A 56919-nucleotide genomic window follows, 5' to 3' on the forward strand; every position below is an offset into this window, starting at 1 on the left:
ACCTGTACCCATGCCGAACACAGCAGTTAAGCACTCCAGCGGCGACAATAACCGGGCCTGCCCCGTGTGAAGATAGCTCATTGCCAGGTGATCGACTCTCTTCTCTTTGTTGAGAGTCTTTTTTTATCATATTTGAAGGACTTGACAGCCTTGATACAATCAAAGTATCTGGTATGATTCCATGTACTCTTTTTTGCTAATACGAAATCTGGTATGGTGAAATCAAATGGATGAATGCGATCGGGAAAGGAGGCATATGATCATGGATATATGGATGGATGCTTTTGGTGATTCCATGAAGCTGTTACCTTTTTTATTGATTACTTATGTATTCATTGAATGGTATGAGCATGTCAGCAATCCGAATCTTTATACCCGTCTCATTTCTTTGCGCCGCTTCGGCCCGCTGTTTGGGGCGCTGATCGGCTGTATACCCCAATGTGGGTTCTCGGTCATGGCTGCTTCACTGTTTGGAGAACGGGTTATCAGTGCCGGAACCCTAGTTGCGGTCTTTATCTCTACCAGTGATGAAGCACTGCCAATTCTGATCGGTCATCCTGAAGCATTGGATACGCTGGGCTACATCCTTTTACTGAAGGTGGGAATTGCGATTTTAGCGGGCTATTTGATTGATCGTTTCTGGGAAACTTCATTAGCATCAAAACAAATCACCGCGATGGGCTGTCAATGCTCAGAAGCACACGAATCCATCTGGTTGGCGGCAATCAAGCATACAGCGACGATCTTCCTCTTCCTATTTGTGATCAACTTAGGATTATCCTTTGTGATTGATATGATCGGAACCAATGCGCTTTCATCACTTTTATTATCAGGTTCGCTTTTACAGCCGATTATGGCAGCCGTGATTGGTTTCTTGCCTAACTGTGCGGCCAGTGTACTGCTTACACAGCTCTATTTGATCGATTCCATATCCTTTGGTTCGCTTTTAGCCGGTTTGATCAGCAGTGCCGGTATCGGTATTTTGATGTTATTTAAAGGCAATCCGCGTTTTCAAGAAAATATGCGGATTCTATTGCTGGTCTTTCTGATTGCCAGTGTTTCCGGAGTCTTTTTCCAGCTGATGGGATGATCGTAAATTTAGCGGTTATCCCATCCTTTTTTCATGTATAATGAATACATAGTATCAAAGGAGCAAATGGCATGGACTATCGAAAAGAATTTGACCGGCTGGTGAATGAACAACAGCTGACACAAGCGCTAGATTTTTTGGAACAAAATAAAATCGCAGTTCATGACGATGCTTTTTATTATGCGAATATGGGATGGGTATTGAACCAGCTGGAACGTTACGATGAAGCTTATGTCTATTTATCACAGGGACACGCCCGCTTCCCTGATGATGCGTGGCTCTGTGCGCAGCTTGGCTTTACCAGCAACCGTATTGAACGCCTGGAGGAAGGACGCGATCTGTTGCTTGAGGCATTGTCCATGGGACAGGATGAACCTTGGGTCCATGGTGAGTTGGGATGGACCTATCATGAGCTTCATGAGAATGAAATGGCAATCCGCTATTATGAAAATGCTTTGATGGAGGAACCGGATAATACCTGGTTTTTAAAACAGGCAGCGTATAGCTATCGGGAGCTTGGAAATGATGAAGATGCTCTGTATGATTTAAAAAAGGCTCATGTGATTGATCCGGACGATTTGGAAATTACCATGGAGCTGATTGAATGCCTGGATACTGCTTGTGAGTATGAAACCCAGTTACAGCTATTGGATCATATTCGAGATAAGGGAGATGCCGGCTGGTGGTATTTTGAAAAGGGTGTTGCCTGTCTGCGGCTGAAACGTTATGAGGAAGCATGTGAGCTGTTGAGCCTGGCTTTTGAACAAGGCCGTGATGACACCGGCATTCATCAGGCGATCGGAGATGCCTATATGGCCTTGACGGATAAAGCTAAGGCATATGAGCATTATCAAAAGGCAATTTCCTATTATGGTAAGGCACTGGAACGCGGTGATTACGAACCATGCGGACTTTTATGGGAAATTGTGCTGATCTGCCGCAAAATGCAGGATTCTGCGCAGGAGCTTTCCTATTTGAAACAGATCGAGGCACTTGATCCTGAATACTATGGCATGCTTGACGGTATGGCGCAGTATTACAGCGATCATAATGACCATGAACAGGCAGTCAAATATATAAAACGGATGCTGGAAATCCATGATGAAGGTGATAACTGGGCATTGCTGGCATGGAATCTGGGAAGGCTTTCCAAACATGATGAAGCATTGATCTATCTACAAAAATGTGAGGAAGCCGGACGTGATGACAGCTGGCTGAATTTGGAACTGGCATGGAACCACTCGCGTCTTGAACATTATGAGATTTCCTTAAAATACTATCGCCGGGCGCTGCGTCAGGATCCGGGAAATTGGTGGATTCAATCACAGGTCGCATGGAATTTAGGCGTTTTGTATCGGCATGAAGAAGCATTAAAGCTGTTTCTTGAGTGTCTTGAGAAAGGTGAGGAGCCGAAAGCATGGCTGTATTCCAACATTGGCTGGAATTATCGCAGTCTGAAACAATATGAACAAGCGATCTTCTATTATAAATTGGCGAAAGCTGCTGGACGTGATGACGCATGGCTTACCGAACAAATTACGGAAGTCGAAACACTCCTATGTGAAAAAGCCTGACTTCATGTTACAATATTGGTTACAAAGGAGGAATCCGATGAAGAAGATTTTTCAATGCTTATTAGCCGGCCTGCTGGTATTAATGCTTAGCGGCTGCGGCGGTGACGGGCTGGAACTCACGCAGGAGGAAATGCTTGAGGATTATGATTCCATGTGGATTTCCATTGAGGAAAACTATCCGCACATGGCTGTTGCACAGCGGATCACCGGTAAAGATTTCAATCAGATAAAAGCAACCTATCGTAAGAAGATTACGAAAGATATTTCACAGGAACAGTTTAAAGCGATCATAACGCTCTGCCTCGATGAATTTGACGGAGTCGGTCAGATGCATCTTTTGGATGATGATGAATATACATATTATTACCGCTATTACAAAAAGAATGCCACATCAGCCGAACATCTCAGCTATTTGTTTGATATTCTGAATTATTCTCAATCCAAGAGCTTTTATGATTATCCAAGTGATGGTGGTTTGCCGAAGGAAAAGACCTTTAGTAAGAATGTAGAAACGGCTATCCTGGAAGAAGGGCAGATCGCCTATATTCAGATTCATTCCATGGATGTCAGCAAAATGGAAAAAGACGGTGCTAAGATCCGTAAGTTTCTGGAAAAGGTAAAGGATTATAAGGCCGTGATTCTTGATATTCAGGGAGTGACCAGCGGTTCTGAGCTGTATTGGCGAAAATATATCGTGCCGATGAATATTGAAAGGGAAACATCCTTTTCAATCTATGGATTGGTAAAAGGCGGATTATCCAAGGAGTATCTGCATACGGAGCAGTCGCTTCAGCCGGTCAGCAGCTTGAAATCTATGGATAAACTGCTGGCAGATGATATCAGTGGTATTACGGATTATGTAAAGAGCGACTTTGTTGTTCCAAGTGAAACAGGTAAGAAGCTGTTCAACGGGGCATTTTATCTGTTGGTCGATGAAAATGTCAGCGGTCCGGCAGAGACGTTTGCGATGTTTGCGAAAGAAAAGAAATTTGCTACACTGGTGGGAGAAAATACCGCCGGTGATACGCGGCGTTTAGAACCGATCATGGTGAGACTGCCAAATTCAGGACTGATTATGCGATTTGAGGCTTCCCATGAACTGAATGCGGACGGTTCCAGTAATATTGAATTCGGTACCGCACCGGATATTTATAAGCAGGCGGGAAACGATGCATTGAAGCAGGCGGTAGAGTCGATTCATAAACGTTTTTCATTACCTGACAGTGAACCCGCGAATGAATAATTCGGGGTTCTTTTCGTAAGGAGGAATTTATGCAGGAGCGCTTATTTCGCATTGTGCAGATGCTGATGAAACACCGACACATGACGGCAAGGCAGCTTGCCGATGAACTGGAGGTGTCGACCCGTACCATTTACCGGGATTTGGATGCGCTGACAATGGGCGGAGTGCCGGTATATACCCAAAAAGGAGAGAACGGCGGCATTTATCTGGATGAGCATTATGTGTTATCATCAACTTTGATTAACGCGCAGGAACAGGAAGCAATTTTGCAGGGCTTGAATCTGCTTCAAACGACGCAAGCCCGTGATACCAAGCGCAGCAGTGAAAAGCTGGAGGCGCTGTTTCAGCGCAGCTATCCGCAGATCATCAACATCGATTTTCATGGGTGGGGCCGGGATGACCGTCAGGAATACCTATTTGATACCCTGTATCAGGCCATTCATATGCGGCGGCTCGTCTCTTTTGTATACTATAATTCGATGAAAGAAAAGGGTTTTCGCACCGTGGAACCGTATCAGCTGCTGTTTAAGGAACAGGCGTGGTATTTGTCAGCATATTGCCTGAAACGTCAGGATTTTCGTATTTTTAAGTTTAATCGGATTACCGGTTTGAAAATCACTGACGAAACCTATGCACCGCGTCCCCTTCCGAAAGAACCCGCACCGAAATTAGAATATGATCACCCTCATCCGATCGTGCTGCATTTTGACAAATCAATCTGGTTCCAGTTGGCTGACTGTTTTGCGGTGGAAATGATCAAGGAGCTGCCGGACTGCTATGAAGTGGTCATCGAATGCTCCCAAGAGGACTGGCTGGTATCCTGGCTGCTTACCTTTGAGGATCAGTTGGAAGTAATTTCTCCCTCGTCAATGCGTGAACGGATGTATAAGAAGCTGGTAAAAATGAAAAAAATATATGAATAAGACATCCCTTGTCATATACCTTATGGTATCATAGGAAAAAAGCGAGGTGCGTATCCATGGCTGAACAGGAAATCAAAGCGAAGCATATCGTTTATCGGTCTAAAAGCCCGCTCTGGTTTGCGGCGGATTTTAATATGAATATCTACCGTGGCTGCTGCCATGGATGTATTTACTGCGATTCGCGCAGTGACTGTTATCACAATGATCATTTTGATGTGGTAAAGCCCAAAGCGGATGCCCTGCGGCTCATGGAAAATGATCTGAAGCATTTTCAGACCAAAGGTGTCATCAGTATGGGGGCAATGACCGATCCTTACAATCCGCTGGAAAGAAATTTGGAATTGACCAGAGGCGCATTGAAGCTCATCAAACAGTATGGCTTTGGGGTCATTCTGGCTACCAAATCCGATCTGGTGCTGCGCGATGCCGATATCCTTTCGGATATTGCCAAACAGGCTCCGGTATTGGTGAAGATTACCATTACAACGATGAATGAAACGGATGCGAGTATCATTGAACCGTACTGTGCAAGCAGTGAAGCCCGCTTTGCCGCATTACAGAAACTACGGGAGGCAGATATTCCTGCTGGTATACTTTTGATGCCGATCCTGCCGTTTATCAATGATACCAATGAAAATGTTTCAGCGCTGATACAGCGTGCAAAAGCGTGCGATGTGAATTTCATTTATCCATATTTCGGGGTTACCCTGCGTGATGGTCAGCGGGAGTATTTTTTTGAAAAGCTAAGGGAGCATTATCCGGCTGCGCTATTGAAGTATGAAAAATATTTTGCCCGCAAATACAATGCGGACAGTTATCGGTCGAAAGCGCTCTATGGGTTATTAGCCCGAGAATGTGCGCAAAGCGGTATTTATTTCCGCATGAATGATATCATTCGTTTTTATAAAAAATCACATTTGGAGCAGCTTGCGTTTTTTTTATGAGCGGCGTGCTATACTAAAAGCAGGTGATATCAATGTGCGGACGATACTTTTTAAAATTGAATGATACATACGAGGCTTTTATTCGACTGAAAAATCGCTGTCAGCAGCTTGAAATAACAGGCTTTAGTGAAGGCGAAATTTATCCCTCGCAGCCGGTGCTGGCGCTGTTTCCCGATGGTGAAGATCACTATCGTCCGAATGTGGTGAAATGGGGAATGGATATTGGAAAGCCGCGTTTGATCATCAATGCCCGTCATGAAACAATGAATCAGCGATCCGCTTTTAGACCGTATGTGTCAAACCGCTGTGTCATTCCAGCAGATGGTTTTTATGAATGGAAGAAAATAAACGGGCGCAAGCATAAAATATTTATTGAGCGCTCAAATGGCCCGATGTTCATGGCTGGCCTTTGTAATCATAAGCGCGAAATGGTGATTATTACCGGGGCATCGCAGGATGAAATGGCAGATGTTCATGATCGTTCACCATTTCTGATGAATGAACAGGAAATGCTGAGCTATCTGTATTTTCACCGGGGCTTGATCATGAACGATCAATACTTAAAGTTTACTGATCTCGATCGGCCTCAATCGGTGCAAATACCGCTTTTTTAGTAAATTCATCAGCAGTTGCGATCATCGATGATGAAGGCCCTGGCTGTATGCTCTTTATCATATGAGGTAAGGGTAGCCTTGCCTTTTTTCAGGTTTTGGGTTCGGACGATGCAGGACTTGAAGCTCAAAAACTTGACATTTCTTTTGCCTGCATATTATAGTAAGACTCAGAAAGCAGGTGGATCATGAAGGAACAGATTTGGGAAATCGTACGTCAGGCAACCGGAAAGCTGGACGATAAAGCGGCAAATGCAGTAGCGATCAGTCAGCGTATGAATGCGAGCAGAAATGTTGTCTCACAATATCTGAATGAGTATTACAGTGATGGATTGCTGGTGAAAATCAATACTCGTCCGGTGGTTTTCTTTGATCGGCAGGTTCTGGAGGAGCACTTTGCGGTGAATTTGGAACAATCAGAATATACTTCGCTGCATGATCTGCATGAGGATATTGAAAATAGCAGGAATCATGATTTTGAGAATCTGATCGGCTATGATGAATCACTCAGTACCGTTGTGAATCAATGCCGGGCCACGATATCATATCCTCCGGATGGCCTTCCGCTTTTGTTATATGGTCCCACCGGCACCGGCAAGAGCTTGATTGCGCAGACAATGTATGAATATTGTGTTCATCAGGGGCTGGTTGCGGAAGACAAGCAGTTTTTGATTCTGAACTGCAGTGAATATGCCAACAATCCAGAGCTGCTGGCGGCCAATCTGTTCGGTTATAAAAAGGGTGCCTTTACTGGTGCGGATAAAGATCACCCGGGTCTTTTAAAGCTGGCGGAGGGCGGCGTACTGTTTCTGGATGAAGTGCATGCCCTAAAAGCAGATTGTCAGGAAAAGCTGTTTTTATATATGGATAAAGGTATTTACCACATGGTAGGGGATAATGAAAGATGGCATCATTCGCATGTGCGCCTGCTGTTTGCGACAACCGAGGATCCGCAGAAGGTGCTGTTGAAAACCCTGCTGAGACGCATACCGATGATCGTGACGCTTCCTTCGCTTCAGGAGCGCGGCGTGCATGAACGAATCCAGCTGATTTATCATTTATTTAAAAAGGAACAGAAACGGCTGGGAAAACGAATTGAATTCAGCAATATTGTCTATAATGCATTGGTATCCACTATTTTTCCGGGAAACATCGGAGATTTGAAAAACTGTGTGCAGGCCAGCTGTATCAATGCCTATTACAACAGTGATCCTCAAGGAAGTATCCTGCAAATCCACGCTTACCATCTGCCGGGCAATTTGATCGATATGGAAGAATTGCAGAAACAGAAGGGATTGGATAACCAAGCAGCGATGATTCCGCTGGAGGATCTGCGTAAATATATCAATCATGATCGGGGTCAGGTTCATTTAAATAATACAGTATTGGATGCCCATGACCGATTTCATAAAACTGAAATCAGCTTTGCGGATTTTCTGGATCAAAGTTTTCAGGCACTTACTTCTTATAATGATAATATCATTTATCAAAAGCATGTGAAGCAAAGCTCAGGGTTTACTTATATCCAGTCAATGCTTCAGCATATCTTTACGATCGTATCCGACCGATATGGCTTTAAGATCAGCAATAATGATCTGTTGACCTTTGCGACCTATATTCACGATTATACACGGTACAATTATGAGCTTCGTAACTATTATGAAAGTCGCCGTGAAGCGATAGAACAGCTGCGTGATGATCTCAATGAACATCTGCACCGAGAATATCTGATCGCAACTGAGCTGGCAGAAAATATCCGCGCCAACGCTGATGTTGATCTGGATGAAATGGCGACGGATGTACTGACGTTATATCTGAAAAAATTCAATCGCGTTACCGATATGAACAAGCGAATCGGTATTATTGTCGCTCATGGCTACTCGACTGCAAGCAGTATCGCCGATGCGGCCAACCGTTTGCTTGATCAATATCTTTTTGATGCGCTGGATATGCCCTTGCAGGCAAGTACGCAGGAAATCGTCGCTCAGCTGAATGAGCATCTGCATAAGATCGGCAACTATGAGGAAATTGTATTACTAGTCGATATGGGATCGCTTGAGGAAATACATAAACAAATTACCTCACAGGCATATGCTAATATCGGCATTATCAATAACGTTACGATCAAAATGGCTCTGGAAGTAGGAAATGGCATCCGGCTCGGTGAATCATTGGAAGCGATCTTTACCAAAGTGGAACAGGCAGCTTTGCCGACCCATCACATTATTCATTATCACCATAAAGATCCGGTCATTTTATGTTCCTGTGCCAGCGGCTTGGGTACTGCAGAACGGCTGAAGAGCATTCTGGAAGAAAGCATTCCAAAATCCCTGACCGTGAAAATTTTGACTTATGATTATAATGAATTGATTGAAAAACAGCTGAATGCTTCATTCTTTGACCAATACGAAGTGATCTGTATCGTCGGTACACTCAATCCGAATTTAAACGATGTACCGTTTCTACCAATCGAGGATTTGATTATCAATGTATCGCTGGATAAGCTGCATCACTATTTCAAGGATTATTTAAGCATTGACGAAATGAAGACCTTTAAGACGAATATCTTAAAGAATTTCTCGTTGACCAATATCATGAATTCCTTAACGATCTTGAATCCTACTAAGCTTTTGGAACAGGTTGCCACAGCGATTGATGAGCTTCAGCAAATGCTGGATACCTCCTTTTCCAACAATACCTGTGTCGGTATGTATGTGCATGTCTGCTGTCTGATTGAACGCTTGGTTATGCATCAGGAAATCGACACCTATCCGCATCAGGAAACCTTTATAGTGAAGCATCAGGATTTTATTCATTGTGTGAAACAGACATTCCATGCGATCGAAGCCTACTATCGTATCGATATTACCCCTTCGGAAATCGGTTTCCTTTATGACTATGTTGAAAATGATCATCCCGGAGTTATTACAGAGTCGGAAGAGAATACACTCTAGCGTCGAAAAAATAATCATTAGCGTCGATAAATTTTATAAATATAAAGAAAAGGCCTTATTTTATCGGCCTTTTTTATATTGGCACGCTTTTTGCTCATAAAATAAGCGAAGGGAGTGAAGACAATGGCAAAACTGGTTCTGGCAAGTCATGGAGCGTTGGCTCAGGGCATGGCGGACAGTCTGAAGATGATCGTTGGAGAAGGCGCATCAAGGCTGGAAGTCTACTGTCTGCATCCGGGAGAAAATCCCGATGATTATGCCAAAGCAAAAAAACAGGAAATTGAAGCGAGTAAAGAGACGCATATCTTTGTCGCAGATATACAAGGGGGAAGCGTTCATACCGCACTGATGCAGCTGACATCGATCAAAAATGTTTTTGTGATTTCCGGCATGAATATGCCGTTGGTCATGGAATTGATGTTTGCCATACAGGATGATATTCAGGAAACGGACATTATGACAATCGTCGAAGGTGCCAGAGCAGGCATTGATTGTAAAAGACTGCAGTGCGTCTGCAGCGATGAGGACTTTTAGGAAGGAGAATATATGAAAAAGCCATTCTTATCAATATTCAAACATGAAAAACCGATCTTTGCGATGATTCATTTAAAAGGAGATACCAAGGAAGATATCTTTGAACGGGCGAAGAAAGAAATTGATCTATATGAACAAGGCGGCGTTGATGCAGTCATCGTTGAAAACTACTTCGGTACATATGATGATATGAAAACCGTTCTTGCTTATCTGAAAGACAATAAGCCGAATCTGATCTATGGCGTCAACTGTCTGAATGTCGATCCGATGGGATTTTATTTGGCTAAGACCTATCATGCCAGTTTTGTGCAGCTTGACTCGGTTGCCGGCCATCTAAAACAGCGTGACGAATCAGCATTTAAGGCATTTATGGATATCAGCCGTGCCGATTATGACGGATATGTCATGGGCGGGGTTCGCTTCAAGTATCAGCCGTATCTGTCTGAGCGTCCATTGGCGGAGGATCTGAAGATCGGCATGTCAAATTGTGATGCCATTGTGGTTACGCAGGATGCGACCGGACAGGAAACATCGATGGATAAAATTAACGAATTCCGTTCCCTGATCGGGGATTTCCCATTGGTGATCGGTGCCGGTATGACGCCGGAAAACTGTGAAAAACAGTTTGCGGTAGCAGACGCGGCAATCGTTGGCAGTTATTTTAAAGATACGTATAAGGATACCGGGGATGTCGATCCAAAACATATTAAAGCAATGATCGACGCAGTATCAAACATACGCGGGAAAGGAGGAAAGCTATGATTAAACTGGTTCGAGTAGATCATCGTCTGGTCCACGGACAGGTTGCCTTCTCATGGACGAAGAATTTAGAAGCAGACTGTATTTTGATTGCCAGTGATGCGCTGATGAAGGATGAATTGAAAATGGCCGCGATGCGTATGGCGAAGCCAACCGGCATCAAACTGGTCATGAAAAGCCTGGATGATTCGATCACTGCCTTAAACAGCGGGGTAACAGATAAATATAAATTATTTATCTTATGTGAAAGTATCGCGGATGTCCATTATCTGGCGACCCATGTTGACCGTATTCAAAGCATCAATCTGGGCGGCATGAAAGCGGCTGAGGATCGCCGTCAGATTTCCAAAGCGGTATTTGTCAGCGATCGGGATGTAGAAATGCTGAAAGAGCTGAATGCCAAAGGAATCGAGCTTGAAGTCCGCTTGGTTCCCAACGATCACAAACAGAATGCAATGGATTTAATTTAGAGGAAAGAAAGAGAGGGAAAAGTTCATGACTGACAATTTATTATTGCAGGCAATTCTCGTCGCACTTGTGGCCTTCTTCGGCTACATGCACAGTTACATGGGTTCTACGATGTGGAACCGTCCCATCATTGTTTCAGCGCTGACGGGTCTTGTATTAGGAGATTTAAAAACAGGTATTATGGTAGGCGCTACTTTGGAACTGGTCTTCTTAGGAGCCGTTCCGATTGGTGCATCCAATCCCCCGGATATGACTTCCGGTTCCATTATCGGAACAGCGTTTGTCGTATTGGCGCATGAGCCGGTTGCGGCATCGGTTGCCCTTGCGGTTCCGGTAGCAACGCTGGTATTGTTGTTTGACAATTTACAGATGACCTTCGTATTGACATGGGCTGCACATATTGCGGATAAATATGCAGCACAGGGTGATTATAAAAAAGTGGAATGGGTTGCCCGCATTGCCGGTATCGGCAATAAAGTGGTGCTGGCGGTTATCGTCGGTGTATCCTTCTATCTGGGTATTCCGGTTATCAAAGATGTATTAGCAGTCATTCCGGATTGGATCATTACCGGTATGGACGTAGCTGCAGGTATTATCCCGGCGATTGGATTTGCGATGCTGGCACGGATGATCGTTACCAAAGAAATGTCCGCATTCCTGCTGGCCGGCTTCTTGGCGGCCGCATATTTGAATATTTCAGTATTAGGCGTTGCCCTGTTTGGTGTGGTAATCGCCCTGGTCGTATATTACGGTTCAAAGAACAAACAAGCAAATGAAGCGGAGGTGACTGTCGATGACAACGAATTCTAAAAACACGATATCTCCAGAAAGCAAGATAACAAAGCGCGATTTCTGGAAAGTATTTACAAGATCATGCACCCTGGATTCCGCATGGAACTATGAGCGTCAGCAGCATCTCATGTATTGTTACATGATGATTCCGGTACTCAAACGCGTATATGGTGACGATAAAGAAAAGATGGCGGCTGCCCTGCAGCGCCACATGGAATTTATGGCATGTACACCGCATATCGTAACGCTGCTATGTGGTATTACCGGAGCGATGGAAGAAGAAAACGCGAAGAATCCGAATTTCGATGCAACCTCAATCAGTGCTGTAAGAACATCGCTGATGGGGCCGATGGCCGGGGTTGGAGATTCCTTCTTCTGGGGTACCCTGCTTACCATTGCCGTAGGTATCGGTGTTTCCTTTGCTAAGGAAGGCAGCATTTTAGGACCGATTCTGTTCCTTGCAATTATTAATGTTCCAGGCTTTGCGGCTCGTTTCTACTGCTTGAAAGCCGGCTTTGGCTATGGCGTTCGCTTCTTTAGTGATATGTCCGCTACCGGTGTGATTGAAAAAATTACCAAAGCTGTTTCAATCGTTGGCTTGATGGCGATCGGAGCGATGGTTGCCACCCAGGTAAGCTTCAGTATCACCTATAAGATCGGTGTTGTGAGCGGAGCTGGCGAACCGATTCAGAACTATATCGATCAGATCATGCCGGCATTTATGCCATTGGTACTTTTCGGTGTCATGTATTGGCTGTTAGGTAAAAATATCAAAACAACTTGGATTTTAGTTGCGGTCATCATAATCAGCTGTCTGGGCGTATTCTTAGGCATTTTAGGATAAACAAGTAAACATATCAGTATTTTTAAGGCGATATAGGATGAGCTATATCGTCTTTTCCTTTTCTTGGAATTGACTTTCGGCTGCCTTTTCCACTAAACTAAATAATAAAGAGGGCGTACACATGAAAGAAAAAATTTATGAATATATTTTAGAAGCCAGTAAATCGTTAGATGGTGATGCTGCCAGCGCCGGGGTGATCGCTAAAAAACTGTCACTGAGCCGCAGCGTTGTTTCACAATATCTGAATCAAGGGGCAGCAGGGGGTATGCTGATTAAAGTGAATAGCCGGCCGGTGCTCTTTTTTGATGTGCACACTTTGGAAACCGTGTATGAAACAACGCTGTCGAAGCGGGAGTATGCTTCTTTTAATGAGCTGACGCAGGAATTGAAGCATACCGAGCTTCAGGATTTTGATAAGCTGATCGGGCACGATGGATCGCTGCGTGATGTGGTCAAGCAATGTAAGGCAACGATCTCTTATCCGCCCAAGGGACTGCCGGTATTACTCCATGGCCCGACGGGCTCAGGCAAGAGCCTAATTGCGAAAATGATGTATGAATATGCAGTAAATCATGAATGGATCGATTCAAACTGTAAGTTTGTGACTGTCAACTGCTCTGAATATGCAAATAATCCGGAGCTTTTATCGGCGAATTTGTTCGGCAGTGTCAAGGGGGCCTATACCGGAGCGGATAAGGATACTCCGGGATTGCTTCAAGCAGCGGAGGGCGGTGTGCTGTTTTTGGATGAGGTACATTGTCTGAAAGCCGAGTGTCAGGAAAAACTCTTTCTGTTTATGGATCAGGGAATCTATCATATGATGGGCGATAATGAAACTTGGCATCATGGTTCAGTGCGGCTGCTGTTTGCGACGACTGAGGATCCGGAAAAAGTGCTTCTGAAAACATTGCGGCGAAGAATCGTTATGGTGATCGAACTGCCGTCGCTGGCGGAGCGGGGCATCCATGAGCGGCTGGAGCTGATACATAAAATGTTCTGCCGGGAAGAAGCAAGAATCAACCGTTCCATTACAATCAGCAATCTAGCCTATAATATTCTGCTTACCGCTGACTTCAGCGGAAATATCGGAGAATTGGAAGCATGTATCCAGGCCAGCTGTGTCCAAGCGCTGTTTGAAGCAGCGGATGATCAGTTGGAGATCCATGCTCGCCACCTTCCCCCGGCACTGTTGAAAGAACGTCGCGGGAAAGCAGGGAAATCATCAAAAAATAAGCTTCATGCAATGATTAAAATTGATTCACTGCAGCAAATGGCGGCTTCCAAGCGGCCGCTGATCAAGTTGCTGGAGCATATTCAGGAGGGCTATGAAACAGCAAAGCGAAATGATCCGTCAGAGTGTTTAAAAGCCATTGAACTGATGATGGAGGATGATTTGGGTACGCTGTTTCATGGTCAGCGTCAGGAGCCTGATGATTATATCCATGCCGGCATACAGGAAATTTGGGAAAACACGATCCAGCGCTATGGCATTCAGGCACCACCGTTGGATGCCGCCCGTTTGATGATGCTTCAGGAGGGGATTCAAGTAACTTCCGCGCTCACCTGTTGGTTGTCTTTGAACGATGCTTCCTGGCAGGCGTTTTACGACTATCTGCGTGAGCACATCCATCGTGAACTCAGTATCGCTCAGGAAATAACCGAGCAGCTGTCAGTAGAGCTCGATCAGCCTATGACAGCAGTGATCCCACCGCTTTTGGCATTGTTTATTCATCATATGAACAATGGGCAGGATATCAGCCGCAGCGTCGGCATCATCATCGCCCATGGGGAATCAACCGCCAGCAGTATTGCCAATGCGGTCAATCAATTTCTCGGCCGTTATCTCTTTGATGCCATAGATATGCCAATGGAAGTTTCCACTGCACAGATCATTTTGAAGCTCAATGATTTTTTGGGTAAGATGGGACATTTTGAGGAGCTTGTACTTTTGGTGGATATGGGTTCCCTGGAGGAAATTCATAAGGGCATTGCCAATCTGCATGCCAATATCGGCATCATGAACAATGTCAACACGCGCATCGCCTTGGAAATCGGCAGTCAGCTGATGCAGGGAGCAGATATGGAAGCTATTTTTGATACCGTGAGCAGCAATAGTCAATATCACTATCAGATTATTGATAATCGTGATAAGGACAAGGTTATCATATGTTCCTGTGCCAGCGGCATCGGCGCTGCTAAGAAGCTGCGGGAGATCATCAGCAGCTCACTTCCTAAGAATATTCCGATCAAGGTGCTTACCTGCGAATACAGCGATTTATTGCATCGTGAGGAAAACGACCTGTTCAGCCGTTATGATGTAATCTGCATTGTCGGAACGCTGAATCCGAATCTGGAGTACATTCGGTTTGTGCCGATCGAAGATTTGATCATCAATGAAACAATGGATGAGCTGGATGCTTATTTCGCTGCTTATCTCAATGAAGCTGAATTGAAACAATTTAAACAGAATATTTTAAAAAATTTCTCGTTGTCTAATATCATGAACAATCTCACGATTCTCAATCCCAATAAGCTGTTGGAGCATGTTGCGGAGGCATTGGATCATCTTCAGATACTGCTGGATGAAACCTTTTCCAATCATACCTGCTTCGGTCTGTACGTGCATATCTGTTGTCTGATCGAACGTTTGGTGACGATGCGGGAAATAACCGATTACGGCAATAAAGAGACATTTGAAGCGGAGCATCAGGATTTTATCGACCATATTCATCATGCTTTCAATGACGTCGAAGCCTATTATCATATCTCTATCAATGTGGAGGAAATCGGTTATATCTATGATTACATTCGCAATAATTAGTGTTGAAACAGTATCAATAGTGTTCAAAAAAGTGATTTTGTGTAGCAATACAATGAGAAAAGCGTGTTTTATCCATTCAACACTGGATTGGCACGCTTTTTGCTTTAATAAGTGTGAGAGGAGGGAATGAATTGCGAAAGATTATTTTAGCATCACATGGTGAGCTGGCAAAGGGCATGCTGAATTCCCTGACGATGATCGTTGGTGATCTTGTGTCGAATATTGAAGTATTCTGTCTATATCCCGGGGAAAACCCCATGGATTATGCAGAATCGCAGCGGCCGCGAATCAAAGCAGGCGATGATGAATTTATCTATGTCTGCGATGTCAAAGGCGGCAGTGTGCATACCGCACTCATGGAACTGACGGTGTATCCCAATATGAAGCTGTTTTGCGGAATGAATATGAATCTGCTGCTGGGACTTTTGCTTTCCTGCCCCAAGCTGGACGAAAGCAGTGCACAGAAGCTGTTGGATGACGCGCGCAGCGGTATCGATTATATGAGCACGGTGGTGGAAGTAGAGGATGATGATTTTTAAAGAAAGGAGGAAATCTTATGATCAAGAAAATGCGGGTCGATCATCGCTTGCTGCATGGTCAGGTTGCCTTTTCCTGGACGCAGGCAATCGGTGCTGACTGTATCTTAATCGCCAATGACGGCATCTTTCAGGATTCCATCAAGATGACTGCATTGAAACTGGCTAAGCCGTCCGGAGTCAAGGTCGTGATCAAAACTCTGGCGGATTCGATTACTGCGATTCAAAGCGGAGTAACCGATAAATACAAGCTGTTTATCATTGTTGAATCGATTCAGGATGCGAAAATACTGAGTGCGGCAATCGGCTGGAAAGAAATCAATCTGGGCGGTACCAAGGCGGATGAAGGGAAACGTCAGCTCAGTAAAGCCTTATTTATAACCAAGGATGAAGAAATGATGATTCAGGAGATGCTCGCTGCCGGATATGAACTGAATGTTCAAATGATTCCGGCGGAAAAGAGCGTTGATGTAAAAACACTATTATAGGGAAAGGAGTATTTATGTTAGTTACACAAACCATTCTTATCGGTATTCTGTATTTTATATCTCAAATGGATGGCTTTTTTGGCACCTCACTGATTGGCAGAGCTATTATCATGGGGCCGCTGACCGGACTTATCATGGGCGATGTCGCATCCGGTGTCATGATTGGCGGTACGCTGGAGCTGGCTTTTATCGGTGCGGTTTCCATCGGTGCCTATGATCCGCCTGATGTCGCGAGCGGAACCATACTCGGTACAGCTTTTGCGATCAAAGCCGGAGCAGGTCCGGAAGTGGCGATAGCCATGGGGCTTCCGGTATCAACGATCATGCAGACGGTAATTGCCATCGCATGGGGACTGCTGCCGACGCTGTTTATGCACCGCGCGGATGCATTTGCGGAGAAGGGAGATGCCAAAGGGGTTTCCCGCAATATGTTTGTCGCTGGCTTCGCTCCGATCGTTGCCGTATTCTGGATTGTTCCGGCTGCCTATTACTTCGGCAGTGACGCCGTAGTCAATCTGTTGGGCAACATTCCGGAATTTATCACTACCGGCATGGATATCGCAGCGGGTATTATCCCTGCAATCGGATTTGCAATGCTGGCCGAAATGATCATGAACAAAAAGGTCGCACCGTTTTTCTTCCTGGGTTTCTTCTTGATTCAGTATTTTGGAATCGGTACGACAGCAGTAGCAATTTTTGCGGTAATCATTGCCATTGTAATCGTACAGCTGAGTTCCAATCAGCCACAGACGAAACAAGAGGAGGATGGATTCGATGACTTCTAAAACAGAATTAAACAAAAACAGCTTACATGAGCGTCAGGTAATCAATAAGAAAATACTGCGGAAGGTTTTCCTGCATTCCATTCCGATGGAGCACTCATGGAATTATGAACGTATGATGAATCTAGGCTACTGTTATGCGATGATTCCGGCGCTGAAAGCGATATACGGTGACGATAAGGAACAGATGAAAGAAGCGCTGCAGCGGCATATGGAGTTCTACAATACAACCCCGTATGTCATCACTTTACCGTTGGGTATTTCCGTAGCGATGGAAGAAAAGCGTGCGGAAGATCCTGAGCATTTTGATACATCGTCGATCAGTACGGTGAAAACGGCCATCATGGGTCCGTTGGCCGGTATCGGTGATTCCTTCTTTTGGGGAACGTTAAGAATTTTGGCAACCGGGGTCGGTACATCCTTAGCGGTAAAAGGAAATGTTTTGGGACCGATTCTGTTCTGGCTGATTTATAACGTGCCGCATTTCGGGCTGCGCTATTGGCTCACTTTCTTGGGCTACAATATGGGCGCGAATTTCTTAACCAAAGTACAGGAATCGGGCATTATGGATAAATTGACCTACGGCGCGAGCATTGTGGGACTTACCGTTGCCGGGGCAATGACTTCGGAAATGGTGTATATGCAGGTGGCCGGCAAGATCGGCACCGGTGATGACGCAACGAAAATTCAGGCCATCCTGGATGGTATTGCACCGGGCATCCTGCCCCTGATCCTGTTTGGCATCGTTTATTATCTATTAAAGAAAAAATGGAAACCGCTGCCGTTAATGTTTCTGTTAATGCTATTATGTATCGCTGCGGCCTATTTCAAAGTACTGGTCGCTGTAGAATAAAAAAGAACAGCGCATTGATACGTCAGTGATCGGGGATTGGACTCTCAAGCGATCACGGACAGCTAAATGAACTGTTCAAGAATATCTTATCACAAGGAAACCTTCTTGAACACTCGAAAGGAGCGGATCATCATGAATGAAACCATGCTTACCTATATAAAGAAAGAGCAGCAGACGGATGAACGGGTACTGTTTGATCAGGATAAAAATTTAAAGCCGTTCTATGATTGGCTGAAGCTGAATCAAAAGACCCGCTGGGTTATTCTGGCAACCGGTTCCAGTGCCAATGCCATCGAAGCAGCTCGCTATTACGTAGAGAAAATTGCCCGTGTGCATGTGGATATCCGCATTCCGTTTTTGTTTAGTAATTATGAACAGCAGATTTATGAGGACGAAGTGTATATCGCTGTTTCGCAAAGCGGACACAGCTATTCAACGATTCAAGCGCTTGATTTGATTCAGGCACAGGATTGCTTCGTGCTGACTGCTGATCGTACTTCGCCGATCGCTGAGCTTGCGGTTCCGATATTGGATATCGGCTGCGGCTTTGAAGCTGTCGATCTGGTAACAATGGGATTTTCGGCAACGGTCGTAAGTTTCATGCTGATGGGACTGCAGGCCGCTCGCATCTGGGGCAGAATTGATGAGGAAGCGTATCAGCAGGAGCTGCAGGAGCTTCATCAAACGATATTACGAATTGATGATACTCTGGATCGCTGCGTTCACTGGTATCAACAAAATCAAAGTGAGCTGATGAATTTGCAGGCGGTCGCCGTGATCGGGTATGGTGCCGGTTATGGGGTGGCCAAGGAAGCAGAAACGAAAATAACTGAAACGATCCACTGTCCGATGAACGGATATGAATTGGAAGAATATATGCATGGGCCTTATCTGGCCATGCATAAGGATTTAACGGTGTTCTTTATTATGAGTGAGCACCCGGCTTTAAAAGCACGCATGCAGGCATTGTATGAATATCTTCATAAGGTTACACCGCACTGTTTTGTGCTTTGTGAACAAGAAACAGCTTCAGTCAGGGACTTATCTATCGGGGCGCCGGTGGATGAATACAAGAGCGCCCTGCTGTATGTCATTGCCTTTCAGTACCTGTCCTACCGCGTTTGTGCGGATTGCGGAGTGGATCCGATGATCACTCCATATGATGATTTTGACAGCGTGCTGGCAAGTAAAATTTAATGTTAGAGTGGAGGAAAATACCAATGTATAATTTTGATGAAAAAAGCTACCGCAAGGAAGCGGAACTGACTTATGAAACAAGAACGGACATCGAGCAAATCGCCGATATGATCAGTAAAGAAGGCTTCTCCAATATCTTCTTTATCGCTTCCGGCGGCTCCTTGGCGATTATGAATCCGGTACACTATGTATTGAAGCAGCGCACCGCTATTCCCGTTTATCTGGAAGTGGCTGCAGAAGTAATTCATACCGGCAATAAAGAATTAACCAAGGACTCTTTGGTGATCACCGCATCGAAATCCGGAACGACCAAAGAAACTGTTGCAGTAACCAAATGGTGCATCGAACAAGGTATCCGGGTGTTTGCACTATGCGGAAAAATGGATTCACCGCTTTCTCAGTTGGCCACATATTCCGTCATCGGCAAAGCAAAGGACGCACCGGAATTCGAATATATGCAGCTGTTCATGTTTACCATGAGATTGCTTCACAACAACTGTGAATTTCCGGATTATAACCGTTTTGCCGATCAGCTCGCAACCCTGCCAAAGGATCTGATCCGGTTCCGCGATGAATTTGAACCGCAGGCGATGAAGATCGCGGAAGTATGTCATAAGGAACCTTATCAGATGTGGATCGGCGGCGGCTCGATCTGGGGAGAGATTTATTCCTTTACGATGTGTGTGCTGGAAGAAATGCAGTGGAACCGCACCAAAGCGGTAACCAGCGCGGAATTCTTTCACGGTACCTTGGAATTGGTGGAAAAGGATACACCGGTCGTTCTGGTAAAAAATGATGATAATACGCGCATGTTGGACGAGCGGGTAGAAAATTTTCTGCCGAAGGTCTGTGATAAATATTTCGTTATCGATCTTCACAATTTCCGCTTTTCCCAAATTGATGATCAATTCCGTGCTATTTTGATGGCACCGATCTGCTCGGCAATCATCGGTGACTGTCTGTCGGCCCATTATGAAAAGTGCAGCGGTCACAGTCTGGATATCCGTCGCTATTACCGTCAAATGGAATACTAGTCTATGAAAGCAGTTATCTTTGATATGGATGGGGTACTGATTGACAGTGAACCGCTGTATGTAGAGATGCTGAAGGATTTCTTTATCCGTCACCACATCCGTTTTGAAGAAGCTGAGCTGGCTGCGGTAATTGGCAGTTCGCATCAGCGCGTCATGGAAATCGTGCGTGATATTTGGATACGCACGAAGGATGAAGCATCCTTTCGGAGGCATTACCATGAATATGAAAACGGAGAAGAAACAATACCTTACCAAATGCTGTTAAATCCGCATGCGGAAGAAATTCTGAAATGGCTGAAAGATCATGCGATCAAAATGGCCATTGCCTCCTCTTCACCGATGCGGGATATTGAGGATATGATTCAACAATGCAGACTAGCAAGCTATTTCGATGTGATTCACAGCGGTCATGAGTTTTCAGCCAGCAAGCCAGATCCAGCCATCTATCTTAAAACAATGGAGGATTTAGATGTACCAGTGAAGGATTGCTTGATCATTGAGGATTCGTTTCACGGGATTGCGGCCGCTAAAGCGGCAAATGCATACTGCGCAGCTTTAGCAACGCCGTATCCGATGGATCAACGACTGGCGGATATAAAGATCAATGATCTGTTACAAATAAAAATGCTTATAGATAAGACCGATCAGGAATGATCGGTTTTTCGCTTATAGGGTATTCAGTATGAATAAATAGATCATAAAGCTAGACTTAAAGTGGCTGGGATGACCAAAATCATCAATTTCTGAAATTGAAGGATGGTTATGTGGAAATTTTATCATTGGATACTTTTTATATGATAAGATATAAGGAAAAAGAGGTGTTCAAGTTCATGCAGGAAAGCCGATTATTCAAAATTGTCTATTATTTGCTTGATAAGGGAAGGGCTACCGCTCCTGAGCTGGCTGAAAAATTTGAAGTGTCGGTACGGACGATTTATCGTGACATAGACGCCATCAGCAGTGCCGGTATACCGATCTATGCCTCTCAGGGATATGGCGGAGGAATCGCAATCGCAAAAGATTATGTATTGGATAAGTCCTTATTGTCAACGGCGGAAAAGGAACAGATACTCATGTCCATACAGGGCATCAACACGGCTGAAGGAAAGGATCAAGATCATTTACTCAAGAAGCTGGAAAGCGTTTTTCAAACCAAAAATCGCAACTGGATTGAGGTTGATTTTTCTAATTGGGCAAGTGGGGATCAACAGCGTATCTTTACCTTTTTGAAAGATGCGATATTTGCGCGCAGCCAAATCATGATTCATTATGTAGGAGCGCATGAGGAATGGATGAATCGTAGGGTAGCCCCTTTAAAATTAGTTTTTAAAAGTAAGGATTGGTATCTGTATGGTTATTGTTTTATGCGCAAAGACTATCGTTTTTTTAAATTAACAAGAATTCGTGATATGAAAATTCTGGAGGAACGCAATCCTGCGAACGTAACTGCGGCAGAAAGAGTTTGTCAGCCGATCGCGGAAGAAACAACGATTGAGACAATTATACGATTTGATAAAAGCCAGGCTTTTCGTGTATATGACGAATTTTCAAAAGCTTCGATAAAAGCAGAAAAAGATACCCTGTTGGTTCATGCAAGACTTCCTCAAAAAAAAGATGTTCTGTTCCGGTATCTACTATCTTTTGGCCCGCATGCTGAACTGTTAGAACCGATTAAAGTAAGAGAAGCATTCATTGCATATTTGATTGCTATACAAAAGAATTATCGAACCTGACAAACATTGTCAGGTTACTTTTGTTATGCTAGGTTCATAAAAGGAGGCAGCAGCCATGAAATATGAATGGAAAAAGCAAGAAAAAGATTTATATGGGGTAAAAAGAACGCCGATATTAAGCGAAATTCAAAAGCAGACATACATTATGATCGAAGGAAAAGGAAATCCCAATGATATGGATTTCCAACAGAAAGTATCGGCGCTGTACGCAGTTGCTTATGCGGTTAAAAGGGAATTTAAATCGACGATGCAAGGAATACATGATGAATTAGCAACTGATTATGTTGTCTATCCGCTGGAGGGTATCTGGAATCTGCCTGCCGGATCTCATTTTGTGAAGGATGAATTAGCATACACAATTATGATTCGTCAGCCCGATTTTGTGAATGAAACAATCATGGAAGCAGCGATGCAGAACGTAAAGAAAAAGAAACCCAACCCACTGTATGAAAGGATGTTTTTGGATACGATGAAGGATGGATTGTGCGTACAGATGCTGCATTTGGGTTCTTATGATGATGAACCCGAATCCTTTGCGGCCATGCTGTCCATGATGAAACAAAATAACTTGGCGCGTAAGCACCTGTGGCATCGTGAAATTTATTTATCGAATCCATCTCAGTGTGAAAAAGCGAAGCTAAAGACCATTCTTCGGTATACGGTTGAATAAAGAAATGAATAAAAAATGATGTGCGATCCTGCATATTCAAAGTAATGAAATAATAAATAGGGAAGGATAAAGCGAGTGATTGAAAGCTATTATAAGCTGAAAACTGCGGATCCTCTATGATCATGATGGGCAAAAGCATGAAAATTGCAAAGTTTGTCGAATTATTATGGAAATTTATAGCATCATCTATTATGATTATAAAAGGAGGATAGATGATGAAAAAATTATTTGTATTGGCCATGGGTGCGCTGTTATTAAGCGGCTGTGGCGGCGGGGATAAGTCGGTTACCTGCAAAATGGATTTAAATGGGATGTCAGCAGCAGCGGAATTGAAGTATGACAGTGATAAAAAAATCACGGGAATGAAACTTACAAGTGAGCTGACAGTGCCAGATGCTATTATGGATGATCAGACCCAGCTGAAAAAATTTAAAAAGAGTTTGGAAGCCAGCAATAAAAAGTTTGAAACCAAAGGTGTTGTTTCAAAAACAGAATTGAAGGAATCTGAAAAAAAGGCAAGTCTTGTAATTACGGTCGATAAAGAAGCGATCACTAAGGACGGAGCTGACGAAGTAGGCTTTTATTATACGAAAGATGTCAAAAAGGCCGTAAAAGAATATAAAAACAATGGTTTTACCTGCGGTGATGTTAAATAGAAGCAGCTCGATCAAGAAAAATAAGAATCAGCAGCGAATGGTATTGGCAGCTTAAACAGCTGCCTTTTTTATTGCTGTTTTCGGCCATGAAAAAAATCTTATACTTTTTTTAGCAATCCTATTGCCAAAGTGCTAAAAATGAGTATAATAGACTGTGTTAGCAGTTAGGTTTCATGAGTGCTAAATAAAAGGAGGAAATAGAGAAATGTTAAAACCTTTACATGACAACGTTATTTTGAAGAAGGAAGAAGTGGAGAAAAAAACCGCTAGCGGAATCATTTTAACGGATTCTTCCGCAAAAGAACCTGCTGTAGCGAAAGTTGTGGCAGTCGGCGAAGGAAAAGAAAAAGATGGGAAACGCATCCCGATTTGCGTAAATGTAAATGACCGAGTTGTATATAAAGAATACGCCGGATCAAAATTGGAATATGAGGATGAAGAATACTTGATCGTGTCAGAAAATGATATTCTGGCAGTAATTGAATAAGGAGGACGATAAAGATGAGTAAAGAGGTACGTTTTTCTAAAGATGCTAGAAATGCAATGCTGAATGGTGTTAACACATTAGCAGATGCCGTACGTGTTACCCTTGGCCCAAAAGGACGTAATGTTGTTCTGGAAAGAGAATATGGCTCACCGCTGATTACCAATGACGGAGTATCCATTGCAAAAGAAATCGAACTGGAAGATAAATTTGAAAATATGGGTGCAAAGCTGGTTTATGAGGTAGCGAATAAAACCAATGATACTGCCGGTGACGGTACTACTACCGCAACCATTCTGGCGCAGTCAATGATCAGCAATGGCTTGAAGAATGTAGAAAAGGGCGCCAATCCGGTGCTGATGCGTGAAGGTATTGAATATGCAAGCAAGGAAGCAGCAAAACGCATTTTGGATAAATCTCGTAAAGTAGAGACGAGCAATGATATCGCCAGTGTCGCCACCATTTCTGCGGGCAGCAGTGAAGTAGGTGACATCATTGCAAAGGCAATGGACAAGGTTGGCCGCGACGGTGTAATTTCGGTTGACGAAAGCAACGGCTTTGAAACGGAATTGGAAATCAGTGAAGGAATGCAGTATGACAAAGGCTACATTTCTCCTTACATGGTAAGCAACCGTGAAAAAATGGAAGTTGAACTGGAAAATGCTTATGTATTAGTAACCGATCAGAAGATCAACAATATTCAGGAAATCCTGCCATTGTTGGAACAGATCGTTCAGTCAAACAAACCGCTGCTGCTGATTGCCGATGACATTGAAAATGAAGTTGTCAGCACCCTGGTCGTTAATAAACTGCGCGGTACCTTTAATGTAGTAGCTACCAAGGCTCCGGGATTTGGTGATAATCAAAAAGAACTGCTGCAGGATATTGCAACCTTGACCAAAGCAACTTTCTATTCAAAAGATTTGAAGATGGAATTGAAAGACATGCAGATCACCGATCTTGGTACGGTTAAGAAAGCAGTTATTACGAAGGATAACACAACGCTGATTGAGGGTGCTGGTGAAAAAGCAGACATCCAGGCCCGCATTGCGGAAATTGAAGCCCAGATGGAAAACTGCACCAGTGACTTTGATAAGAAGCGTTATGCAGAACGTTTAGGAAAACTTTCTAACGGAGTCGCTGTCATAAAAGTGGGCGCTGCTACGGAAAGTGAATTAAAAGAGAAGAAGCTGCGTATTGAAGATGCGTTGAACGCAACTCGTGCAGCAGTCAGTGAAGGTATTGTCATCGGCGGCGGAGCAGCTCTTGTGGAAATCTACATGGAATTGAAGGATACTTTAAAATCTGATATCGTTGATGTACAGAAAGGTATCAAAATTGTATTGGATGCATTGTTGGCACCAATTTCTCAGATTGCTGAAAATGCCGGATTCAATGCAGATGATATTGTCGAACATCAGAAACAGGAAAAGGTTAATGTGGGATTTGATGCGAAAACGGGAGCATGGGTCGATATGTTTGAAAAAGGCATTATTGATCCAACTAAGGTTACCCGCAGTGCATTGCTGAATGCTGCTAGTATCTCCGCATTGTTTATTACGACTGAAGTAGGAGTAGCGAAAATCAAAGAAGCAGAACCAGTACCTCCTATGCCTGCTGGACCGATGTATTAATCGATTTTGGAAAGATAAGGAAAAGAGACGCTGTATTTTAACGTCTCTTTTTTTTGATCATTTGTGAAGGTTGTGATTTTCTTGGTGTAAATGCATAAAATACCCAGATAATGATTGAATTTATTGATGTTTTGTTATATTCTATAATTATAGTTTCGTACTATTTACTAGGAGGGTTTATAAATGAATAAATTAAAAAAGATGAAGGATAATGTAAAGGGGTTTACATTAGTTGAAATCATTGTTGTTTTACTGATTTTAGCTATCTTAGCCGCAATCGCAATCCCATCAATGCTTGGTTATGTGAATGAAGCTCGTAACAGCGAGTATATTGCGGAAGCACGTACCGGTTATGTGGCAGCTCAAACAGTTGCTACCCAGCAGGCTGCTGCACCGACTACACCATCCGATGCGGATATTGCTAAATACGTAGTTGACGCTGCAAATCTAAAAGAGATCAATAAATACATCGGCAATGATACAAAGGTTACATCTGTCAAAGATGCTACTGTAGTAAACGGACGTCTGACAAAGTTAACGGTTACTATTACCGTAGACGGCAGTGATAAAACGGTTGTATTCGCTGATGGCGAAGCAAAAATGAAAGATTAGTATTGTAAATATTGAATATAAGTCCCTGCCTGTTTGCCGGAAGCAAGCGGGAAGGGACTTTCTCACATACATGAAAGGTAGGATTATATGAAGGGAATCATGATCATCAGCTATGTCTATCTATTTGTTGTTGGAGTGTGCGTAGCAAGCTTTATCAATGTGGTGGTCTATCGGGTTCCCTTACATATTTCAGTGGCAAAAGGCAGATCCTTCTGTCCATCTTGTCATCATTCGCTGAAAGCACTGGATTTGATTCCGGTATTCAGTTATTTGTTGCTTCGGGGAAAATGCCGCTATTGCCAAGCAGCGATATCCGTCCGTTATCCGATTGTGGAATTGATCGGCGGATTGCTTGCGGTTTTGTGCTTTCATCATTATGGATTTGACTGGATGACGATCTTATCGTTCGTTATCTTTATGATTTTACTAAGTATTGCACTTATTGATTTTGATACAATGACAATTCCTAACGGCCTGCTGTTGTTTTTGCTTCCGCTGGCAATTGTGATTGCTGTATTAAATCCGCAAATTGATTGGATCAGCCGGAGCATCGGTTTTTTCATCGTTAGTCTGCCGATGTATTTGCTTGATTATATCATCCCCGATTGTTTTGGTGGAGGAGATATTAAAATGATGGCAGTATGCGGCATTATGCTGGGTTGGATCAATACACTGGTTGCGATGTTTATCGGCATTATGACATGTGGGATCGCTGCCAGCGTTCTATTGCTTCAAAAGAAAGCAGATCGCAAAATGCACATAGCATTTGGTCCGTATCTGGCATTTGGTGTCGGTGCAGCCTTGCTGTATGGAGAACCCCTGCTGAGAAGCTACCTTGCTTTATTTGGTTTATAGGAGATGTGAAATATGGCCGTCTTTAAATATACCGCAAAAGATATTGAATCTAATGTGATAACCGGCAAGCATGATGCGGATGACAAACATGAGCTTGCGGTTTTCCTGCGCTCGCAGAATCTATTTCTGATCAAATGCAGGGAACTGCCGGCTCAGGAAGACAATATCAATAAGATTAAATTAAATGAATTATCCGATTTTTCCCGGCAGCTGTCAGCAATGCTGTCCTCCGGAGTTTCACTGATTCGGGCGATGGAAATATTACTGAGAAGAAAGCATAAGCCTCAAGTGCACCTGATTTATGAAAATCTGTATCGTATGCTGCAGCAGGGCAATACATTGTCAGATGCGATGGAGGCTCAGGGCAAAGCGTTTCCTCCGTTGATGATCAGCATGTTTCGGGCTGGGGAATCGAGCGGACAATTAGATAAGGCAGCGAAGAAAATCTCGGATCAGTATGCGAAGGATTATCGGCTGCACAATAAACTGAAAAGCGCGTCGACCTATCCGATCATACTGCTGATTACTACTTGTGTAGTTGTATTTGCCGTCTTTAAATTTATACTGCCATCCTTCTTTGAAATGTTTGATAAAGTAGAATTGCCTTGGATCACAACGGTAGTGATCAAGATAAGTGAGGTTGTCAATGAATATTGGATGTTTCTGATCATCGGCATACTATGTCTGATCGGTTTGATTGCCATCTTGGTGAATGTCCCGTCGGTACGCTATCAGTATGATCGATGCAAGGTCAAAGCACCCAAAATCGGATGGCTCATGCAGATTATCTATACCGCACGTTTTGCAAGAACGCTGTGTTCTTTATACAACAGTGGAATTTCAATTGTATCAGCCCTGCAGATTGTTCGTGATACAATGGGCAACACGTATATCGAAGCTCAGTTTGATCAGCTGATCCGTGATGTGCGTAACGGTACAGCCCTGTCGACAGCAATCCAGCAGATCGATGGTTTTGATCAAAAGCTTTCTTCCAATATCGCGGTTGGTGAAGAAAGCGGTAAGCTTGAGGACATGCTGGAATCCATTGCGGATGAGTTTGATTATGAATCCGAGGAAGCGACGCAGCGATTGGTTACGCTGATGGAACCGCTACTGATAATCTTTATGGCTTTGATTATCGGAACCATTATGATTTCGGTCATGCTTCCGATATTTCAGCTTTATCAAAATACCAGTGCATTTACGTAAGGAGGATAAGGGATGAACACAGTCATACATATTTCCCAGGAGGGCATTCACGCCATTCATGGCGAGTTTTCCAAGGGAACCTTTACGATTGATTATTTGGATACATTTCCATTGCCGGAGGAAAGCATGATCAATGGTGTGATCGCGGATGAGCATGCGCTTACTTCAGCCTTGCAGAAACTGCACGGGGCCAATATTGATAAAGTGATGCTGGTTATCGGCAGCGGCAATATTTTGCTGAAAAATATCAAAGTTCCTAAAATGTCCAAACAGCGTCTGCTGAATTTTACCAAGGATGAACTCAGCTCTTTGGAAAATGCCAATGCAGAAGATTACATTTATGATTATGCGGTATTGAATGATACAGTTGGCCGCGGCGGTGAAATCCTGTGCTGCGGGGTCGAGCGCAGCTTGATCAAGAGCTACCTGGATGTGTTTGAAGGGGCAGGCATTAAAATCCAATCCATAGATGTATCGGTATATGCAATCTGCAAGCTTGTAACCAACCTAAAGGAATTTCATAATAAGACATATATCTTAAATATCATTGACGGCAACAACTTGGTAACGCTGCTGTTTGTCGATAATCAATATACGTTCCACAATTGAAACCGTTTATTTGCAGAACGGGGCAGTGAAGCTTTGATTAGTGAGATTACCCGCCATACTTCGCAGATGATCCAGTTTGCCAAATCACAGCTTCGTGATATCAGCTTTGATGCGATGTATATCAGCGGGGTGAAAGCGAATGAGAGCGGAATTTATGATATGATCCAGTCCATTTTCCAAGTTCCAGGGCTTCCTTTTCCTAAAAGCAGCGATCTGGTTATCAAGGATGAACATCAAAATGTGGACGGTTATTTGTTCTGTATCGGTACATTAGTAAGAAAGTGAGGGATAGGCATGGGCAATCTGCAAAAGAAAAATATAGATTTACTGCGTGCCTATCGGCAGCATTCTACCAAAAAGAATGATGTTCCGATGTGGGCTAAATTAGCAATACCGCCGTTGGTGCTGTTTTTGATTTTAACTTCACTATTTGCTTATGGTACGCTGGAAAGCAATCGTTATCGGCGGGAATTGAAAGAAGCCAAGTCTGAAATAGCTGCATTGGAAGCAAACGGCACCAATGAACAGATCAATAAGCTTCAGGATGCGGTAACGACAAATAAAAAGAAAGTAAGCAACTTACAGAAGGTTCTTGATAATCTGGATACATATCCCCGGCTTCAGCGAAGCGCAATCGATACCATTACGACTGCGTGTGGAACTACGGTCAATATCAAAGATCTGACATTTGATGAAAATTATGGAACGATTACGATCACGGCCCAAACTGCTTATGTATATGAAACATCTGATCTGATTACACGGCTGAAAAAAAGCGGGGCGTTTTCGTCTGTATATTACAGCGGTTATTATGAGAAATCGGAAGTTGAAACAGCTGCCGGTACGGATGAAGAAAAGAATGCCAGTAGTGAACAGGCTGGTTCAGATGAGAAAAATGATGAAAAACAGGAAGAAGATGCTGCGGCATCCGCAAAAGTAAAGAAAAATGCAGCCGGCTTTTATGAGCTGAGCATAGTCTGCGTATTAAAGGCAGGTGTTTAATATGCGTAAGTTGACAAGACGTGAAATGATACTGCTGTATATCTTGATCTGCCTGCTTGTGGTTGTGTTTGGCTGGATGATTTTAGCGATGCCGGCGCTTGAGAAAGCAAATGCGGCAAAAAGCGAAGCAATTCAAGCTCAGAGCAATTTGACTTCTTTGAAAATGAATCAAAGCGGTCTGGAGGATTTGCAGGTGCAGTCCGATAATTTGATCGTGGAACTGAACGGTTTGATTTCAAAGTATGCTGTTCCTAAAGCCAATGAAGAAATCGACAAACAGCTGACGACGCTGGCACAGAAATATTATCTGCTCCCAGCCGACTTGGAGATTTCGCAGCGTACACGAGTTGCGATTGTTTCATTGGATGAACGATTGAAGCTGAAAGAAGAAAAAAAGGAGCTGCCGGCAACAAAAGATGGGAAGCCGAAAGGAACTCAATGTGATGTTGTTTATGTGACGATGAAAGTTTATGGTTCGCAAAGCAGCGCTGCCGCATTGGCACAGGAAGTATCTACGTATACGACCATGCGGTTGAACAGTATGAGCGTGGATAATATTGAAAATACAATTACCTTTAAATTCGCAATGTATTTGATTCCTACTGAGGATGCGTAAATGAAGCAGAATCAGAAAGGGTCAACGTTAGTATGGGCCATTACAATCATTATGGTCATGATGGTGCTGATTACCGCGATGCTGACGATTTCTCATCAGTATTATGCACGTACCCAGCAAAATTTTAAAATCAGACAGGCGAAGGTAACTGCCCAGGCGGCAGGAGATTCGTTATCTGAACTGATTCATTCCAACCGAAGCGGAATGATGCTGACCCTAGTTCCGGAAAAATATGATGGAAGTGCAAATGCGGTCATCCATGTAGAAAAGCTGAAGCTGGGTGATAAAATGGGGACTGCTCAGGCTACGATCACGCGCACCAAGGAAGATCGGCTGACAATCAAAATCAAAGCAGAATATGCGGAGATAGAGGCAGAATTAACTGTAACGATGCAGCTGAAGGATTCCGATAAGGGTGGCCAGGCTTGGGTTCGTGTAGATTACAATAACGGATCGGAGGCAAACTCATGAGACGATTGGATAAGCGAGGAATGACGATACTGGAGATCATTGTAACGATCATGGTGTTAGCGATCGCATTAACCATTCTTACCTCCGGTATTTTTGCGGCAAATAATTTGATGAAAGAGGGACGTCACGCTCAGCAGGCTCTGGATAATCAAACATCAGCCTTGAATGGTACCATTGCGAATACTACCAAATTGGATAAAGAAAAGCAGTCCATGTCTTTTATGGTAAATGGTTCAACCTATCGCTTCAGCGGAACTGCATTGACTGGACGAGACACGCTCTATGATGATATCCATCTGCAGGGCTTTACCTTGAAGGAATCATTGGATTATTCTGTGGAATATCAAGCGTATTTATACATGAAGGGAATGCCTGATGTATTCCGTGACCTATTAAGAATGGGTTCTGAAGAAAAACAACAGGTTATCAATGTGTTCCAAAGCTTGGGAAGCACGGTTACTTCCTTGTATTTAAACAATGATGAATTTATCATGTACATGTTCCATTATTATTACGGCAGGAACTGGCCGGATTTCAATAAAGAGCTGCAGAAACAGCTTCCTGAATCGCTTCAAAATAAGGCTTATGTAATCCGTACTTTTATGAGCTCACCGATCAATGATTCCAGTACGATCATCGTATATGCGACGGAATATACAAGTGCAATCAAAGGCAGTTGGGGAACGTCACTGATTTATGATTACGGCGATGGAGAAGATCCGAATACGGCTGCTGGCTGGTACTATATGCATAATACAGGTGCAACATGTCTGGGCAGAAAAGGAAGCTGTATGCTGACCGACTTTAATAATAATGCGCATACATGGAGCGAGCTTCAAAGAGAATTAAGAAATACCAATGTATGGACGCCGCTTGGAGAATCTTGAAAGGAGCATCATCATGAAATATCTTCGCAATCATAAGGGCATGACATTGATCGAAATCATAATTACCCTTTTCATTGCGTCGATCATCCTGGTTATGTCCAGCTCGATTCTATTGTCCTCCATGGGCTTTTTCGATCAGCATGCGATCAGTGATTATGATAAATCAACATTAGACAGTGCGTTCAGCCAAGTGAGCGATCAATTGGAATATGCTTCTGTCATTACGATTTCCGCTACTCCTTTATCAGATAAATCCTATGAAAATTGGTCATATTATCGTATTAAAAACGGTCGTCTATATTATCGTGCAACAGCTGATAGTGATGAACGTGATTTATATACTGATGCGTTTTATCATAAGCGGCAGATGATGATGCAGGTTCAGATGAAGGACAAGGATAAACTGTATTTGTATATGGGTCTGAAAGAGGACGATCGGATTGTCTATGATCGGCAGAATACTTTATCACTGTCAGTTGTTACCGTTCGCATTGAAAACAATGAATCTGAAGGAATAACGGCGCCGGATAAAAAAGTACATACAGATGTATATGTGTATTTTCAGCGTCAGCATGAAGAAGAATCCGGAAATATCCCGGAGGATGGTGTTCCGGGTACGGTAGCGGATGAAAAGTACTGTCTTGAAAATAATCAAGATGCCTATAAGGGTGATTTTAAAATTCCAGCTGATTATGATAAGGGTGATTTTGTTACGTATAATGGGGTTCTTTATCGGGCTCAGAAAAACATCAATGCAAACAATCCCGCTTTTACTCCGGATGTTATGAATACCGGATGGAAGCGGATTGACGAAAATTGGAATCAATCTAGTGAATATCAAAAGGGTGATATTATTATATTTGGGGCGGATGTGCACGGAAACCATGTATATTATCAAAGCTTGACAAATCATAATGTGGCATGGCAGCCCGATATGACGATCGGCCACTCATGGGTGAAGCTGGATCCAAGTGAGGTTCCCAAGGAGCATGCATGTCGGGTAACATGGGATTAGAACAGGAAAGGCAGGCGGTAAGATGAGAAACATACCAATTGGAGAGGTACTGAAGGAATACGGATATATCAGTGAGGAACAGCTCCAGCAGGCGCTGATCCTGCAGAAGCAGGATCGTTCAAAGCGGTTAGGAACGATCATGATTGAAAAGGGCTTTATCACAGAGAAGCAGATGCTGTCTGCATTAGCTGAGCGTCTGAATCAGCCGCTGATCGACTTGTCTACTTATCAGGTAGACAGTGAGGCGGTGGAACTGGTTCCTCAGCAGATTGCGCAAAAGTACTCGTTGATTGCAATTAAGAAAGAGGCGGGCAGTCTCATTGTTGCGACCAGTGATCCTTTAAACTTCTATGCAATCGAAGATGTGAGACAGATTGTCGGTATGCCTTTAATTGTCAATTTGGCGCTGCAAAAGGATGTTTATCATGCAATCGGCTACTATTATGCCGAATTTGAAGCAAAAAAAGCCGCAACTGAAGCAAATAAGAGTGTCATTGATGACGAAATGTCTTTGACTTCTATATTCAATGCGGAAGAGGATGAAACCCCGGTTGTTAAGGTTTTGAATTCGCTGCTGGTACGCGGGTATAATACGAATGCCAGTGATATACATATTGAACCGACAAAATCAAAGACAATGGTTCGGATGCGAATTGACGGAACGATGGTTGATTATGTGCAGTTGGACCGTTCTTTGCACAACTCTTTAATTGCCCGCACCAAAATTTTGGCTAATCTGGATATTGCGGAGAAACGTGCACCGCAGGACGGTCACTTTGTTTTAAAAATAGAAAATTATGAAATGAATCTAAGAGTGTCGCTGATTCCTACGATTTACGGAGAAAAGGCGGTTCTTCGATACTTAAATACCAACACACCTATTTCAAATGCCAGGTATTTTGGCATGAGTGAAAAGCATTATGAAGAACTGGTGGATATGCTGCGAGCACCGCATGGTATTATTTATATAACCGGTCCGACCGGCAGCGGGAAAACGACAACTTTATATATGGCCTTGGAAATGCTGGCACAGCGGGCCGTGAATATTTCAACGATTGAGGATCCGGTAGAGCGCAATATTGACCGCATCAATCAGATGCAGGTAAATCCGTTGGCTGGACTGACCTTTGAATCAGGGCTGCGGGCCCTGCTGCGGCAGGATCCGGATATTATCATGGTCGGTGAAACCCGTGATGCGCAGACTGCAGAGATTTCCGTACGTGCAGCGATCACCGGGCACTTGGTTCTATCAACCCTGCATACCAATGATGCCGCTTCAGTCATCGTACGTTTGCAGGATATGGGAGTGGAACCTTATCTGATCGCCAATTCTTTGAATGGGGTTGTAGCACAGCGGCTGATGCGTCAGGTTTGTCCGCACTGCCGTGAAGCGGTGGAAGCCGATGCACTTACTCAGCAACGGCTGGGACGTCCGGTAAAACAGCTTTATCAGGCAAAGGGATGTCATCTGTGCAATTTCACCGGCTATCATAACCGAATCGCCATTCATGAAATTATTCATATTGATGCGGAAATTCGGCGTATGATCGTTGAACAAAGACCGCTGGATGATATCAAAAAGTACTTGATCGAAAGCGGACAAAGTGAAACGTTAAAGGACAGTGCAGCGGAAATGGTGGCCAGCGGCATCACGACGATGGAAGAATTTGATCGTATTACGTATTTCACAGACTGATGAGGTGAAGCTATGAAAGATTTAGAAGGACTGCTTCAATATGCACGAATGACGAATTGCTCAGATCTGCATATCAGCGAAAATCATAATCCGGTGTTTCGGCGCAACGGACGTTTAGAATTTGAAACGGAATCATATGAGAAAAATGATAATCGAACCATGATTTTGAGAATGATGAACGAAAATCAAAAAGCGGGCTTGAAAGCAGGCGATGATCAGGATTTTGTTTATATTGATAAAGAAAATAACCGCTATCGTGTTAATGTCTATAATCAGCAGAATCAGTATGCCGCAGCTATTCGTGTCATTTATGAGGAAATTGCTTCTTTGGATCGTTTAGGTTTGCCTAATGTTTTAAAGACGCTCTGTGACCAGCCACGCGGTCTCGTGTTGTTGAGCGGACCAACCGGCAGCGGGAAATCGACGACATTAGCTGCGATGATCGACTATATCAACGAGCATTTTGACCGGCATATCATCACCATTGAGGATCCGGTAGAATATGTTTATCATCAGAAATTATCGATGATCCATCAGCGCGAAGTCGGCAGTGATGTGAAATCCTTCAGCACTGCTCTGCGCTCGGCAATGCGGGAGGATCCGGATGTTATTTTGGTGGGAGAGATGCGTGATTATGAAACAATTCAGGCTGCTATTACCGCGGCAGAAACCGGTCATTTGGTCTTTTCTACCTTGCATACCGTCGGTGCAGCGAAAACGATCGATCGTATCATTGATGTCTTTCCAGAGCATAAACAATCGCAGATTCGAACCCAGCTGTCTACGGTATTGCGGGCAGCGATCACGCAGCAGCTGATACCTACCATAGATGGAATGGGGCGGGTTGCAGCATGTGAAATTCTGCTTGGCACCGACGCTGTCAGCAGTCTGATCCGCGACAATAAAGCCCACCAGCTTGGTTCTATCATGCAGACGAATGCAAAGGAAGGTATGATCACTTTGAATGCTGCATTGGCACAACTGGTAAGAGCAGGAAAAATCAGCGCCGTATCGGCAGCACAATTCAGCAGCGATCCAATTGAGCTGCGTCAATATCTTTAAGGAGATATCTTATGCAAATACGAAAAATAGATGATGGTCAAATACGTATGCAAATCAGTGAAAAAATTTTGCGGCAGCTGCCTGATTATTTTGGTATTGAGGAAAGTACGCTGGACTATATCCATCAAAGTGAATATCAAACAATGTTTGCCGCTTATGAGGATGAACAACCCATTGGCTTTTTGACCCTGCAGCCGCATGGTGATGCATGCATGGAAGTATACGCGATGGGGGTCTTAGAAAGAGGCCATCGCAAGGGAATTGGCCGCAGCTTGATGGAATATGCTTTCGCTTATGCCAAACAGCAGGGATGTACGTATGTCAGTGTGAAAACACTTGGCAGCAGTCATCCGGATGAGGGCTACCGTAAAACCCGTCAATTCTATTATGCGATGGGTTTCCAACCGCTTGAAGAGTCCACTCAGCTATGGGGAATGGACTGTCCATGCCTATTCATGGTAAAGCATTTGTATATGGATGCTCCCATTAAAAATTATGATTTGGAAAAACCGCAGGGATAAATGCGGTTTTTTATATATCATCGGGAAAGATTAATTAATCCTTACTTATATACATTAAAAAGATTTAGGAATATGGAATCTTGCTGCGTATAAGGAATTGGAGGCAGATGGATATGATGGGAAGGGGGCCTGTTATGTTTCATCTAGCTTGGTATATCGGGTGGGCAGTTACTGCATCATGCATTATCTGGCGTATTCTGAGAAAACGATAATTTGAGATTTCTATGAAACGGGAGCGATAGGAATCTCACCCAGCGGTTTGCCTCCGCCGCAAAAAAAGTACAGAGCCATCTGTACTTTTTATATGCTTTTCAAGTCTTCTAAAATGGTTTGGGCATGAGTGGTCGGATCAACCTTTTCATAAGCACGCTGGATGATACCTTCCTCATCAATCAAATAAGTACTGCGCGTGATTCCCATATAAGTGCGTCCATATAGCTTTTTCTCTTTCCATACATCATAAGCCTGAATTGCTTCCAGCTTTGGGTCTGCCAAAATCAGAAACGGCAGCTGGAATTTGTCGGCGAATTTCTGATGGGATCGGACACTGTCTTTACTGATGCCGATCACAACAACGTTCTGTTCTTTGAAACCATCATAAGCGGCTGCAAAGGCGCAGGCTTCCTTGGTACAGCCAGGGGTGTTATCCTTCGGATAAAAATAAAGTACAACTTTCTGGCCTTTAAAATCAGAAAGCTTTACGGTGTTGCCGTCTTGATCTGGCAGGGTAAATACCGGTGCCGGAATATGAATATCTAACATATGAATTCCTCCTGTTACGTATCTGTTATTATTATACGCAATCGGTTATAAAATGTATTGTTTGATGCTTTCAGCAAGGAACTGTTATTTTCATGTTCCATATATTCCGGAAAGTATGATACAATGGCGCAGGTGATAAAGATGAAATTTGCGGCAGTCGATATTGGCGGAACCTTTATTAAATATGCATTGCTGGATGAACAGATGCAGATATTGGATCAAAAACAGGTGGTTACCATGGCCTTGATGGATGCGGAGGCCTTTTACGATTATTTATGTGAAGAAATGTTAATAGATGGGGCTGATCTGATTGGGATATGCGCTCCCGGTATATTTGATGATCAAGGGATCATGGTGACAGCGAGCAGCGGTAATGCTTCGATTATGTATCAGACAGATGTAGTGCAGGAAGTGAAAAATCGTACTGGACTTACGACCTATGTTATCAATGACGCTCGAGCGGCGGGCTTATGTGAGTGGAAAATGGGAAACTGCCGGGGTTTTGATCGAAGTGCTTGTTATCTGATCGGAACCGGCATCGGCGGCTGTCTGATGGATGAGCACGGACTGATCCGTGGTTCTCATCACTTTAGCGGTGAATTCAGTTATATGCCGGTGTGGGGCAGGGACGGTAAAGTGGAGCAGCTGGGCAACCATGCCAGTATGAGCTCTTTGATACGTGCCTATCATGCTCTGCATCCGTATGAGACCATTGACGGCGAAACCATATGTGAACGATATTTGAAGCATGAGCCGGATGCGGTCACCTGTGTCAGTCATTGGCTGCAGGCGATTACCATGCAGTTGATTACGATAACTGCGGTCTATGATCCCGGTGTTATCTGTATTGGCGGCGGTATTTCCAGAGCTGATTGGTTTTTAAAGGAGCTTGCTGCCCGTTACCAAGCCGGATGCGCTTCCTTTATCTCACCGATGCTGAGCTTCCATACCGAAATTCGATCCTGTGCCTTTTATAATGAAGCGAATTTGATCGGTGCGGCAATTCATGCCCGGCGTGAGTTTTATCATATGTGATAAAATATGTTATAATACATAACAAAAGAGGGAGAGCATATGATAAAAATGATAGCATGTGATATGGATGGAACCCTGCTGAATTCGGAAAACCAGCTTTCAGAGGCAAACCGCATGGCTGTTTTAGCAGCCCAGCGAAGCGGTATCCGCTTCGTCGTAGCGACCGGACGGGGCCGCCAAAATGTCATTGATCTGCTTCAGAAAAAAGATATACAGTGTGGGAGCATTCTTTTGAACGGTGCTGTTTATATGGATGAACAACAGCAGCAGCTGTTCAGTCTCCCGCTTTCTAAACCCGCTGCAAATAAAGCTTATCAGGTTTTTCATAAGTATGAATTATTCAGCCGAATTTTCTGTGAGGATGGGTTTTATTCAGAAGCAAAAAAAGTCAGGCTGATGCATGACATGCTGGCTAGGCTGGGTCTTGATCATGAATTCAGTGAGGAAGAATTATATACGATGGCAGAAGAGGATGACTTCATCGGTATTACCAAGCCGTTGATTGCCTGGGAAGAAACGCTCAACCAGCAGCATATCTACAAACTGGAAGCATTCCGCTACGGCAGTCCGAATTTAGAGATGGTATGCAAGGAGCTGGCGCAGATCGACGATATTGCGGTAACCTCTTCGTTTGCGAATAATATTGAAGTAACCAATATTCTGGCTCAGAAAGGGCAGATGCTGGAAAAGGTTGCCGCCCACTATGGCTTGATGCACAGTGAAGTGATGGTGATCGGCGATTCAATGAATGATTTATCGATGTTTCGAAGTTTTTCCAATTCAGTAGCGGTGGCGAATGCTGACATCGAAGTGCGCAAGGCCGCGTCACAGATAACTGATTCAAACGATCAGATGGGAGTTGCGAAAATCCTATTTCGTACGATTGAAAGCAACCGCCGTCTTCAGGAATTTTAAGGGAGGTCATTATGATACCGGTATTATCCTTGCCGACCTGGGACAAGCTGATGAAAGCCTTCCGAGGCTTCAGACGCAGCCGTCCATGGTCGCTGATTGAAGCACAGCATATATTTGGGTTTCGTGATCCCCAAAGCGGGCGCCGATATTTTTGCAGTGTTTTGGGAAGCGCCGGCATGGTGACCGGTTTTTATGTGTTTCCGCAGGAGGAAGCATTGTTTCAATACTTCGATCAAACCCTATCACCAACTGTCGATGTCTCGCTCAGACAGAATATGATTGCCTTTACAATGGGTTCTATGGATGAGCTGTTCGATGAGGAATATGATATATATGAATCACAAGGGTATCATTTTGCGAAAGGGAAGTGCTTCCTGTTTCATGTTTATGAAATTGGATATGCTCCCTTTGTGCTGAATGAAGAACAGGCGGAAATACTGTTATGCGGATATGAAGTGCTTAAGCAGATTATTAGCTTGTTGAAGGAAGATACGAATTTTCAGAATGTACTGTTTCAGGACGGAAATGATATGAAGATTCCTTTTTTTACCAAAGATCGGAAAGCGTGGAATTACCAGGTGGAAACGCTGGACAGCTATCTGCGGAAACAACGCATCTATTCCATGGATGCCATACAGTTTGATAAGCGGGATAAACCGGTTCACGGCACTTGGGAAATCGGAACGCTGTATATGCCGGCAGCGATTCCAAGTGTTCATCCTAATCGTTACTTTTATCCTAAGGTGCTGATTGTAGCCGATCGTGAAGATAATCGCATCATTGCGATTCTGACCAAAGAGGAACGGCATGACAGTGAGGTTTTCATACCGTCGTTTTTTGCTTTACTTCAAAATTATGAATATCTTCCGGCATGTATTATGACGCGGGGTCAAGAAGCTGCTGAGCTATTCAAGGAGCTTGATACCGTGCTCGATGTGAAGGTGTTGGAAAATTCAGCGCCGGTTAGTATCATTGATCAGATATGGGCAGGATTCTTGGATTTTGCCCATAAAAATCGTTCTATTCAAAGCTGAATGGACAAAACCAGGAGGTTAAGATTGTATAAAAACGATTTTTTTCGGTTGACTTGTGTTCTTTGACGGTCTATAATGCCCCTATAGAAAGAGTTGAATAAAAAAAGATAGAGGAAGCGATGCATCATAGTATACTGGGGAGCTGGCAAGCGCAGAAACAGTAGAAAGGTAATCATCGCCGAAGGATAATTGCTCGGCAGAGAATTGTCCTGGGGTTACAGGGAATACCTGTAGCACTCCTTCCGATAGGAAGAGGCGCTATTGGCACGGACAAATCTTTAACGTCGTGTTCATAGCACGACGTTTTTTTATTCGCATCGTGAAATGAGGGATGCTAATGAATCATGGCCGAGTTTCTTATGATTAAATCTTCATAAACAATTGGAGGAACTTACATGAAGAAAAAGCTTATGGTTATTGCGGTGGCACTCATGTGCATGCTGCCAATTACCCAGGTGCATGCCAAGGATACCGAAAAAAAGACATTTACCGTGGGAATGGAGTGCAACTATGCACCGTTCAACTGGTCACAGGTCGATCCGAGTGATTCAGCTGTGCAGCTGCAGGACGGCGGGTATTGTGACGGATACGATGTAGCAATTGCTCAGAAAATTGCCGATAAATTGAATCGTGAATTAATTATTAAAAAAATGAGCTGGGATGGTTTGGAACCTGCGCTGCAGGGAAATATCATCGACGCGGTGATTGCCGGTATGACCGATACGGCTGAGCGGCGGGAGCGGGTAGCATTTACGAAGCCCTATTATAAATCCGATATGGTTATGATCGTCCGTAAGGACAGCCCATTAAGCAAGGCGCATACCTTGAAAGACTTTACCGGGAAGACGGTTATGGGACAGCTGAATACGCTGTATGATACCGTGATCGATCAGGTGCCGGAGGTGAAGCACGCTAAGGCACTTGAGGATTATCCGGCTATGGTCATGCAGCTGAATAAGGGATTGGTTGATGCAATCACTGCGGAACTGCCAGTAGCGGCTGGGATTGTTTCAACGAATAAGGAGCTGACGTATACTGAGTTTGAGAAAGGCAAGGGATTCAATGTTGATCTGACTGATACTTCAGTATCGATAGCGGTAAACAAGGATAATGAGAAGTTAAAAAATGATATTCAGAAAGTATTGAATGGTATTTCGGAGAAGGAACGCAAAAAAATGATGGATGCCGCAATCACAAGGATTCCCAGCGGCAATTTAGAATTAAGTGATAATTTGCTGGTATCCGCCGGTCAGATATTGCAGAAATACGGACCTTTGTTTATCAATGGTATCAAATCAACATTGATCCTTGCCTTTAGCGGTACGCTGCTGGGTCTGTTGATCGGCTTACAGGTCGGTGCCATCAAGGCGATCAAAGTAGATAAGCGTGACCCGCTGCTGCTGAAAATCGGAAAACGGATTTTAAGCTTTATCTTGTCGGTATATATTGAAGTATTCCGTGGAACGCCGATGATGGTACAGGGTGCCTTTATCTTCTATCTGGTACGTGATTGGGTGGCATGGAGTCCGTTTACTGCCGGTATTGTCGTTATTACGATTAACACCGGTGCATATATGGCCGAGATTGTACGAAGCGGTATTCAGTCAGTCGATATAGGGCAGACTGAAGCGGCACGCTCACTGGGCATGACGAATCTGCAAACGATGCGGCATATTATCATTCCGCAGGCGATCCGCAATTCCTTCCCATCGATTTGTAATGAATTTGTGGTCAATATCAAGGATTCTTCAGTATTGAATGTGATTGCTGTAACCGAATTATTCTATCAGGCGAAGAGTGTTGCCGGTTCTCTATATGCCTTTGTACCAACTTACTTCGTCGTAGCGTTGATTTATCTCTGTCTGACATTCCCGACCACCCGTATTCTGGGGCTGATCGAGAAGCGGATGAATAAGACTTCCGGCTACAAGGAGGGTCAATAATATGAGTATTCTGAGTGTTCGCCATCTGCAAAAGCATTTTGGTGATTTGAAAGTACTGAATGATATTGATTTCGAAGTGCAGGAAGGGGAAACCGTCTGCATCATCGGTTCCAGCGGCAGCGGTAAGTCGACGCTGCTTCGCTGCCTGAATTTATTAGAGATGCCAGACGGCGGAGAAATTTGCTATCACGATAAAAATATTATGGAAGGACATATCGATCTGAATATGCATCGTGCAAAAATCGGAATGGTATTCCAGTCTTTCTATCTCTTTAATAATATGAATGTGCTGGAAAATTGCGTTTTGGGGCAGCGTAAGGTATTGAAGCGGGATCGCAAAGCATGTGAAGCAAAAGCGCTGGAGCTTCTGACTAAAGTCGGAATGGAAAAGTTTGTGAAAGCAATGCCGTCAACCTTATCCGGAGGGCAAAAGCAGCGTGTGGCAATCGCTCGTGCACTGTGCATGGATCCGGAAGTGCTGCTGTTTGATGAGCCTACCTCAGCTTTGGACCCGGAAATGGTCAATGATGTGCTGAATGTTATGAAGGGACTGAGCGGCAGCGGCTTAACAATGGTTGTAGTAACCCATGAAATGAGTTTTGCCCACGATGTCGCTGATCGAGTTATTTTCATGGATAAAGGCGTGATCGAAGAAGAGGGAACTCCTGAACAATTGTTTGACAATCCGCAAAAAGAACGTACTAAAGCGTTCCTAAGTCATGAAAAAATCAATTAAGAAATAAGAAAAAGAACTGCGCTATATGGTTAGCGCGGTTCTTTTAGGTAAAGAATATTTTTTATCTTCCTGCAGTTCATGATTGTGATGCTTTGCATCTATGGTAAAATAAAAGAAATGAATTGAAAATCAACCGATATATGATCGGATATCCATCTATTACAGGTCAATTTCAATGGGATGCATTTCAAAAGACTATTCATATGATAGCGGAGGATAAAACAATGGACGAAGAATTTATCAATCTTACTTTAGAAAATTTGGATCAGGAGCATGTATGCTGTATCATTCGCACTCGTACCCTGCATCCCGGTGTCGAGGCAAAGCGGGCATGGCTGCGGGAACGCTTAAAGGAAGGTCATGTGTTTCGCAAGCTTCATGAAAAGGCGACTGTATTTATTGAATATGCCCCACTTGAGTCAGCTTGGGTTCCGATCGTCGGTGACAACTATTTTTATATGTACTGTCTATGGGTAGATGGCAGTATGAAAGGTCATGGCTATGGAAAATCATTAATGGAGTATTGCATTGCCGATGCGAAGGCGCAAGGTAAATCGGGTGTATGTATGCTAGGTTCCAAGAAACAGAAAGCATGGCTGTCGGATCAGGCATTTGCGAAGCGATACGGATTCAAAACAGTAGATGCTACTGATAACGGTTATGAACTGCTTGCACTTTCTTTTGATGGCACTGTGCCTAGCTTTTGCGAAGCTGCCAAGCAGATGACAATCGAGGAAGCATCGCTGACAATTTATTATGATGCGCAGTGTCCTTTTATCTTACAGACGATCAAGATGATTAAAAACTACTGTGAGGATAATTCTATCTCGGCATGCTTCCTTGAGGTTGACAGTCTTATGACTGCCAAAAATTTACCTTGTGTTTTCAATAACTGGGCGGTTTTTTATAAAGGAAAGTTTGAAACGGTCAATCTTTTAAATCCGGATTCGCTTAAGCGTATTCTTAAGAAATAAGCGATTCATATATTGTTTGTCCAATGAATGGAGTGCACTTCACAAAAGTATGTACTCCTTTTTTATCGTCAATGATTTCTGCTTCTTTCATATCATTTCAATTTTTTTGTAGATTCTTGAAAAAGGGTATTGACAGAAATTCAAAATCTATGTATTATTGTATTAAGCAATTAGTACAGTGGTACAAAGGGGTGATGGTGATGACAAAAAAGAAGCAGGATCAGATGGTATTGGGAATCCTGTTGTTTCTATCTATTTTTGTAAATCTACTGATCATGGTTGGTATTCTCAATACCTATTGCTGGTTTTGGAACTTGTTATTTCTGTTCATGGGACTGCTTCTGTTAGTGGATGATTCCTCGCCTTATAAACAGCAGGTGAGCTATCCGATGTGCAGCTTGTATCTGGGCTGGGGATGCAGCGTGTTGTTCGCCCTGTCTGCAGGTATCTGAAAGGAGAAAACATATGGAAAATAATGAGATGTTATTGGAAATTACCGGGCTTAGTAAGGCTTATGGTAAAAAAATTGCACTGCATAATGTGAATTTGAATATTCACAGCGGTCAGATCGTAGGATTGCTTGGGCCAAACGGAAGCGGGAAGACAACTCTGATCAAGGTGTTGAACGGACTGTTAAAGGATTACGACGGTGATGTGAAGATTAACGGTAATCCGATTGGTCCAAAGACGAAATCAATCGTATCCTACCTGCCCGATGAACCTTATTTTGCCGACTGGATGCATGCTAAGGATGCGCTGTCGCTGTTCTGCGATTTATATGAGGATTTTGATTATAGCCGTGCGCTGGAGTTGATGAAGCGTTTTCAGCTGACTGAGGATATGAAGATCAAGTCGATGTCCAAGGGTATGAAGGAAAAATTTCAGCTGGCGCTTGTCATGTCACGAAAAGCGCGCTTAATCGTATTGGACGAACCGATCGGCGGTGTCGATCCGGCGGCTCGGGAAGTAATATTGGATACAATTCTAAGCAATTACCGGGAAGATCAAACAATTCTGATTGCCACACACTTGATTGCGGATATTGAACGAATTTTTGATTCTGTTGTATTTATTAAGGAAGGTAATGTTGTATTGGATAAAGATGTGGAAGCAATTCGTCAGGAAAGCGGTAAATCAATTGATGAATTGTTCCGGGAGGAATTCAGATGCTAAACCATTTGTTAAAGTTAATGAAATATGAACTGAAGTGCACCTACCGCAGCTTTGGTCTTGTATATGTCGTAATTTTAGCGGCTTCCTTCTTTTTAACTCCGAATTCAGATGGAAGCCAAGCAGCGATGATCCTGGCGATGATTTACGGTATTGCGATCGGCACGCTGGTCGTTATGATCTTTGTAACAGTAATTCGCAACTATTATACGTCAATGTTTCAAAAGCAGGGCTATCTGACACAGACTCTGCCAGTGAAATCCTATGAACTGATTTCATCGAAACTGCTGATTGCGTATTTCTGGATTGTTGTTTCAGTTTTGATTATAATTATCTCAACGTTTATAATCGCTTTTAAAGCGAATAATGCTAGTTTTAATGATATATTAGAAGTCATCAGACAGCTTTTACAAGCGACAATGGATAGAGATTTCTGGCTTATTCTCGGATATTTTATCATTACCCCATTGGAAGCGATTCTATTATTCTATCTGACAATGACAGCTGTTCATACAAAGTATGTCAGAAAACATCGAGTGCTGATCGGCATCGCGCTGTACTTTGTTATCAGTTATGCGGTATCTTATGTAACGGATGTCATTCTGTCACTATCCAGCGGCGCATTTGATACTGCCTTTTACCAGTCGGTATCGGTGGTTCAGTTCCGCAGTGAGGCACAAACATGGATGATGCTTGGATTCAGTGCTGTTTTGGCGGTCGTATATTTTATCGGCACCTGTTATATCCTGGATCATAAATTGGAAATTGAGTAATGAAAAATTGTCGCAGTACCATTGTAGCGACCATGATGGTATTTGTCTGTAGTCTGCTTGCTATTTGTTATCGCTACCGCGATATTTTAATAAAGGATAAGGTATCACTGCTCCTTATCACGACAACCTTTGCAGTGATACTTTATTACTTCAAACGAACACTTGCTTATTCAAAAGTGAGTTTCCGATATAAAAGGAGGTTTCACCTATGAAATTTGATCCTAATATTCCGATCTATTTACAGATCATGGATGATTTCAAAAAGGGGATTATTTCCGGCCTGTATCCACCGGCATCAAAAGTAGCTTCGGTGCGTGAACTGGCTGTCACATATGGGGTGAATCCCAATACGGTTCAACGCGCATTAGCGGAACTGGAGCGTACGGGAATGGTACGAAGTGAACGTACCAGCGGTCGTTTTATAACCAACGATGAAGAGCTTATCAAAACGCTGAGACAGGAAGTTGCCTTGGCACAGGTGAAACATTTCTTACAGGAATGTGAAGCAATGGGGCTTGGTCAGCAGGAAATTAAAGATATTTTAGCGACTCAATGGGACTGATATACAGTCCCTTTTTTATGGATAGTTGTTAACTGTCAATAATCGATCAAGCTGCTGACCTTCATCAGTTTTATCAGATATTGATGATATAAAGGCATAAAAGTGGTAAACATCACTTCGGAAAGAGATGTGACACTGGCAAGCATGAGAATTGGCAGGGCACAGCCGATACAGATAAAGCAATAGCTCTGAAAGGCTTTCTGAAACAGCAGAATATCTGTCCTCATCGTTTTCAAGAGCAGCCCAAGAAAGAGCAGAATGTAACCTGCCGTTCCGCCGATTGCCATTACCAAATGGATATTGGATAATAGCGGATAACGCTTTGGAAGGTAGGGAACGATGGTGGACAGCGGCATCATAATACAGCTGATCAGGATGCCCAACTGTAAGCCTCGATCACTGATATGCAGGCGTTTTAGAAAATAATGGAAGGAAAGGTAAAAATAGCTGCCGCTCAGTACGCCCCATCCGATGAAGCCAAAGCGTTTGTGTAGTGAATTTCCGATATAGGAAAGATTAAAATGAGTCAGCGGCATAGAAGCGGCCAGCAGAATAGACCAGATCGGCAAAATCCATGCTAGGGCAATCATCATTGTCCGCAGCTTTTTTTCAGTCATAAAATCCTTCCTTTCAACATGCAACAGTATAGTATATTTTCATAAAAATTGCCAGTTTATGTGAATGAATTGACAAGTGTATGCATAGCATGCTATAGTACCGATGACAAAACTTCAGGGTCGGGTGAAATTCCCAATCGGCGGTATACCCCGCAAGCCAAGGATGGCAGGAACCGGTGAAACTCCGGTGGCGACAGTAAAGTCTGGATGGAAGAAGTTGTTTTCTTTTTGATACCCCCAAAGGTTTTGTTGAAAAACCTTTTTTTGTTTTCTGACAGAAAAAGGCTGACAAAGAGGAGGAGCATATATGTCAGAAAATCTTTCAACAAAAACAAAAAAGTCGATCTCCACTGCGATGATCGCCAAAATCGCCATGCTGGGCGCACTGGCTGCGGTTGTGATGTTCTTTGAAGTACCGATTCCCTTTGTACCCCCGTTTTATAAACTGGGATTTGATGAGGTTATTGTGATGATCGGCGGTTTTGCCTTTGGCCCGCTGCCGGCTATGGCGATCGAAGCAATCAAAATTCTGTTAAACTTTCTGATGAATGGCACCGATACCGGAGGGATCGGAGAACTCTCGAATTTCTTGATCGGCTGTTCCTATGTTATTCCGGCAGCTTTGATTTATCGCCGTGCGAAAGATAAGCGTCATGCGTATCTCGGCTTGATCGCCGGCAGTATTTCCTTAGTGATTTTGGGAGCGCTGATTAATTATTATGTCATGCTTCCGGTTTATTCCAAGGTATTGGAACTGCCGATGGAGGTCATCATTCAAGCTGGTTCAAAGCTGAATGGCTCGGTTGTCAATCTTGGCAGCTTCGTTTTGCTGATGACGACACCGTTCAATCTTTTGAAAGCAGTTCTTTGCTCATTGATCGTGCTTATTTCCTACAAGAAAGTATCTCCGCTGCTGCACCGTTCATAAAAAAACCGATCAATTATCGGTTTTTTTATCGTTTTATGATAATGGGTGACAACAAGCGGCAGCCACATTTTGCCTGCTTGACCGCTTCGATCAGAACACAGCGTGCATCTTCCTTTTGTTCATCGTAAACCGGCTGCACCTGTTTTACTTCCATATGAATTGCATGAAACCTTTCAATGATTTCACTTAATCGATCTGCGCGATGAACCAGATAACAATGGCCGCCGTCTTTCAACAGCCGATTGATCTGATCAATCAGCGTTTTTAAATTTAGAGTTATTTCATGCCGGGCCATTTGCTTGGGTGTTGTTTGAATGCTTTGCTCGCTAAGGGGGAAATAGGGCGGATTGGAAATGATGACATCTACCGGCGTAATATCTACATCTTGAATATTCTGATGAAGAATCGAACATTGATCTTCCAGCTTATGAAGTCGGATGTTCTTTTTGGCGAGCAGACAGGCTTCGCCTTGCAGCTCGACCCCGATTATCTTCTGATCACTGTACTGCGCAGCCGCCAGCACCAATACACCATTGTTCGTGCCGATATCCAATACAGTATCATGCTTATGAATCCGCATGAAGCCAGCCAGCAGTACCGTGTCGGTATTGAAGCGAAACATCGTGCGGTGCTGATAGAGCTCTATACGAGGTTTCGGTAAATAATCATAGGTGAGGTTCAACGCTTCACATGCTGCTTTCCATTCGGCATACTGATTCAACCGCAATTCTGGCTGTTTGATAGGATCAAACAGCAGTTCCTTCTGTATGATTTCTTCAATCTTTTTTATATTCATATTTAACCTCGTTTCTCTTCCTATTTTATCATAACTGGCATGAAACAGAAATCCCTTCGAAAAGGCAGAAAAAAGTGTATATGAACCGCTTGGAAACATGCTATAATGGGAACGTATGAATTGGGAGGTTAAAGGCATGAATGAGAAAGAAAGAAGACGGGTAATCTTCTCGATCATCGCAGCGGCTGTATTTGTGATGACTTTGGTAGGAAGATTTGAGTTGAATATCGGTATGACATTTGGTTTCTTTATTCTTGGTATCAGTTTCCTGATGCAGGCAAATTATGCCCGCGAAGATGGATTGGATAAAGAGATGAAATCTAATACGATCGTCGGTTTGGTTGTACTGGCAATCGGTGTATATTTCTTTGCATCCTGGCTGGCTGGATAACACGGATTATTCCGTGTTTTTTTTGGTTTTGCTTGACATTATAGTTACTATATCGTTTATGATGAAATAAAGGATGTGAAACTATGGCTGCCCAAACCGGCAGGCGATTACACAGTAATAAAGTAAGAGAGTACGGCTAGCGTGTTTCTTTCTGTTTTTGATGAAGAAAAGGAGAGAAAAACATGCAAGTCAGAACATTTAAACAAGACGATCAAACTGAATACTACCAAATGGCAGAAGCTTTTTATCACAGTGATGCGGCGGTAACCAATATTACAAAGGGACAACTGAGGCGGACTTTCCAGGAGATCATGAAGAATTCTCCGTATGTGAAAGGAATGATGCTTTGTGAGGCCTCTCAAATTGTCGGCTATGCGCTCCTCACATTTTCCTGGAGCTGTGAGATGGACGGCATCATTGTTACTGTTGATGAACTGTTTATCAAGCCAAAGTACCGGAGTCATCGATATGGCTCACAATTTTTCAAATGGTTGGAAACCGCATATGATATTGATGATTATTCGTATTTTCTGGAAGTAAATCCGGAAAATCCCCGGGCTCGCAAGCTTTATGAACGCTTGGGATATCGAACCTGTCCCTATATTGCTATGCTGAAAAGCTAAATTAAGAAAACTGCAGAATTCTGCAGTTTTTTAGCGGCTTTTGAGATATGCCTGATACTTATTGATGGCAATGGTTCGGTAAATGGCTTCCTGACGGCTTTCATACATCATCATTGCCCAACTGCACCAAAGCAAGTTGTGAAAGGTTTCCCAGACTGCCAGTTTCTCGTAGGGTATCGTTTGCTCAGCGAAATAGCGATGATAGAATTGTTCACGCTGGGCTGTGTCCGTAATATCGTTTTCAGTGAGAAAGCTCATAACGTCAAACAGGGGGTCATTATCAGCGGCATATTCGTAGTCGATCAAATACGTCTTAGCACCGCTGAAGAGAATATTGCCGCTGACCCAATCATTGTGACAAAGTGTAGATGGTCTGTAGATATCCTGTGCCGCAGAAATGATTGTCTTGGGATCCGGCAATATCAGAAAGGGATTCTTCGTATAAGACTGATATTGCTTCAGCCGGGCAAATGGATCAAAACAGGAACCGATCGTTTGTTTCAACTGGTGAAGCCGGCGCATCAGATCGGCGGTTCGCTCCAACTTATGATCATCAGTACATTCCTGATATTCCAGGGCATCGGGCACAAAGTGCGTAATCCGGATGCCGGCAGCCGGATCAAAGTAATATTCAGAAACATCCAGGCCTTTGTCCTGAATGATTTTTAGGGCTTTCTGCTCATCTTCAGCATGAATGATCTGTTCACTGTCTGAGCGTCTTATCCGAACCATAAAGGTTTCCTGTTCAACCGTCAGCAAATAGTTGTCATTGGTTAAGCCCTTGTTTGTTTTGATAAGATTCAGCTGCTTACCTGGAAAGAGCAGTTGGAGCTGTTTTTCTAATTTCATAGTATCACCGCTGTTATCATAGCATATTAACGTGAATTTTGGTAAAATAGGAGAAGTAAAAAGGAGTGGTTTGATGAAAGAAATCATGATTGCGACAAGCAATGCGCATAAAGTAAAAGAATTTAAAACCATGTTGGAACCGCTTGGCTATCAGGTAAAGAGTCTTTTGAATCTGGATGAATCGATTGATATCGAGGAAAATGGAACGACCTTTGCCGAGAATGCGATGATCAAAGCAAAGACCATATACGATCTGCTGCATATAGAAGTACTGGCGGATGATTCCGGGCTATGTGTAGATGCGATGGACGGAGCACCGGGAATTTACAGCGCCCGTTTCATGGGGCATGATACTTCCTATGCAATTAAGAATCGCTATATCATTGAACAGTGCGAGGGAAAAGATCGCGGCTGCGCGTTTGTCTGTGCTATTGCCTATGTGGATAAAGAAGGAAACGGTCATGTGTTTGAAGGGGAGGTCCGCGGTACTGTGGCGCATGAGATCATCGGGGCAAAAGGTTTTGGTTACGATCCGATTTTTTATTACGAACCCTTTCATACAACCCTGGCAAATGTCAGTGAGGAACAAAAAAATGAGGTTTCTCATCGATCCAGAGCACTGGCAAAATTCTTATCGTATTTAAAGGAGGAAAATGTATGATTCATGTTGTATTATATGAACCGGAAATTCCTCAAAATACCGGTAATATCATGCGTACCTGCATGGCTGCCAATTTGAAGCTGCATCTCATCGAACCGCTTGGCTTTTATCTCGATGAAAAGCATGTTCGCCGCGCCGGCATGGACTATATCAAGGATTTGGATTACCGTGTTTATCCCAACTGGGAAGAATTTCTAAAGCTTCATCAAGACGGTGAATTTTATTATATGACACGATATGGTAAGAAAGCACCCTCGCAGTTTGACTTCACCCAGGCGAAACGTGATATTTATCTGGTTCTCGGCAAAGAAAGCACCGGGATTCCAAAAGAAATTCTGTCTCAGCATCTGGACCGCTGTATGCGTCTGCCGATGGTACCGAACGCGCGTTCCTTAAATCTTTCCAATTGTGCCGCGATCATTGTGTATGAGGTGCTGCGGCAGCTGGATTATCCGGGATTATGTACCCATGAAACACTGAAGGGTGAGGACTGGCTTACTCAATGACCATGGATCGCTTCGTGGATACCCCATCAAAGCGGCGCTGCGCGTGGGTAGTATTAACTGCCTGTTTGCTTTTTGCGGGGGCAGTTCAAAACGGAAAGCTGGGACTGTCGATCCTACCGGTCGAACGTTATGATGAACTGTTTGAGTTGCTGTCATCAAGAACCCTTTCCGGCAGTTATCTATCACGTACGATTTATACCGTGATCTCTCAGGCTTCGATTACGCCCTGGATCATTGCAAAAGCCGTGTTTGCCTCGCTGCAATTTTTTGAGATTTCGTTGATTGTGATCACGGGCGGTTTTCTCTTTATGAAGGGAAAGGACAGTAAGAGTCGGCGATGGCTGTATGTTGGTTTAAGCAGCTTTGTCATATTGCTTTTATTATGTATTTGGTGTGTCTGTCAGGGGTTATCTGCTGTATCCTTGAACATGGTAATCGATCAGCTCCATATCATTGGATTGCTTCTGATAGTTCAAAGCGGTTTTCAGATGCTTACATGTCTTGGCGCGATTTACTGTTGTATCATGTATGACTATCTGCCGGCAATGAGAGTTACGGTAGAATATATCGAAGAATAAAAAAACAAGACGCTGATTGGTTCAGCGCCTTGTTTTATATTAGAACTCTTTCAGGTTCTTTAAGTTTGTGCTTTCGTCTCCGTCGTTCATACCGCGGATGTGACGTGCGCCGTCACGGCCGGTGAAAGGCAGAGCGTTTTCAATCAGGCCCTGTTCAACTGCTTCTAAAGCCTGTTCGTAGTCATACACTTTGCCAGTGCTGGATTTGAATTCTTTCAAAGTTCCATCAGAATTACGGCGTGCAGCTACGAAGCGTTCTTTTTTCTTGCTGTCTTTTTTCATTTTTCTTTACCTCCTGACATTATTGTGAACAGCACCTGCATATTTATACACTGGAGGGATACTGTGAATTTTTGGAAATATCATGTGAACGGAAATGACTTTCTTTTGGTCCATCAAAAATCAAATATCAGTGAGAAACAAGGAATCCTGCTGTGTGATCGGCATAAAGGAATCGGAGCAGACGGCATTCTAATTGTGCGAGTTCACAAATTTGAAGTTTACTATCGCCATGTGAATGCGGACGGCAGTCATGCGGCGATGTGCGGCAATGGTATACGGTGTGTAGGGCACTGGTTTATGAGTCGCCATAAGTTGGATCGCTGTACGGTTCATATTGATGAAAGAGCGTATTCGCTTAGAATGAGCGGCGGGAATTTTGTAACACTGATCAGTGATATACCTGAGATATTGGGACGAAACCGCTACAACAGTGGGGTTGTGCATCTGATATCCTCCCGTTATCAGGCTCGAACGGATGCCAATGTGGATGTAGTTGAATATAGGGATCCACTGCATTTCCATATCCGTACGATAGAGCTGGGAGTAGGTCCGACTTTATCCTGCGGCACCGGTACCATGGCTGCATTTTATCACGGATACCGACATGGATATCTGCATCGTATCGCTATTGGAGCCAGTCCGGGCGGGGATAATCTGCTGCGTTGGGGAAACAACCAAATCTATATGTCGGCAATCGTTCATCCGGTTTTTCATGGTACCTGGATGGAAACCGAAAACGATAGCTTCCGATAATTGAAATATAAAGGTACTTCATGTATAATGTACCCGAGGTGAAAAACATGATTGAATGTATGGGCGATGTAATGTCTTTGCTCTGTCTGGTAAGCTTTCCAGTATTGATGATAATCATGTTTTTTGTGTCACTGCTGAAAAAGCGCAGGACAAAGCTCATTGCGAATCGCGAACAGTATTACAGGGAGTGGTAAAAATTGGATGACTCGCATATAGGACTCATTGTCATTGTATTAGTATTGTTAATTGTTTTATCCGCCTTATTTTCTTCATCAGAAACGGCATATTCTTCTTTGAATCAGATCAGGCTGAAGCAAATGGCCAAGAACGGTGACCGCAAAGCAAAAATAGCCTACAATAATACGAAACGGTTTACGTCGTTGATAACAACCATCCTGATTGGTAACAATTTGGTGAACATCCTGGCTACCTCTATGGCAACCAGTTTGCTGACCTCGTTGTTTGGCGGGGCCGGTATCGCATTGGCTACTTTTTTCATGACGGTCCTGATTTTGATATTCGGTGAAGTCATGCCTAAAATTATTGCGAAATCAAAAGCGGAAGCGACAGCTCTGCATATGGCGGTACCGCTGCACTATCTTCTGATCGTACTGCGTCCGCTGACATGGATTGTCGAATCTGCACAGACTCACTGGGAGAAAAAGCAAAATATTGAAAATGTTACCGCTACTGAGGATGAGCTGTTAGAGATTGTCTCAACGATCGAGCAGGAAGGCGTACTGGAACAGGATGAACGGGAGCTGATTGAGAGCGTTATCGAATTTGATGACAAGAATGTCCGTGACATCATGATTCCTAAAGAAGACGTAGTTTTTTTATATGACAATGCTACTTATGATCAGCTGAAAAATGTACTGAATACGTATAAGCTATCCCGAATACCGATCATATCTTATGAAAAACTGCAGGTAGTCGGTGTGCTGCGAGTACGTGATGTATTAGACGCGCTGGTCAATGAACAGCCGATCGTGATTGCTGAACTGATGCAGCCGCCGGTATTTGTATCGCAGCGCAAAAAGCTGCCGCAGGTACTGGAGGATATTCAGAAATCACGGGAACATATGGCTATCGTTATGGAGAGTCAGACATCTCATGTTTTTGTGGGTATCATTACTCTGGAAGATGTTTTAGAGGAACTGGTCGGTGAGATCTATGATGAATATGATCCGCTGCCGAATCATGTAGTAGAATTTGGGCATCATACTTTTGAAATCGAGGGAAAAGTTTCTTTGATCGATTTCTTTGATCAGTATGCGGAAGATCAGGAACCGCCGAAAACCAAAGCCCGCAATTTTACCGCGTGGGTATATGAATTGAATAACCATCGGAAAGTTCGCCGAAATCGTGAACTCATTTATGAAAACTATGAAATCAGGGTTTTGGATACACAGGATGGCATGGCATCCAAAGTGGAACTGACCGTTAAATCATCAAATGATGAAGATGAATTGGAATTAGATTAATACAAACAGGAGGAAACATTATGTTTTTAAATGCAATCAAACCAGAAAAAGCACCAAAGGCATTAGGCCCGTACTCTCCGGCAGTTAAGCTTGGAGACTTCGTATACTTATCCGGACAGATCCCATTGGATCCGGAAACCAATGAAATTGCCGGTTCAACGATCGAAGAACAGGCTCATCAGGTTATGAAAAATATCGGTGTGGTACTTGCGGAAATGGGTCTGGAATACCGTCATATTGTCAAGACGACAATTTTTATGAAGGACTTGAATGATTTCAATACCTTGAATGAGATCTATGGTTCTTACTTGTCTGAACCATATCCGGCACGCTCTTGTGTTCAGGTAGCGAAGCTGCCTAAGGATGTCTTGGTCGAGATCGAATGCATTGTCATCGATACCTTGATCTATGAGCAGCAGCTGGCTGCTCAGCAGGGCGGCTGTGAAGGATGCAGCGGCGGATGCTCCGAGGGCGGCTGCGGCGAATGCTAATTTAAAAAGCCAGAGTTGATCTGGCTTTTTTTATGTTAGGAAAGCTGCTGAATCCTTCGTATATCACTTGGGGTGAAGTATGATTTTATATATCAAGGAGCTGGATGCAGAGCGATGCTTAATTGTTCTGGACAATCAGAATCGTTATGAATATTATGAGAATAAAATGGAAGTGCTGCTGGAACGGTTGTGTTTATCCTATGGATTTACGCTGCAGGGTGGAAAAAGAGCTGTCGCTGCGTATTTAAGAATTAAGCGAATGGTTCCTATCTGTTTAAGCGCTGAACAATCCTACATGTTATTTCCAATTATCGATCATGCTGCTCATCAGCGAATCTGGTTCAATTACGCTTGGATCGAGACACATATTCATGTTGATCACTGCTGTACCGTTCGGTTTCGAAATGGCGAAGAATTGCAGTGCTCGGTTTCTAAACGAGTGTTTCAAAAGCAGCTGGACCGCTGTTATTTTTATTTGTATCTGCGTTATTGTTTGCTTAATCGGCGATAAAAAAACTTTCCGATTTTAATCGGAAAGTCAGGTAATGTTGTGTACCCGCTGTTTTGTACGTGAGATGACGATACCTAACAGGAAGAATACGATCACAAACAGCCACTGGATGCCATAACCCTGTAAAAGAGAATGCCAATTAGCGATGCTTGCGGAGTGAAAGTGGGGAAGCAGGTCATTGATCTTCACATACCAGTAATTCGGCAGAAACGCTGCGACATCCAGAACCTGTTTGGATAATACGGACTGCGGTACAAAGTTACCGCAAATAAAGCAGCTTCCTAATGCAAAAACATTCGTAATGCCATTGATCGCTTCCATATTATTGCGGACTCCCCTCAGCAGATTGGCAGCCATAAATGCAAAGCTGAGAGCTACCATTGTCATAGTAAAGGAATTGCCGGCATATAACAGCCCCTGCATAGTCAGCATTTCCTTGGTGTTCAGCAGAATGCTCAAAAGAGTAAACATCAACCAGATTCCTGTACCAAACACAATATTTGCTAAAAACAGCTGCAGATTGAAGGAAGTGTTGGAGATCGGCGAAGCAAGTGTACGAATATGCACTTCACTCTTGAAGATGCTCATCATGATACTGGCGCCTATTAAGATCATAAGGGATAAAAGGATATAACCCAGAGTATTGAAATACATAACATTCATTTCCTGCTTGAAGCTTAAATCCTTTTGGTCGACCATGGAGATGACTGCATGCTGCTGATAGACTTTTTTGATCTTTTTATCAATTGCTTGATAGCTTAAGCTCGGAGCTGCTTTTTTGTAGCTGGAAACGGAGCTGAGATAAGACTCCACCTTCTGCTCCGCTAAAAAAGCTTCAGTCGCATTTGCTTTCTTCTGAGTAATCAGCTTGAAATTACTGTTTTGTTCGAGAAAATGTTTCTCAAAGCCTTTGGGAATCATTACGATATAATTGACTTCATTGGCAAATAAGGCATCTTTTAGTGCTTCCTCATTGGAATCAATAGTTTTTACCTTCATCGTATGTTTCAGATAATTGGTAAAGGATCTGCTTAAATCGGAGTGATCTTGGTCGATATAGGCGATGCTGATCACGGTATTGCGAAACGGCGTATTGGCTTTATTAACATCTTTGGTATTGATTGTAGACAAGCCAATCCAGATAATTGAAAAAATCAACAGATAGGTAAATAAGGTAGATCGCTTCTTATTCAGGATCTTCATATACAGTTTAAAGACTTGCATATTTTTTCCTCCTTAAGCGGAAGTAAGCGCATAGGAAACATATTGCTGTAAAGATCAGCAGTGAGATAAAATCATTCCAGAACCGAGGCCCTCCGCCGTAATAATAAACCGAATACAGTGCATCTGTGATCATATTGACCGG

The 56919-nt window shown here is 43.4% G+C and carries 66 protein-coding genes, 1 rRNA gene and 2 riboswitches (1 of these 69 only partly in view); of the genes, 60 read left to right on the plus strand and 7 right to left on the minus strand.

Annotation, left to right across the window (positions count from 1 at the left end; translation table 11 throughout):
• The 39 genes from rrf to GSF08_RS10865 all read left to right on the plus strand — a co-directional run.
• Positions 1-89 (plus strand): 5S ribosomal RNA (gene rrf / locus GSF08_RS11760); the annotation flags it as partial.
• Positions 90-262: 173 nt separating this feature from the next.
• A complete protein-coding gene (locus GSF08_RS10680; RefSeq protein ID WP_160625784.1) occupies positions 263-1090 on the plus strand; it encodes a putative manganese transporter in 828 nt (275 codons plus the stop codon).
• A 71-nt stretch (positions 1091-1161) separates the two neighbouring features.
• Positions 1162-2664 carry a tetratricopeptide repeat protein gene (locus tag GSF08_RS10685; protein ID WP_160625785.1) on the plus strand — a complete coding sequence of 501 codons (1503 nt, stop codon included), beginning with the start codon at positions 1162-1164 and terminating at the stop codon, positions 2662-2664.
• Between the two features lie 37 nt (positions 2665-2701).
• The gene (locus tag GSF08_RS10690) at positions 2702-3907 is read left to right on the plus strand and encodes a S41 family peptidase (RefSeq protein WP_160625786.1); all 1206 of its coding nucleotides are present in this window, start codon (positions 2702-2704) and stop codon (positions 3905-3907) included.
• 29 nt (positions 3908-3936) lie between these two features.
• The gene (locus tag GSF08_RS10695) at positions 3937-4830 is read left to right on the plus strand and encodes a helix-turn-helix transcriptional regulator (protein ID WP_160625787.1); all 894 of its coding nucleotides are present in this window, start codon (positions 3937-3939) and stop codon (positions 4828-4830) included.
• 56 nt (positions 4831-4886) lie between these two features.
• The gene (locus GSF08_RS10700; RefSeq protein ID WP_160625788.1) at positions 4887-5774 is read left to right on the plus strand and encodes an SPL family radical SAM protein; all 888 of its coding nucleotides are present in this window, start codon (positions 4887-4889) and stop codon (positions 5772-5774) included.
• Positions 5775-5806: 32 nt separating this feature from the next.
• Positions 5807-6388 carry an SOS response-associated peptidase gene (locus tag GSF08_RS10705; RefSeq protein ID WP_160625789.1) on the plus strand — a complete coding sequence of 194 codons (582 nt, stop codon included), beginning with the start codon at positions 5807-5809 and terminating at the stop codon, positions 6386-6388.
• Between the two features lie 185 nt (positions 6389-6573).
• On the plus strand, positions 6574-9339 hold the full coding sequence (locus GSF08_RS10710) for a sigma 54-interacting transcriptional regulator (RefSeq protein WP_160625790.1): 2766 nt from the start codon (positions 6574-6576) through the stop codon (positions 9337-9339).
• Between the two features lie 123 nt (positions 9340-9462).
• On the plus strand, positions 9463-9873 hold the full coding sequence (locus GSF08_RS10715; RefSeq protein ID WP_160625791.1) for a PTS sugar transporter subunit IIA: 411 nt from the start codon (positions 9463-9465) through the stop codon (positions 9871-9873).
• A 12-nt stretch (positions 9874-9885) separates the two neighbouring features.
• Positions 9886-10635: a BtpA/SgcQ family protein gene (locus GSF08_RS10720; protein ID WP_160625792.1), complete on the plus strand. Its 750-nt coding sequence runs from the start codon at positions 9886-9888 to the stop codon at positions 10633-10635.
• A complete protein-coding gene (locus GSF08_RS10725; RefSeq protein ID WP_160625793.1) occupies positions 10632-11102 on the plus strand; it encodes a PTS sugar transporter subunit IIB in 471 nt (156 codons plus the stop codon). The genes GSF08_RS10720 and GSF08_RS10725 overlap by 4 nt, the downstream gene beginning before the upstream one ends.
• A 25-nt stretch (positions 11103-11127) precedes the next feature.
• The gene (locus GSF08_RS10730; RefSeq protein WP_160625794.1) at positions 11128-11910 is read left to right on the plus strand and encodes a PTS mannose/fructose/sorbose/N-acetylgalactosamine transporter subunit IIC; all 783 of its coding nucleotides are present in this window, start codon (positions 11128-11130) and stop codon (positions 11908-11910) included.
• Positions 11894-12736 carry a PTS system mannose/fructose/sorbose family transporter subunit IID gene (locus GSF08_RS10735; protein WP_160625795.1) on the plus strand — a complete coding sequence of 281 codons (843 nt, stop codon included), beginning with the start codon at positions 11894-11896 and terminating at the stop codon, positions 12734-12736. The genes GSF08_RS10730 and GSF08_RS10735 overlap by 17 nt, the downstream gene beginning before the upstream one ends.
• 121 nt (positions 12737-12857) lie before the next feature.
• Entirely contained in the window at positions 12858-15557 is a 2700-nt protein-coding gene (locus GSF08_RS10740; RefSeq protein WP_160625796.1) for a sigma 54-interacting transcriptional regulator, read from the plus strand.
• 131 nt (positions 15558-15688) lie between these two features.
• Positions 15689-16096, plus strand: a complete 408-nt coding sequence (locus GSF08_RS10745; protein ID WP_160625797.1) for a PTS sugar transporter subunit IIA — start codon at positions 15689-15691, stop codon at positions 16094-16096.
• Between the two features lie 17 nt (positions 16097-16113).
• The gene (locus GSF08_RS10750) at positions 16114-16581 is read left to right on the plus strand and encodes a PTS sugar transporter subunit IIB (RefSeq protein WP_160625798.1); all 468 of its coding nucleotides are present in this window, start codon (positions 16114-16116) and stop codon (positions 16579-16581) included.
• A 14-nt stretch (positions 16582-16595) separates the two neighbouring features.
• Positions 16596-17366 (plus strand): PTS mannose/fructose/sorbose/N-acetylgalactosamine transporter subunit IIC, encoded by a 771-nt coding sequence (locus GSF08_RS10755; RefSeq protein WP_160625799.1) that lies wholly within the window; start codon positions 16596-16598, stop codon positions 17364-17366.
• Positions 17356-18216, plus strand: a complete 861-nt coding sequence (locus GSF08_RS10760; protein ID WP_160625800.1) for a PTS system mannose/fructose/sorbose family transporter subunit IID — start codon at positions 17356-17358, stop codon at positions 18214-18216. Before GSF08_RS10755 ends, GSF08_RS10760 begins: the two co-directional genes overlap by 11 nt.
• Before the next feature lie 132 nt (positions 18217-18348).
• Positions 18349-19413: an SIS domain-containing protein gene (locus GSF08_RS10765; protein ID WP_160625801.1), complete on the plus strand. Its 1065-nt coding sequence runs from the start codon at positions 18349-18351 to the stop codon at positions 19411-19413.
• 23 nt (positions 19414-19436) lie between these two features.
• Positions 19437-20447 (plus strand): SIS domain-containing protein, encoded by a 1011-nt coding sequence (locus GSF08_RS10770; RefSeq protein WP_160625802.1) that lies wholly within the window; start codon positions 19437-19439, stop codon positions 20445-20447.
• A 3-nt stretch (positions 20448-20450) separates the two neighbouring features.
• Entirely contained in the window at positions 20451-21101 is a 651-nt protein-coding gene (locus GSF08_RS10775; RefSeq protein WP_160625803.1) for an HAD family hydrolase, read from the plus strand.
• A gap of 140 nt (positions 21102-21241) precedes the next feature.
• Positions 21242-22180, plus strand: coding sequence for a helix-turn-helix transcriptional regulator (locus GSF08_RS10780; RefSeq protein WP_249806110.1), 939 nt, complete (start codon positions 21242-21244; stop codon positions 22178-22180).
• A gap of 55 nt (positions 22181-22235) precedes the next feature.
• Positions 22236-22850 (plus strand): GyrI-like domain-containing protein, encoded by a 615-nt coding sequence (locus tag GSF08_RS10785; protein ID WP_160625804.1) that lies wholly within the window; start codon positions 22236-22238, stop codon positions 22848-22850.
• 212 nt (positions 22851-23062) lie between these two features.
• Positions 23063-23506 (plus strand): hypothetical protein, encoded by a 444-nt coding sequence (locus tag GSF08_RS10790; protein ID WP_160625805.1) that lies wholly within the window; start codon positions 23063-23065, stop codon positions 23504-23506.
• A gap of 205 nt (positions 23507-23711) precedes the next feature.
• Positions 23712-23993 (plus strand): co-chaperone GroES, encoded by a 282-nt coding sequence (locus GSF08_RS10795; protein ID WP_160625806.1) that lies wholly within the window; start codon positions 23712-23714, stop codon positions 23991-23993.
• A 14-nt stretch (positions 23994-24007) separates the two neighbouring features.
• The gene (gene groL / locus GSF08_RS10800; RefSeq protein ID WP_160625807.1) at positions 24008-25624 is read left to right on the plus strand and encodes a chaperonin GroEL; all 1617 of its coding nucleotides are present in this window, start codon (positions 24008-24010) and stop codon (positions 25622-25624) included.
• Positions 25625-25807: 183 nt separating this feature from the next.
• Positions 25808-26236 carry a prepilin-type N-terminal cleavage/methylation domain-containing protein gene (locus GSF08_RS10805; RefSeq protein ID WP_160625808.1) on the plus strand — a complete coding sequence of 143 codons (429 nt, stop codon included), beginning with the start codon at positions 25808-25810 and terminating at the stop codon, positions 26234-26236.
• A gap of 87 nt (positions 26237-26323) precedes the next feature.
• A complete protein-coding gene (locus tag GSF08_RS10810; RefSeq protein ID WP_160625809.1) occupies positions 26324-27091 on the plus strand; it encodes a prepilin peptidase in 768 nt (255 codons plus the stop codon).
• A gap of 12 nt (positions 27092-27103) precedes the next feature.
• Entirely contained in the window at positions 27104-28300 is a 1197-nt protein-coding gene (locus tag GSF08_RS10815) for a type II secretion system F family protein (protein WP_160625810.1), read from the plus strand.
• Between the two features lie 12 nt (positions 28301-28312).
• A complete protein-coding gene (pilM, locus tag GSF08_RS10820) occupies positions 28313-28909 on the plus strand; it encodes a pilus assembly protein PilM (protein WP_160625811.1) in 597 nt (198 codons plus the stop codon).
• A 33-nt stretch (positions 28910-28942) separates the two neighbouring features.
• On the plus strand, positions 28943-29194 hold the full coding sequence (locus GSF08_RS10825) for a hypothetical protein (RefSeq protein ID WP_160625812.1): 252 nt from the start codon (positions 28943-28945) through the stop codon (positions 29192-29194).
• Between the two features lie 9 nt (positions 29195-29203).
• Positions 29204-29911: a hypothetical protein gene (locus GSF08_RS10830; RefSeq protein WP_160625813.1), complete on the plus strand. Its 708-nt coding sequence runs from the start codon at positions 29204-29206 to the stop codon at positions 29909-29911.
• Between the two features lies 1 nt (position 29912).
• Positions 29913-30527 (plus strand): hypothetical protein, encoded by a 615-nt coding sequence (locus GSF08_RS10835; protein ID WP_160625814.1) that lies wholly within the window; start codon positions 29913-29915, stop codon positions 30525-30527.
• Positions 30528-30998: a hypothetical protein gene (locus tag GSF08_RS10840; RefSeq protein WP_160625815.1), complete on the plus strand. Its 471-nt coding sequence runs from the start codon at positions 30528-30530 to the stop codon at positions 30996-30998.
• The gene (locus GSF08_RS10845) at positions 30995-31885 is read left to right on the plus strand and encodes a prepilin-type N-terminal cleavage/methylation domain-containing protein (RefSeq protein ID WP_160625866.1); all 891 of its coding nucleotides are present in this window, start codon (positions 30995-30997) and stop codon (positions 31883-31885) included. Before GSF08_RS10840 ends, GSF08_RS10845 begins: the two co-directional genes overlap by 4 nt.
• Before the next feature lie 13 nt (positions 31886-31898).
• Positions 31899-32900 (plus strand): prepilin-type N-terminal cleavage/methylation domain-containing protein, encoded by a 1002-nt coding sequence (locus tag GSF08_RS10850; protein WP_160625816.1) that lies wholly within the window; start codon positions 31899-31901, stop codon positions 32898-32900.
• Positions 32901-32922: 22 nt separating this feature from the next.
• Complete coding sequence (locus tag GSF08_RS10855) at positions 32923-34596, plus strand: GspE/PulE family protein (RefSeq protein WP_160625817.1); 1674 nt, start codon at positions 32923-32925, stop codon at positions 34594-34596.
• A gap of 12 nt (positions 34597-34608) precedes the next feature.
• Entirely contained in the window at positions 34609-35658 is a 1050-nt protein-coding gene (locus GSF08_RS10860; protein ID WP_160625818.1) for a type IV pilus twitching motility protein PilT, read from the plus strand.
• Between the two features lie 11 nt (positions 35659-35669).
• Positions 35670-36179 (plus strand): GNAT family N-acetyltransferase, encoded by a 510-nt coding sequence (locus GSF08_RS10865; protein WP_160625819.1) that lies wholly within the window; start codon positions 35670-35672, stop codon positions 36177-36179.
• A 300-nt stretch (positions 36180-36479) separates the two neighbouring features.
• Here the strand turns inward: GSF08_RS10865 and bcp are convergent, their stop codons facing one another.
• A complete protein-coding gene (bcp, locus tag GSF08_RS10870; protein WP_160625820.1) occupies positions 36480-36941 on the minus strand; it encodes a thioredoxin-dependent thiol peroxidase in 462 nt (153 codons plus the stop codon).
• 141 nt (positions 36942-37082) lie between these two features.
• On the opposite strand from bcp, the gene GSF08_RS10875 reads away from it, so the two are divergent.
• The 10 genes from GSF08_RS10875 to GSF08_RS10920 all read left to right on the plus strand — a co-directional run bounded on the left by GSF08_RS10875 (position 37083) and on the right by GSF08_RS10920 (position 46083).
• Positions 37083-37976 (plus strand): ROK family protein, encoded by an 894-nt coding sequence (locus GSF08_RS10875; protein WP_160625821.1) that lies wholly within the window; start codon positions 37083-37085, stop codon positions 37974-37976.
• A gap of 39 nt (positions 37977-38015) precedes the next feature.
• Entirely contained in the window at positions 38016-38891 is an 876-nt protein-coding gene (locus GSF08_RS10880; RefSeq protein WP_160625822.1) for an HAD family hydrolase, read from the plus strand.
• 11 nt (positions 38892-38902) lie between these two features.
• Positions 38903-39925 carry a DUF7309 domain-containing protein gene (locus GSF08_RS10885; RefSeq protein ID WP_160625823.1) on the plus strand — a complete coding sequence of 341 codons (1023 nt, stop codon included), beginning with the start codon at positions 38903-38905 and terminating at the stop codon, positions 39923-39925.
• 100 nt (positions 39926-40025) lie between these two features.
• Positions 40026-40194, plus strand: a riboswitch (Lysine riboswitch).
• 126 nt (positions 40195-40320) lie between these two features.
• Positions 40321-41868, plus strand: coding sequence for an ABC transporter permease subunit (locus GSF08_RS11730; protein WP_160625824.1), 1548 nt, complete (start codon positions 40321-40323; stop codon positions 41866-41868).
• Position 41869: 1 nt separating this feature from the next.
• The gene (locus tag GSF08_RS10895) at positions 41870-42604 is read left to right on the plus strand and encodes an amino acid ABC transporter ATP-binding protein (RefSeq protein ID WP_160625825.1); all 735 of its coding nucleotides are present in this window, start codon (positions 41870-41872) and stop codon (positions 42602-42604) included.
• Between the two features lie 224 nt (positions 42605-42828).
• Complete coding sequence (locus tag GSF08_RS10900; protein ID WP_160625826.1) at positions 42829-43578, plus strand: GNAT family N-acetyltransferase; 750 nt, start codon at positions 42829-42831, stop codon at positions 43576-43578.
• Positions 43579-43778: 200 nt separating this feature from the next.
• Positions 43779-44030: a hypothetical protein gene (locus GSF08_RS10905; RefSeq protein ID WP_160625827.1), complete on the plus strand. Its 252-nt coding sequence runs from the start codon at positions 43779-43781 to the stop codon at positions 44028-44030.
• A gap of 13 nt (positions 44031-44043) precedes the next feature.
• On the plus strand, positions 44044-44751 hold the full coding sequence (locus GSF08_RS10910; protein ID WP_160625828.1) for an ABC transporter ATP-binding protein: 708 nt from the start codon (positions 44044-44046) through the stop codon (positions 44749-44751).
• Complete coding sequence (locus GSF08_RS10915; RefSeq protein WP_160625829.1) at positions 44745-45521, plus strand: hypothetical protein; 777 nt, start codon at positions 44745-44747, stop codon at positions 45519-45521. The genes GSF08_RS10910 and GSF08_RS10915 overlap by 7 nt, the downstream gene beginning before the upstream one ends.
• Positions 45522-45729: 208 nt before the next feature.
• Complete coding sequence (locus tag GSF08_RS10920) at positions 45730-46083, plus strand: GntR family transcriptional regulator (RefSeq protein ID WP_160625830.1); 354 nt, start codon at positions 45730-45732, stop codon at positions 46081-46083.
• Positions 46084-46118: 35 nt separating this feature from the next.
• On the opposite strand, the gene GSF08_RS10925 is transcribed toward GSF08_RS10920, so the two are convergent.
• Positions 46119-46700, minus strand: a complete 582-nt coding sequence (locus GSF08_RS10925) for a hypothetical protein (protein WP_160625831.1) — start codon at positions 46698-46700, stop codon at positions 46119-46121.
• A 106-nt stretch (positions 46701-46806) separates the two neighbouring features.
• Positions 46807-46923, plus strand: a riboswitch (FMN riboswitch).
• Positions 46924-47007: 84 nt separating this feature from the next.
• Here GSF08_RS10925 and GSF08_RS10930 point away from each other — a divergent pair.
• The gene (locus tag GSF08_RS10930) at positions 47008-47628 is read left to right on the plus strand and encodes an ECF transporter S component (RefSeq protein WP_160625832.1); all 621 of its coding nucleotides are present in this window, start codon (positions 47008-47010) and stop codon (positions 47626-47628) included.
• Between the two features lie 25 nt (positions 47629-47653).
• Here GSF08_RS10930 and GSF08_RS10935 read toward each other — a convergent pair whose 3' ends face one another.
• The gene (locus GSF08_RS10935; protein WP_160625833.1) at positions 47654-48424 is read right to left on the minus strand and encodes a tRNA1(Val) (adenine(37)-N6)-methyltransferase; all 771 of its coding nucleotides are present in this window, start codon (positions 48422-48424) and stop codon (positions 47654-47656) included.
• Positions 48425-48560: 136 nt separating this feature from the next.
• On the opposite strand from GSF08_RS10935, the gene GSF08_RS10940 reads away from it, so the two are divergent.
• The gene (locus GSF08_RS10940) at positions 48561-48815 is read left to right on the plus strand and encodes a hypothetical protein (protein WP_160625834.1); all 255 of its coding nucleotides are present in this window, start codon (positions 48561-48563) and stop codon (positions 48813-48815) included.
• A 182-nt stretch (positions 48816-48997) separates the two neighbouring features.
• Positions 48998-49438, plus strand: coding sequence for a GNAT family N-acetyltransferase (locus GSF08_RS10945; protein ID WP_160625835.1), 441 nt, complete (start codon positions 48998-49000; stop codon positions 49436-49438).
• Positions 49439-49468: 30 nt separating this feature from the next.
• On the opposite strand, the gene GSF08_RS10950 is transcribed toward GSF08_RS10945, so the two are convergent.
• Positions 49469-50287, minus strand: coding sequence for a phosphotransferase (locus GSF08_RS10950; RefSeq protein WP_160625836.1), 819 nt, complete (start codon positions 50285-50287; stop codon positions 49469-49471).
• Positions 50288-50360: 73 nt separating this feature from the next.
• Between GSF08_RS10950 and rdgB the strand changes: the two genes are divergently transcribed.
• From rdgB to GSF08_RS10965, 3 genes are read left to right on the plus strand one after another with little or no spacing between them, the layout of a single operon-like run.
• On the plus strand, positions 50361-50948 hold the full coding sequence (rdgB, locus tag GSF08_RS10955; RefSeq protein WP_160625837.1) for an RdgB/HAM1 family non-canonical purine NTP pyrophosphatase: 588 nt from the start codon (positions 50361-50363) through the stop codon (positions 50946-50948).
• A complete protein-coding gene (locus tag GSF08_RS10960) occupies positions 50945-51454 on the plus strand; it encodes a tRNA (cytidine(34)-2'-O)-methyltransferase (RefSeq protein WP_160625838.1) in 510 nt (169 codons plus the stop codon). Before rdgB ends, GSF08_RS10960 begins: the two co-directional genes overlap by 4 nt.
• Positions 51451-52032 carry a hypothetical protein gene (locus GSF08_RS10965; RefSeq protein ID WP_160625839.1) on the plus strand — a complete coding sequence of 194 codons (582 nt, stop codon included), beginning with the start codon at positions 51451-51453 and terminating at the stop codon, positions 52030-52032. Before GSF08_RS10960 ends, GSF08_RS10965 begins: the two co-directional genes overlap by 4 nt.
• Positions 52033-52071: 39 nt before the next feature.
• On the opposite strand, the gene GSF08_RS10970 is transcribed toward GSF08_RS10965, so the two are convergent.
• Complete coding sequence (locus GSF08_RS10970) at positions 52072-52314, minus strand: DUF3892 domain-containing protein (RefSeq protein ID WP_160625840.1); 243 nt, start codon at positions 52312-52314, stop codon at positions 52072-52074.
• Between the two features lie 63 nt (positions 52315-52377).
• On the opposite strand from GSF08_RS10970, the gene GSF08_RS10975 reads away from it, so the two are divergent.
• From GSF08_RS10975 to GSF08_RS10995, 5 genes are all read left to right on the plus strand, one after another.
• On the plus strand, positions 52378-53067 hold the full coding sequence (locus tag GSF08_RS10975) for a diaminopimelate epimerase (RefSeq protein ID WP_160625841.1): 690 nt from the start codon (positions 52378-52380) through the stop codon (positions 53065-53067).
• 47 nt (positions 53068-53114) lie between these two features.
• On the plus strand, positions 53115-53261 hold the full coding sequence (locus GSF08_RS10980) for a hypothetical protein (protein ID WP_160625842.1): 147 nt from the start codon (positions 53115-53117) through the stop codon (positions 53259-53261).
• A gap of 3 nt (positions 53262-53264) precedes the next feature.
• A complete protein-coding gene (locus GSF08_RS10985; RefSeq protein ID WP_160625843.1) occupies positions 53265-54551 on the plus strand; it encodes a hemolysin family protein in 1287 nt (428 codons plus the stop codon).
• A gap of 20 nt (positions 54552-54571) precedes the next feature.
• Positions 54572-55042 carry a RidA family protein gene (locus GSF08_RS10990; protein WP_160625844.1) on the plus strand — a complete coding sequence of 157 codons (471 nt, stop codon included), beginning with the start codon at positions 54572-54574 and terminating at the stop codon, positions 55040-55042.
• A gap of 79 nt (positions 55043-55121) precedes the next feature.
• Positions 55122-55553, plus strand: a complete 432-nt coding sequence (locus GSF08_RS10995; protein ID WP_160625845.1) for a competence protein ComK — start codon at positions 55122-55124, stop codon at positions 55551-55553.
• 27 nt (positions 55554-55580) lie between these two features.
• Here GSF08_RS10995 and GSF08_RS11000 read toward each other — a convergent pair whose 3' ends face one another.
• Together GSF08_RS11000 and GSF08_RS11005 are read right to left on the minus strand one after the other, a co-directional pair.
• Positions 55581-56777 (minus strand): ABC transporter permease, encoded by a 1197-nt coding sequence (locus GSF08_RS11000; RefSeq protein WP_160625846.1) that lies wholly within the window; start codon positions 56775-56777, stop codon positions 55581-55583.
• Positions 56764-56919 carry the final stretch of an ABC transporter permease gene (locus GSF08_RS11005; protein WP_160625847.1) on the minus strand. It continues 966 nt past the right edge of the window, so the window shows 156 of its 1122 coding nt (coding positions 967-1122); its start codon lies beyond the right edge, outside the window; its stop codon occupies positions 56764-56766. Before GSF08_RS11005 ends, GSF08_RS11000 begins: the two co-directional genes overlap by 14 nt.

The organism is Copranaerobaculum intestinale (genome assembly GCF_009831105.1).
Classification (GTDB): Bacteria; Bacillota_I; Bacilli_A; order Erysipelotrichales; family Erysipelotrichaceae; genus Copranaerobaculum; species Copranaerobaculum intestinale.

Coding starts and splice junctions, on each gene's coding strand:
- GSF08_RS10680 (WP_160625784.1), top strand. CDS start 263: ATGGATATATGGATGGATGCTTTTGGTGATTCCATGAAGCTGTTACCT.
- GSF08_RS10685 (WP_160625785.1), top strand. CDS start 1,162: ATGGACTATCGAAAAGAATTTGACCGGCTGGTGAATGAACAACAGCTG.
- GSF08_RS10690 (WP_160625786.1), top strand. CDS start 2,702: ATGAAGAAGATTTTTCAATGCTTATTAGCCGGCCTGCTGGTATTAATG.
- GSF08_RS10695 (WP_160625787.1), top strand. CDS start 3,937: ATGCAGGAGCGCTTATTTCGCATTGTGCAGATGCTGATGAAACACCGA.
- GSF08_RS10700 (WP_160625788.1), top strand. CDS start 4,887: ATGGCTGAACAGGAAATCAAAGCGAAGCATATCGTTTATCGGTCTAAA.
- GSF08_RS10705 (WP_160625789.1), top strand. CDS start 5,807: ATGTGCGGACGATACTTTTTAAAATTGAATGATACATACGAGGCTTTT.
- GSF08_RS10710 (WP_160625790.1), top strand. CDS start 6,574: ATGAAGGAACAGATTTGGGAAATCGTACGTCAGGCAACCGGAAAGCTG.
- GSF08_RS10715 (WP_160625791.1), top strand. CDS start 9,463: ATGGCAAAACTGGTTCTGGCAAGTCATGGAGCGTTGGCTCAGGGCATG.
- GSF08_RS10720 (WP_160625792.1), top strand. CDS start 9,886: ATGAAAAAGCCATTCTTATCAATATTCAAACATGAAAAACCGATCTTT.
- GSF08_RS10725 (WP_160625793.1), top strand. CDS start 10,632: ATGATTAAACTGGTTCGAGTAGATCATCGTCTGGTCCACGGACAGGTT.
- GSF08_RS10730 (WP_160625794.1), top strand. CDS start 11,128: ATGACTGACAATTTATTATTGCAGGCAATTCTCGTCGCACTTGTGGCC.
- GSF08_RS10735 (WP_160625795.1), top strand. CDS start 11,894: ATGACAACGAATTCTAAAAACACGATATCTCCAGAAAGCAAGATAACA.
- GSF08_RS10740 (WP_160625796.1), top strand. CDS start 12,858: ATGAAAGAAAAAATTTATGAATATATTTTAGAAGCCAGTAAATCGTTA.
- GSF08_RS10750 (WP_160625798.1), top strand. CDS start 16,114: ATGATCAAGAAAATGCGGGTCGATCATCGCTTGCTGCATGGTCAGGTT.
- GSF08_RS10755 (WP_160625799.1), top strand. CDS start 16,596: ATGTTAGTTACACAAACCATTCTTATCGGTATTCTGTATTTTATATCT.
- GSF08_RS10760 (WP_160625800.1), top strand. CDS start 17,356: ATGACTTCTAAAACAGAATTAAACAAAAACAGCTTACATGAGCGTCAG.
- GSF08_RS10765 (WP_160625801.1), top strand. CDS start 18,349: ATGAATGAAACCATGCTTACCTATATAAAGAAAGAGCAGCAGACGGAT.
- GSF08_RS10770 (WP_160625802.1), top strand. CDS start 19,437: ATGTATAATTTTGATGAAAAAAGCTACCGCAAGGAAGCGGAACTGACT.
- GSF08_RS10775 (WP_160625803.1), top strand. CDS start 20,451: ATGAAAGCAGTTATCTTTGATATGGATGGGGTACTGATTGACAGTGAA.
- GSF08_RS10780 (WP_249806110.1), top strand. CDS start 21,242: ATGATAAGATATAAGGAAAAAGAGGTGTTCAAGTTCATGCAGGAAAGC.
- GSF08_RS10785 (WP_160625804.1), top strand. CDS start 22,236: ATGAAATATGAATGGAAAAAGCAAGAAAAAGATTTATATGGGGTAAAA.
- GSF08_RS10790 (WP_160625805.1), top strand. CDS start 23,063: ATGATGAAAAAATTATTTGTATTGGCCATGGGTGCGCTGTTATTAAGC.
- GSF08_RS10795 (WP_160625806.1), top strand. CDS start 23,712: ATGTTAAAACCTTTACATGACAACGTTATTTTGAAGAAGGAAGAAGTG.
- groL (WP_160625807.1), top strand. CDS start 24,008: ATGAGTAAAGAGGTACGTTTTTCTAAAGATGCTAGAAATGCAATGCTG.
- GSF08_RS10805 (WP_160625808.1), top strand. CDS start 25,808: ATGAATAAATTAAAAAAGATGAAGGATAATGTAAAGGGGTTTACATTA.
- GSF08_RS10810 (WP_160625809.1), top strand. CDS start 26,324: ATGAAGGGAATCATGATCATCAGCTATGTCTATCTATTTGTTGTTGGA.
- GSF08_RS10815 (WP_160625810.1), top strand. CDS start 27,104: ATGGCCGTCTTTAAATATACCGCAAAAGATATTGAATCTAATGTGATA.
- pilM (WP_160625811.1), top strand. CDS start 28,313: ATGAACACAGTCATACATATTTCCCAGGAGGGCATTCACGCCATTCAT.
- GSF08_RS10830 (WP_160625813.1), top strand. CDS start 29,204: ATGGGCAATCTGCAAAAGAAAAATATAGATTTACTGCGTGCCTATCGG.
- GSF08_RS10835 (WP_160625814.1), top strand. CDS start 29,913: ATGCGTAAGTTGACAAGACGTGAAATGATACTGCTGTATATCTTGATC.
- GSF08_RS10840 (WP_160625815.1), top strand. CDS start 30,528: ATGAAGCAGAATCAGAAAGGGTCAACGTTAGTATGGGCCATTACAATC.
- GSF08_RS10845 (WP_160625866.1), top strand. CDS start 30,995: ATGAGACGATTGGATAAGCGAGGAATGACGATACTGGAGATCATTGTA.
- GSF08_RS10850 (WP_160625816.1), top strand. CDS start 31,899: ATGAAATATCTTCGCAATCATAAGGGCATGACATTGATCGAAATCATA.
- GSF08_RS10855 (WP_160625817.1), top strand. CDS start 32,923: ATGAGAAACATACCAATTGGAGAGGTACTGAAGGAATACGGATATATC.
- GSF08_RS10860 (WP_160625818.1), top strand. CDS start 34,609: ATGAAAGATTTAGAAGGACTGCTTCAATATGCACGAATGACGAATTGC.
- GSF08_RS10865 (WP_160625819.1), top strand. CDS start 35,670: ATGCAAATACGAAAAATAGATGATGGTCAAATACGTATGCAAATCAGT.
- bcp (WP_160625820.1), bottom strand. CDS start 36,941: ATGTTAGATATTCATATTCCGGCACCGGTATTTACCCTGCCAGATCAA.
- GSF08_RS10875 (WP_160625821.1), top strand. CDS start 37,083: ATGAAATTTGCGGCAGTCGATATTGGCGGAACCTTTATTAAATATGCA.
- GSF08_RS10880 (WP_160625822.1), top strand. CDS start 38,016: ATGATAAAAATGATAGCATGTGATATGGATGGAACCCTGCTGAATTCG.
- GSF08_RS10885 (WP_160625823.1), top strand. CDS start 38,903: ATGATACCGGTATTATCCTTGCCGACCTGGGACAAGCTGATGAAAGCC.
- GSF08_RS11730 (WP_160625824.1), top strand. CDS start 40,321: ATGAAGAAAAAGCTTATGGTTATTGCGGTGGCACTCATGTGCATGCTG.
- GSF08_RS10895 (WP_160625825.1), top strand. CDS start 41,870: ATGAGTATTCTGAGTGTTCGCCATCTGCAAAAGCATTTTGGTGATTTG.
- GSF08_RS10900 (WP_160625826.1), top strand. CDS start 42,829: ATGGACGAAGAATTTATCAATCTTACTTTAGAAAATTTGGATCAGGAG.
- GSF08_RS10905 (WP_160625827.1), top strand. CDS start 43,779: ATGACAAAAAAGAAGCAGGATCAGATGGTATTGGGAATCCTGTTGTTT.
- GSF08_RS10910 (WP_160625828.1), top strand. CDS start 44,044: ATGGAAAATAATGAGATGTTATTGGAAATTACCGGGCTTAGTAAGGCT.
- GSF08_RS10915 (WP_160625829.1), top strand. CDS start 44,745: ATGCTAAACCATTTGTTAAAGTTAATGAAATATGAACTGAAGTGCACC.
- GSF08_RS10920 (WP_160625830.1), top strand. CDS start 45,730: ATGAAATTTGATCCTAATATTCCGATCTATTTACAGATCATGGATGAT.
- GSF08_RS10925 (WP_160625831.1), bottom strand. CDS start 46,700: ATGACTGAAAAAAAGCTGCGGACAATGATGATTGCCCTAGCATGGATT.
- GSF08_RS10930 (WP_160625832.1), top strand. CDS start 47,008: ATGTCAGAAAATCTTTCAACAAAAACAAAAAAGTCGATCTCCACTGCG.
- GSF08_RS10935 (WP_160625833.1), bottom strand. CDS start 48,424: ATGAATATAAAAAAGATTGAAGAAATCATACAGAAGGAACTGCTGTTT.
- GSF08_RS10940 (WP_160625834.1), top strand. CDS start 48,561: ATGAATGAGAAAGAAAGAAGACGGGTAATCTTCTCGATCATCGCAGCG.
- GSF08_RS10945 (WP_160625835.1), top strand. CDS start 48,998: ATGCAAGTCAGAACATTTAAACAAGACGATCAAACTGAATACTACCAA.
- GSF08_RS10950 (WP_160625836.1), bottom strand. CDS start 50,287: ATGAAATTAGAAAAACAGCTCCAACTGCTCTTTCCAGGTAAGCAGCTG.
- rdgB (WP_160625837.1), top strand. CDS start 50,361: ATGAAAGAAATCATGATTGCGACAAGCAATGCGCATAAAGTAAAAGAA.
- GSF08_RS10960 (WP_160625838.1), top strand. CDS start 50,945: ATGATTCATGTTGTATTATATGAACCGGAAATTCCTCAAAATACCGGT.
- GSF08_RS10965 (WP_160625839.1), top strand. CDS start 51,451: ATGACCATGGATCGCTTCGTGGATACCCCATCAAAGCGGCGCTGCGCG.
- GSF08_RS10970 (WP_160625840.1), bottom strand. CDS start 52,314: ATGAAAAAAGACAGCAAGAAAAAAGAACGCTTCGTAGCTGCACGCCGT.
- GSF08_RS10980 (WP_160625842.1), top strand. CDS start 53,115: ATGATTGAATGTATGGGCGATGTAATGTCTTTGCTCTGTCTGGTAAGC.
- GSF08_RS10990 (WP_160625844.1), top strand. CDS start 54,572: ATGTTTTTAAATGCAATCAAACCAGAAAAAGCACCAAAGGCATTAGGC.
- GSF08_RS10995 (WP_160625845.1), top strand. CDS start 55,122: ATGATTTTATATATCAAGGAGCTGGATGCAGAGCGATGCTTAATTGTT.
- GSF08_RS11000 (WP_160625846.1), bottom strand. CDS start 56,777: ATGCAAGTCTTTAAACTGTATATGAAGATCCTGAATAAGAAGCGATCT.